Origin of the sequence: Rhizobium sp. WSM4643, from assembly GCF_025152745.1 — a bacterium.
GTDB lineage: Bacteria > Pseudomonadota > Alphaproteobacteria > Rhizobiales > Rhizobiaceae > Rhizobium > Rhizobium leguminosarum_I.
On the sequence record NZ_CP104040.1, the window covers coordinates 4,223,192 to 4,278,394 of the forward strand.

Here is a 55,203-nt window from a genome sequence, read left to right on the forward strand (position 1 = left end):
TTGCCCCCGATGATCCGCGCATCGCAGTGGCAGCGCTCTGCATGCAGGTCATGGAGGCCGACGGTCAGATCAAAACCAGCGAGAAGAAGCGGCTGCGCAAGCTCCTGAAGGAGCAGTATGCGCTAGACGGCAAGCAGCTCGATGCTCTGATAGCAGCCGGCCTCGAGGCCGAAAGCTCCGCCGTCGACTATTATCGCTTCACCGCCGACCTGAAACGCCATCTCAATACCGAGCAACGCCTCGAGCTGATCGGCGTCCTCTGGGACATCGTCTACGCCGATGGCGAACGCAGCGAGATGGAAGACCATGTGATCTGGCGTATCGCCGATCTGCTCGGCGTCTCCTCGCGCGAGCGCATCCAGAAGCGGCAGGAGGCCGCCGCCAGGGTGACGGATGTCCAGGTTGCGCAAGATGATGCCGACTGAGCAAAACCCGAACCGCGACGGGCGCCCAATCCTCATCGTCCTGCATCAGGAACGGTCGAGCCCCGGCCGTGTCGGCCAATTGCTCGTCGAAAAGGGCTACCGCCTCGATATCCGTCGCCCGGTTCTCGGCGAGCCGCTTCCGACAACACTTGAAGACCATGCCGGCGCCGTCGTCTTCGGCGGGCCGATGAGCGCCAACGATCCCGATGACTTCGTCAAGAAGGAGATCGACTGGATCGACATCCCGCTCCGGGAAAAACGCCCCTACCTCGGCATCTGCCTCGGCGCGCAGATGTTGGTGCATCATCTCGGCGGCAAGGTACAGTCGAATGCCGATGGCTCGACCGAGATCGGCTGGTATCCGCTGCACCCGACCGAGAGGGGCCGGCTGCTGATGCACTGGCCGAAGATGGTCTATCATTTCCATCGCGAGGGCTTCGAGCTGCCGCGCGGCGCCGATCTGCTCGCCGAAGGCGATGCCTATCCGAACCAGGCCTTCCGCTACGACGGCAACGCCTGGGGCCTGCAGTTCCATGCCGAACTGACCCGGGTGATGATGCATCGCTGGGTCGTGCATGGCGCCCATCGCTTCATCCTGCCGAACGCCCAGCAGGGCCGCGAACATCTCGAAGGCCGCATGCTGTTCGATGCGCCGCTGAGAGCCTGGCTCACCGAATTCCTCGACATCGTCTTCGAGGGAAAAACCGCGAAGGCGGCGTCCTCTATCGCTCTTCGCGCATAACCAGTTTCTAAATCGATTCCGACGATACAGTGGGCGCGTCCAGCGTATCGATCCCACGCAGTTTGGGGAAACTCGATGCCCAGATCGCCGCCACGACAAGCGTTCCGATCCCGCCGATGACGACCGCCGGCACCGCGCCGAAGATCGCCGCCATCGTGCCCGCCCGGAATTCCCCGAGCTCGTTCGAAGCGCCGACGAAGACCATGTTGACCGCATTGACACGGCCGCGCAGCTGGTCCGGCGTCCAGAGCGCAATCAGGCTCTCGCGCACATAGACTGACACCATGTCAGCCGCCCCCATCAGCGCCAATGCCGCGATCGAGACCTCGGTATTGGTAGAGACGCCGAAGATAATCGTTCCGACGCCGAACAAGGCGACGCCGATGAACATGTAGATGCCGGCACGATGTTTGAGCGGATAGGCGGCAAGGAAGATCGCCATGACGATGGCGCCAAGTCCCGGTGCGGCGCGCAGCAGCCCGAGCCCCCAGGGCCCGAGGGTGAGGATATCGCGCGCAAAGATCGGCATCAGCGCCGTCGCCCCGCCGAGCAGCACGGCGAAGAGATCGAGCGAGATCGCCCCGAGCACCACCTTTTCGGCGCGGATGAAACTGAAGCCGCCGAGGATCATCGCCCAGCTCTTGGTCTCGCCCGTTGTCTTCTGCTCCGGTTTCGGGATCATGTAGAGAAGGGCGGCACCGAGCACGGAAAAGATCACCGCCACCGTATAGGCGGTTGACGCACTGACGCCATAGAGCAGACCGCCGAGCACCGGCCCGGTGATCGCCGCAAGCTGCCAGGACGACGAATTCCAGGCGATCGCATTGGAGAGTGCCTGCTCCGGCACGAGATTGGGCGCCAGCGACTGCACTGCCGGCGACATGAAGGCGCGCTCAACGCCGAAGATCAAAAGCACTGCGAAAACAGGCAAGGGCGTGAAGGTCCCCATGACAGTCATAACCAGCAGCGCCAGCGTGCAGAGCGCGCTTACCAGCGAGCAGAGAGCCGCGATCGCCCGGCGATTGTACCGGTCGGCCACCGAACCGGTGACGAGGATGAGCAGCAGCGACGGCAGGAACTGCACGAGACCGATCAAACCGAGATAGATCGCGCTGCCCGTCTGGTCGTACATCTGCCAGCCGACCGCGACGCTGACGATCTGCTGCGAGAAGGAAAGCAGGAAGCGCGCGAAGAAGAAACGCGTGTAGGACGAATGCCGGAACGCGGCAAAACGATCTCCGGTGGGCGAAAACGACATGGATGTTTTCCGAGGAGACGGGCGCCGAAATAGCTGCAAAGCCGCCCGTTATACAAGATTTACCGTGCGTTTCCACACGGCACTTGCCCGTTTAGTCGCCAATGTCTACATGTCTGTCAACAACGAATTGGAGACGACGATGTTTGCGCTGTTTCAAACCATTGATTTGGCTTTGAATATTTACACCTGGATCCTGATTGCCAGTGCCATTTTTTCCTGGCTCTATGCCTTCAATGTTATCAATTCCAGCAATCAGTTCGTCAATTCGGTCGGCACATTCCTCTATAATGTCACCGAACCGGTGCTGAAGCCGATCCGCCGCCGGCTGCCGAATCTTGGCGGCATCGATATTTCGCCAATCATCCTGCTGCTGATCATCTTCTTCCTGCGCACCCTGCTTTGGACCACGCTGTACCCGCTGGTCGCTTGAGCCATCCCTGGAGCCTTTTCGATGACCATCTGCGCCTCGCCGTCCGGCTGACCCCGAATGGCGGGCGCGACGCTGTCGACGGCATTGAGGTCGACGGCGAGGGCGAAGCTTTCCTGAAGGCACGCGTCACATCAGTGCCCGAGAAAGGCAAGGCCAACAAGGCGCTCATCCTGTTGATCGCAAAATCCCTGCGCATTCCCAAATCCAGCGTCAGCCTCGTCTCGGGTGAGACCGCGCGCAAAAAAATCCTCCGGATCGACGGCGATCCGGAGGATTTGCTAAAAAAGCTCGAGATGTTTTTAGGCTGAGCGATCAGCCTTTCGTCTTCTTGGCGCGCTCGACAGCTTCGAGGATGAGTTCGCCTGCTTCCCTAGAGTCGCCCCAGCCGAAGATCTTCACCCACTTGCCGGGCTCCAGATCCTTGTAGTGCTGGAAGAAGTGCTCGATCTGCTTCAGCGTGATCTCGGGAAGATCGGTGAAGTCCTTCACCTTCTCATAGCGCAGCGTCAGCTTCGGCGACGGCACGGCAATGATCTTCTCGTCCTTGCCGGAATTGTCTTCCATTTTCAGGACGCCGATCGGGCGCACGTTGATGACGCAGCCGGGAACCAGCGGGCGGGTGCTGGCGATCAGCACGTCGATCGGGTCGCCGTCTTCCGACAGCGTGTGCGGCACGAAACCATAATTGCCGGGATAGGTCATCGGCGTATAGAGGAAACGATCGACCACCAGCGTGCCGGCTTCCTTGTCCATCTCATACTTGATGGGATGACCGCCGACCGGAACCTCGACGATAACGTTGACGTCCTCAGGTGGATTATGACCGATTGCAATAGCGTCGATGCGCATAAGAAACTCCCGCAAGGTTGAATGTGCCGGCAGCCAGATAATCAGTTTCATGTGGCAACGCAACATCGCACAGCGCCAATGCTCGACTGCAGCGGCGCACATTCACATCAAAAGTTTCCAATAGGAGATTAGTGGAGCGTCGACTCCAGCGCCGCCCGTCTTTTCAGACGCGCCAAGGACGCTGTGGCACTTTGAATGGCCGTTCAGCTCCAGATGAAGCCGATCTTCTTCAATTGCCTGTGGTCGAAGCTTTCCATGCCTTCGCAGAAATCGACGCCGCCATGATGGCGATAAAAGTGGCTGGCGGTCTCGTTTTCCTCGAGGCACCAGACGACAAGCCCGTTGCAGCCGAGCGACTTCAAGAGCCGGCGCGCCTCGCCGAACAGCATCCTGCCAAGGCCGATGCCCTGATACTCGGGCCGCAGATAAAGCTCGTAAATTTCACCTTCTTGCGGCAGAGCGCGGGCACGGTTGAGGCCGAGCGTCGCGTAGCCGGCAACCGTGCCGGCAACATCGAGAACCAGCAGCGTCGCCGGTCCGCGCGTTGCCTTGCGCCACCAGCTTTCGCCGCGCCGCTCGATCATCTGCGTCAGCGCGCGATGCGGAATGATGCCCGCATAGGTGTGTTGCCAGGCAAGCCTGTGTGTTTCCGATATGGCTCGGGCATCTTGCGGCTCGGCCCGCCGGACATCGATCGACAACGTCTTCATAACGTTTACTCTGGTCCCGCTGGAGGCAATTAACCATATGCGATGTCGCATCCCGGTCGATTGCCCACAGACTTGATATGTGGACGACGATCAAAAGTTAACGCTTTTTTAACGATTGTCACAAGACGGAATCGACGCGGCGCACAATAAAAAACCCCGGCGCGAAGGCCGGGGTTTTGAAGGATTTCTCTCCAGCGCCGCGCCTCTTTTCGGAAGCCCAAAACGCTGCAGCACTTTGAATGGCGCTCAGAGAGCCGCCTTCGTCTTTTCGAAACGCTTGCGATCGTTTGCGTCGAGATACATCTTGCGCAGACGAATATTCTTCGGTGTCACTTCCATCAGCTCGTCATCCTGAATCCAGGAGAGCGCGCGATCAAGCGTCATCCGGATCGGCGGCGTCAGCTTCACCGCTTCGTCTTTGCCGGCGGCGCGGATGTTGGTGAGCTGCTTGCCCTTCAGCACGTTCACTTCAAGGTCGTTGTCGCGCGAATGGATGCCGATGATCATGCCTGCATAGACCTTTTCGCCCGGCTCGATGATCATCGGGCCGCGATCTTCCAGGTTGAACATCGCATAGGCGACGGCTTCGCCGGGAGCGTTGGCGAGCAGCACGCCGTTGACGCGGCCACCGATCACACCCTTGTAGGGCTGGTAGTCGTGGAACAGGCGGTTCATGATCGCCGTGCCGCGCGTATCCGTCAGCAGCTCCGACTGGTAGCCGATCAGGCCGCGGGTCGGTGCGTAGAAACGCAGGCGAAGACGGTTACCGCCCGACGGGCGCAGCTCGACCATTTCGGCCTTGCGCTCGGACATCTTCTGCACGACGACACCGGAATGTTCTTCGTCGACGTCGACGACGACCTCCTCGATAGGCTCCAGAAGCTGGCCGTTTTCATCCTTGTGCATCACGACGCGCGGACGCGACACGGCAAGCTCGAAGCCTTCGCGACGCATGGTCTCGATGAGAACGGCGAGCTGAAGTTCGCCACGGCCGGACACGTAGAACGAATCCTTGCCTTCGGCTTCTTCGATCTTCAGGGCGACGTTGCCTTCCGCTTCCTTGAAGAGACGGTCGCGGATGACGCGTGAGGTCACCTTGTCGCCTTCGGTGCCCGCCAGCGGGCTATCGTTGACGATGAACGACATGGTGACGGTCGGCGGATCGATCGGCTGCGCCTGCAGCGGCTCGGTGACCGAGGGATCGCAGAAAGTGTCGGCGACCGTACCCTTGGAAAGGCCGGCGATCGCAACAATATCGCCCTGATGCGCTTCGTCGATCGCCGTGCGCTCGATGCCGCGGAAGGCGAGGATCTTGGAAATACGGCCGGTTTCGATCGTCTTGCCGTCGGCGTGGAGCACCTTTACGGCCTGGTTCGGCTTGATGGAACCGGAATTGATGCGACCGGTGATGATGCGGCCGAGGAAGGGGTTGGCTTCGAGGATGGTACCGATCATCGTGAACGGACCTTCGTGGACGGTCGGCTCCGGAACATGCTTGAGCACCAGGTCGAGAAGCGGCGCAAGACCCTGGTCCTTCGGACCTTCCGGATTGACGTTCATCCAGCCATCGCGGCCGGAACCGTAGAGGATCGGGAAGTCGAGCTGCTCGTCGGTGGCGTCGAGATTGGCGAAAAGATCGAAAACTTCGTTGATGACTTCTTCGTGGCGGCCATCCGGACGGTCGATCTTGTTGATCGCGACGATCGGACGAAGACCGACCTTCAACGCCTTCGAGACAACGAACTTCGTCTGCGGCATCGGGCCTTCAGAGGAGTCGACGAGAACGATCGCGCCATCCACCATCGAGAGAATGCGCTCGACCTCACCGCCGAAGTCGGCGTGGCCGGGGGTGTCGACGATGTTGATGCGGACACCCTTCCATTCCACCGAGGTCGCCTTGGCGAGAATGGTGATGCCGCGTTCCTTTTCGAGATCGTTCGAGTCCATCACGCGTTCAGCGACACGCTGATTCTCGCGGAACGAGCCGGACTGCTTGAGAAGCTCATCCACCAGGGTCGTTTTGCCATGGTCAACGTGCGCGATGATCGCGATATTGCGAAGTGACATATGTGAAATCTCTGATGCTGGGGCGCACGCTCTAGAGGACGCGCCTATTAGTTTGGGGCGTCCATACAGTTTTTTTTGCGTTTGCGAAAGGGGGGAACGCGCAAAAGCTGCGGCAAGGCTGTCGCCCCGCCGCATCATGGCATGTCATCAAATTGTCTTAGGCGTCGCTGCCTGTCAATTCCTCAAAGGTCGAAAGTCCTTTTTTGACGAGCATCGCATCCGGGCTCGGCAGCTTGCCGCGGAAGGCCTTGTAGGCGTCTTCCGGATCGACCGAACCGCCGACGGAATAGATATTGTCCTTGAGCTTGCGCGCCATCTCGCTGTTGAAGGCATCTCCCGTCTCCTCGAAGGCGGCAAAGGCGTCGGCGTCGAGCACCTCCGACCACATGTAGGAGTAATAGCCGGCCGAATAGCCGCCGGAGAAGATGTGCTGGAAGTGCGGCGTCGCGTGGCGCATGACGATCGACTTCGGCATGCCGATCTCGGCCAGCACCTCGGCCTGAACCGCCATCGGGTCCTCGACGGCCGTTCTCGTGTGAAACGCCATATCAACAAGCGCCGAGGAGGTGAACTCGACGGTATTGAAGCCGGCATTGAAGGTGCGGGCGGCAAGCACCTTGTCGAGCAGGGCCGGCGGCATTGGCTCGCCGGTTTCGACATGCACGGCATAGCGCTTCAGAATATCGGGCACCGTCAGCCAGTGCTCATAGAGCTGTGACGGCAGCTCGACGAAATCGCGCGAAACGCCGGTGCCCGCAACCGAGGGATAGGTGACATTAGAAAGCATGGCGTGCAGTGCATGGCCGAATTCGTGGAACAGTGTGCGCGCATCGTCGAGCGACAGCAGCGCCGGCTTGCCTTCCGCCGGCTTGGCGAAGTTGCAGACATTGTAGATGATCGGCAATTCGCCGTGGCGGCCGTTCTTCAGCTCCAGCTTGTGCTGCGATTGCAGCGAACTCATCCAGGCGCCTGATCGTTTCGAGCTGCGGGCGAAATAATCGCCGAGGAACAGGGCGACGAGCTTGTCCTCGCGGTCCCTGATTTCGAACACTCTGACATCCGGGTGATAGGCGGCCACGCCCTTCTTCTCCACGACCCGGATGCCGAACAGCCGGCCGGCCACGTCGAAGCAGGCTTCGATGATCTTCTCGAGCTGCAGATAAGGCTTGAGCTCGGCCTCGGAGAAAGCGAACTTCCGTGCGCGGATCTTTTCGGCATAGTGGCGCCAGTCCCAGGGCATCACCTCGTGGTTCCGGCCCTCTTCGGCGATCAGTGCCGCGATATCGATCTCCTCCTCGCCGGCGCGTTTCACCGCCCGCGCCCAGACGGACTTGAGCAGGCCGTTCACCGCATCCGCCGTCTTCGCCATCGTATTGTCGAGTTTCAGCTCGGCGAAATTGCCGTAACCAAGCAGCGTCGCCACCTGATGGCGCAACGCCAGCGTTTCCTTGATGACGGCGCGATTGTCCGTCTCTCCATCGTTTTCGCCGCGCGCCACCCACGCCTTGAAAGCCTGCTCGCGCAGATCGCGGCGCTCCGAAAACGTCAGGAACGGCTCGATGATCGAGCGTGACAGTGTCACTGCATATTTGCCCTCCTCGCCGCGTTCGCGCGCCGCCGCAGCCATTGCGTCGCGCAGGAAGTCCGGCAGCCCGTCGAGCTCGGCTCCATCAGAAAGCACCAGCGCCCAGGCTTTCTCGTCGGCCAGCACGTTCTGGCCGAATTGCGTCCCGAGGCCGGCAAGCTTTTCATTGATCGCGGCGAGTTTTTCCTGCTCGGCCTTATCAAGCTTGGCGCCCGATTTGACGAAGCCTTTCCAGTGGCGTTCCAGCACGCGTGTCTGTTCGAGCGTCAGGCCAAGGCTCTCACGGCTCTCCCACAACGTGTCGATGCGGGCAAAAAGTGCTGCATTCATCCCGATCTTCGAATAGTGGCGCGACATCTTCGGCGAGATCTCCCGCTCCAGCGCCTGGATCACATCATTGGTATGCGCGCCTGCCTTGTTCCAGAACAGCGCCGAAACGCGCGACAGTGCGTCGCCGGCAATCTCCAGCGCCATGACCGTATTGTCGAATGTCGGCGCATCGCCGTTTCCGGCAATCTCGTCGATCTCCCTTTCATGCGCGGCAATCGCGGCTTCGAAGGCAGCGGCGAAATCACCGTCATCCAGGGCATCGAAACGCGGCAAGCCGTGAAGACCGTCCCAGGTCACCAGCGCCGGATTGAAATCATGTGGAGAAGACATCGGAGAATTCCTTTTTGGCATGCAAGTGGATCGTCAATATAGGAGAGCCGTCACAGAATTGGTATGTTGCCGGGATAGCCTTTTGCCTCGCCTGCCAATCTTGTGGACTGTCAAATCTGATGGACGACAATTGATACGTGAAAATTAACCAATCGTTAACGATTGACGCGAATCACGCGCAGGCGCTAGTTTCCTGATGTTCTTCTTGTAAGGGGACATGCGTCATGGAAATTTTTTCTGTGCGGTCTTCTCAGAGTTTGCTTTTTAAAAACAATCCCAATAACGCAAAAAGTTCGAAGACCTCTGATATTGAAATCGAGACCAGAGCTCCCGCCCCGGCCTCGTTCCAGATCGAAGACGATGTTGGCGAAGGCCCGGATTTCACCGCGGTCAGCGCGGGAGAACTGCGCAATTATGCACGCCAGAGTTTCGACAGCGGCCTGATCGATCAGAACACCTACGCCGCGATCTCCGAACCGCTGCCAATGCATGCTATCGATCCGCTCGGCAACATCGTCGATCTCTCCAGCGTCACCGACGGCACCAGCTTCAATTTCCTCGATTATTACAAGAACCAGCTGCAGGTCGCCATGTCGATCGGCGATGCTGGCGAGGTCCAGACGCTGAACTCGATCGTCAGCTTCCTGGATGGCTGATCGGCATGACGCCGAAAAGTATGATGTGAGGAGCGAAGCTGAAAGATCGCGACGCGCTCTAGGTCAGGCCTTGCGCCAGCCGAGCAGTCCGGGCGTTGCGTGCCAGAGCGCCTGGGCGGCAAATCCCATGAAGAGCACGCCGGAGCAGCGCACGATCAGCCGCTCATGGGCGCGATAGAAGCGCCGCACCGTACCGGCGCCGATGATGCCGATCAGGATGATGTCGGCCGTCACGAAACCGACGAACGACACGCCGAGCAGCACCGGCAACGCCTCGAAATCGAGCGCGCCGGCCGAGCCTGCAACAAGTGCGGTGAAGGTGGCGAGCGCCACCGGATAACCCTTCGGATTGGTGACGCCGAAAATCAGACCGCGGCGAAACGGCCGCTCGACCACAACAAGCGCCTGCCCCTCCGCTTTCGGCTTGGCATTGACGGCGCTCCAGCCGATCCACGCGAGGTAGAAGCCGCAGGCAAGGCCGAGCAGGTCGAAGACGAAGGTTCCGATCGTCTTGGCGCCGACGATCGCGATCAGCGCCAGCGACGACCAGATGATATCCCCAACCAGATGCCCCATCATGAAGAAGGCGCCGGCCTTGCGCCCCTGCCCGGCGCCGATACCGAGCAGCTGCAGGAAGGCGGGTCCCGGAATGAGCACGTAGAAGAGCGCCGCCAGAAAGGCGCCGAAGAGCAAAGACTGCGTCATGGGAATGCTCCGGAGGATGATGACGGCAGACTAAGCGATCGCGGCCATCCGTCAAGGGTGGTTGCACGGCCATGGAGAGTGGGATCAGGTAGCAAACACTACCGGAGGCGGCTTTCGAGCCCGAAGCGGACATCTGGTCGTTGTTGAAGGATGCGGCTGCTTTGCGCCTCATGGCGGCCGTTCGCCGGTCCGCGAATAATTATAAAAGTAGCCATTCGTTGCGGACGGCGGAGAGCAGATCTTCACTGCGTTTCCCACTAACGCCAACTAAGTGCAGTTATGAAAAAGTAACGGCTTATCCCTCGCTGTCAGGTTCAACCAAACGCATCATGGATTACATCATACGATCTAATGGGCAACTCTGGCTTGCCGATAAACTCATCTAAAGAATTAAGCGTCTTCGACAAGTATTTTCCAGCCATTCGACACCAATGCGCGTCTGGCTTAAACGAAGGAATAACTGGAAGAAAATGGAAATTGTGTGCCGGGTTCTGGCAGTATTCGACATTTATTCTTCCCACGTGAGACCAATATGAGTGGACTGCTGCACTGAAGGGCTGAAACACATAGTTATAAAAATCTATGCAGCCAGCCTCTTGCGCCATCACACGGGCATTCTTTCCCGACCAACTTCCAAGATTAACCTCAGTAAGAAATTCGAGCTGCTGGGACTCTAGCCAACTCTCCAAATGCTCAATGTATTGTTTCTGTTGAGCTTCATGATTTAAGCCACCTTTTGCGAGTTCTTCTTTGCGATGCGCTATCTCCAGCTTGATGGACCCGAGCCCGTCTTGAACATATAAAGGCACTCGTTCCTCAGGGTTCTGTATTAGCCAGACGAACGTAATATGCACATCCGCCATCGCCCTTAGCATTATCGGCGCAGTGTTCGAATTCCACATGCCAGGATTGGAAACCACCTCGATGGCAAGTGTAGCTTGCCGCGCCAAAAGAGCGAGAATAACTTGTCTTTCTTGAGGCTTGCCAAGGTCAAGCTCCCAAGCACTTTCACGAGCCCTGAAATCATCGTGCACGAAGTGGGTGAACGCAGTGATGAAGCCCTCCACTCCCTCAGTGACGTCGGGGAATTCGGGAATGTCTTGATAGTCGCCAGAACACCCACCTATCGCCGATAGCCCGCTCCAAAAAGCGTCGACCCAGTCAGGTATGTCGGCTGCCTCTTCCTTTCCAAGCAAAAGCATGGGAGCCATGGCGCGAAAGAATGAGCCCGCTTTTTTTGACGCTTCGGTTGCTGGATAGTCTTCGATGTCAGTGAAAGCGGTCGCGTTGTTGTCGAAAACCTCTTTAGCTACCTTAATCTTATCTTGGTCGAAGCCAAGATATACGGCAGTCGAGATCGCCAGTGTTGATGCGCGGCTGTGACGGTTATACATTTCCTCAAGGGTGGGGTTCAGACGAGCAATGACTGCTTGCAGATCATCATCGGATTGAAGCTCAGTGAAAGAGAAGGGGTTTTCGGGCCAGATAACGGACAGGCTGCCTAGAACAGTCCGAAAGTCTGACAATGCTTCTTCGTCAATGACGCCTAAGAGCTCTTGTTGCTCATCTTGGGACAACTCTGAAAACGAACTCACTGAAACAAAGAGTGGTTTAGGATCTTTTTTGCTGACCTGAGCGGCACCGTTTCCCAGCTGCCTTGCGACCTCAACTCCCCTCACTGGGCCGAGCTCATTAATAAGTAACGTTATCCAGAATAATTCGGGGACGATTTGAAGCGACCATGAGAACGGCGAATAGTTATCACCCATTGCCGCACGTACAGGTGGAATGAGCCGCCGTTTCTTCCTGATATGATCTTCCAGAACCATTTTGAGAACCTATTTTGCCCAAAGCAACGTCTGCTGCCGTCCCTCACATCTCGCTGAGTCTGAGCAAAAAATGTTACACGTTTGTCAAGCCAAAGCCATGTGCTGCACACCTCGTTGTGTAAGAACCTCAAGAAATTAAGCGCGAGTTTATGCGAGAGGCGGCTTGCAGCTAAGAACAGTCCTACTGCTGCACAAACGATTCACGGTAGCTAATGGGCCGAAAGCTACATCAAGGCTTCCCCCAAGCGAATGTCCGCTTCAATGTGTTTGCGGACGAAACCTGCCATTCCGCTCCCGGCCCCCAGCGGTCGTCTATCCAAGCCGAGCCGATGTCCGCTGTTGGTACAATCCGGCCATCCAGAACGCTCTGAGAGTCTGGTGGCGCCTACTCCCATTCCAAGAGAAAGCCCGCGCGGCAAAATGCCGGCGGGCTGATATCCGGTTCGAAGGCGAACCGTGATTACTTCACGAGGTTGCGCTTGGCGAGCGTGCGCAGGCGCAGCGCGTTGAGCTTGATGAAGCCGGCCGCATCCTTCTGGTCGTAGGCGCCCTGGTCATCTTCGAAGGTGACGAGCTTGTCGGAATAGAGCGACTTTTCGCTTTCGCGGCCGATGACCATGACATTGCCCTTGTAGAGCTTCAGCGTCACTTCGCCTTCGACATGTTCCTGGCTCTTGTCGATCAGCGCCTGCAGCATTTCGCGCTCCGGCGAGAACCAGAAGCCGTAATAGATCAGCTCGGCGTAGCGCGGCATGATCTCGTCCTTGAGATGGGCAGCACCCCGGTCGAGCGTGATCGATTCGATGGCGCGATGCGCCGTAAGCAGGATCGTGCCGCCGGGTGTCTCGTAGACGCCGCGCGACTTCATGCCGACAAAGCGGTTCTCGACGAGGTCGAGACGGCCGATGCCGTTGTCACGGCCGTAATTGTTGAGCGCAGCCAGCAGCGTCGCCGGGCTCATGCGCACGCCATTGATCGAAACCGCATCACCCCTCTCGAAGCCGACCTTGATGGTCGTTGCCTTGTCGGGGGCGGCCTCAGGCGAAATGGTGCGCATATGCACATATTCAGGCGCCTCCTGGGAGGGGTCCTCGAGAACCTTGCCCTCGGAAGAGGAATGCAGAAGGTTGGCGTCGACCGAAAACGGGGCCTCGCCCATCTTGTCCTTGGCAACCGGGATCTGATGCTGCTCGGCAAAGGCCAGCAGATCGGTGCGGCTCTTGAACGACCAGTCGCGCCACGGCGCGATGATCTTGATATCGGGGTTCAGGGCATAAGCGGAGAGTTCGAAACGGACCTGGTCGTTGCCCTTGCCGGTCGCACCGTGGGCGATCGCATCGGCGCCGGTCTTCTTGGCAATATCGATCAGATGCTTGGAAATCAGAGGACGGGCGATCGAGGTGCCAAGCAGGTAGACGCCCTCGTAGACGGCATTGGCACGGAACATCGGGAAGACGAAATCGCGCACGAATTCCTCGCGCACATCCTCTATGTAGATCTCCTTGATGCCGAGCATTTCGGCCTTCTTGCGCGCCGGCTCCAGCTCTTCGCCCTGGCCGAGATCGGCGGTGAAGGTGACGACTTCGGCGCCGAGCTCCGTCTGCAGCCACTTCAGGATGATCGAGGTGTCGAGGCCGCCGGAATAGGCGAGAACGACTTTCTTCACGTCTTTGTACGATGCCATGATGATGAGGTCCGTTGCATAAAAGGCCGGCAAAACCCGGTGTCGCGGCACTTTTAGCGAGATTGGCGCGTGACGCAAGGGCAAGTGCGACGGTGATGGTGCCGATAGCGTTTGACAGGGCGAAAGCGGAGCCCATATTCGCCAACGTCCGCAAATGCTCCGAAGAGAGGCCAGTCCCGTGACGAATATTCAAGACATTTTCAAAAAATCCAATGTTGCCGTCATCACCGGCGGCGCCTCCGGCATCGGCCTTGCCGCGGCGAAATATTTCGCCGGATGCGGCATGAGCGTTGCCATCGCCGATCTCGGCGGCGATCGGCTGGCCGACGCGGCCAATGAACTCAAGGCCATTGCCGGCGAGGAAAATGTGATGGCGGTCGAGACCGACGTCGCCAGCAGAGACTCGCTGGAAGCGCTCGAACGCGCCGTGCTCCAGCGTTTCGGCCGCGTGCACGTGCTGATGAACAATGCCGGCATCGGCCCGGAAACCTCGATCTTCAGCCCGCAGGCGAACTGGGACCATATCTTCGCCGTCAACCTGATGGGCGTGATCAACGGCACGCGCACCTTCGGCCCGAAGATGCTGTCGCACGGCGAGCCCGGCCTGATCATCAACACCGGCTCCAAGCAGGGTATCACCACGCCGCCCGGCAACCCCGCCTACAACATCTCCAAGGCTGGCGTGAAAGTCTTCACCGAAGCATTGCAGCACGAGCTCCGCAACACCGAAGGCGGAAAGATCTCCGCCCATCTTCTGATCCCGGGCTTCGTGTTCACCGGCCTCACCAAGGGCAACCGCGCCGAAAAACCGGCCGCTGCCTGGACGCCGGAACAAACCATCGATTTCATGGTCGAAAGCCTCGAGCGCGGCGATTTCTATATTCTCTGCCCCGACAATGACGTGGCGCGTCCGGTCGACGAGCGCCGGGTGGCCTGGGCGGCCGGCGATATCATTGAGAACCGCCCGCCACTATCGCGCTGGCACAAGGACTACGCCGACAAGTTCAAGGCGTTCCTCGAACAGAAGTAATAGGCCCCATCACAAGGTTTGATTGGTAATTTTCTGAAAGCCGGATAATGAGATCCCAGATCCTTTCCGGCTTTCAGAGTGTGTCATGGATTTCCTGCCCAGCCTGCCGACCCTTCTCGCCTTTGCCGCCGCCACGCTGCTGCTCGCGGCAACCCCCGGCCCCGACATGACGCTGTCGATCAGCCGCGCGCTCGCCCAGGGCAAAAAGGCGGCTCTCTTCGTTGTCGTCGGCACCAGCCTCGGCATCGTCGTCCACACCATGCTGGTCGCTTTCGGCATTTCGGCGCTGATCACCGCCTCGCCGACCGCCTTCCTGATCCTGAAGACCGGCGGTGCCGCCTATCTGCTCTGGCTGGCGGTGCAGGCGGTCCGCTTCGGCTCGAAGCTCATCGTCGCCAAGGTCGAGGAGCAGAAGGGCACGCCACTTTCGAACATTTCGTCAGGCTTCTGGGTCAATCTTCTGAACCCCAAGGTCATCATCTTCTTCATGACCTTCCTGCCGCAATTCGTCAGCGCCGGCGATCCAGCCGTCACCCAAAAGCTGCTCTTTCTCGGCTTCTGCTTCATCCTGATCGGCATGCCGATCAACGCCAGCATCGTCTTTGCCGCCGACTGGCTGGCCTCCTGGCTTCAGAACAATAAGAAAGTGCTGCGCGGCATGGACTACACCTTCGCCGGCGTCTTCTCGGTCTTCGCTGCGAAGATCCTGCTCACCCAGGCACGTTGATCGGCCGATCAGCACGCTGTCGGCATCAGCTGATCAGCACGCTGTCGGCGTTAGCCGATCAGCAACGCGTCGTCATCCAGCGTCTGGCCGCGCATGTTGCGGAACATGGCGATCAGGTCTTCAACCTGCAGGTTCTTTCTGTTGTCTCCTGCCACGTCCAGAACGATTTCGCCGCCGTGCAGCATGATCGTGCGATGGCCGTAATCCAGCGCCTGGCGCATGGAATGTGTCACCATCATCGTCGTCAGCTTGCGCTCGGTAACGATCTTCTGCGTGAGGTTCATCACGAACTCCGCCATGCCCGGGTCGAGTGCCGCCGTATGTTCGTCGAGCAGCAGCACTTCCGAGCCCGCCAGCGTCGCCATGACGAGCGAAACAGCTTGCCGCTGCCCACCGGACAACAGGTCCATGCGGTCCTTCAGCCGGTTTTCCAGCCCGAGATTGAGTTCGGCAATCCGCTCGCGGAAATAGTCGCGCCTGATACCACCGAGCGCCGGCGCAAGCCCGCGCTTCTCGCCGCGACGGGCAGCCAAAGCAAGATTTTCCTCGATCGACAATGCGCCGCAGCTTCCCGTCAATGGATCCTGGAATACGCGCGCGACCAGACCGGCTCGGGCCGCCGTCGACCTGCGCGTCACCTCGTTCTTGCCGATCAGCACCTGCCCTTCGCTCGGCAGCACGTCACCGGCGAGCACGCCGAGCAGCGTCGATTTGCCGGCGCCGTTGGAGCCGATGACGGTGACGAAAGAGCCTTGCTCTATGGTCAGGCTGACGCCGTTCAGCGCCTGCTTCTGCAGCGGCGTGCCGCGTCCGAAAACGACCTTGATGTCCTTGACACTGATCACGATGCGGCACCTCGACGAAGTCGGGGAAGAATGAGCGCAAAGGTCACCAGCACCGCCGTGACGAAATTCAGGTCGGACGCCTGCAGGCCGATGACGTCGCTCGAAAGCGCCAGCTGGATCGCGATGCGATAGAGGATCGAGCCGAGCACGCAGCCGATCAACGCGATCAGCAGACCGCGCCGCCCAAGCAGCGTCTCGCCGATGATGACGGCAGCGAGACCGACGACGATCGTGCCGACGCCCGAGGTGACGTCGGCAAAGCCGTTCGTCTGAGCAAACAGCGCGCCGCCGAGCGCCACCAGCGCATTGGAGATCGCCATGCCGAGATAGATCTGCCGGCTGGTATCGACGCCCTGGGCCCGCGCCATCCTCGCATTGGCGCCGGTCGCCCGCATTGCCAGCCCCGCATCGCTTTCCAGGAAACGCCAGACCAGGATGAGCGCGATGACGACCAGAACACCGACGAAGAGCGGCCGTACGTAGAAATCGCGAAGGCCGTGGCCGAAGAACGGGCTGATCATCGTGTCGGCATTGATAAGGGCGACATTGGGTTTGCCCATTACGCGCAGATTGACGGAAAACAGTGCGATCATCGTCAGGATCGAAGCGAGTAGATTGAGGATCTTGAAGCGCACGTTGAGCAGCGCCGTCACCATGCCCGCGGCGGCACCCGCCGCCGTGGCGATCAGAGCCGCAAGCCAGGCGTTGACACCGGCAATGATCAGCACGGCCGTCACCGCCGCGCCAAGCGGAAAGGAGCCATCGACCGTCAGGTCGGGAAAGTCGAGAACTCGAAAGGCGAGATAGACGCCAAGAGCGACGAAAGAATAAACCAGGCCGAGCTCGACGGCCCCCCAGAATGCGATTTGGCTCAAGGCTTCCGCCCCTTTTTATGTCCGTTCCGCCCGTCGCGAAACCGCAGCGTTTTAATACGAAGAGCCGCCCCCGTGCAAACGGGAGCGGCTGTATCCAACTAAACGTCGAACTAACGGCCGATTATTCAATAACCTTATTGGCGCGGGAAAGCACGCTTTGCGGCAGCGTGACGCCCATCTTCGCGGCCGCCGCCTTGTTGACGACGAGGTCGCTGCCGGCGGCGGTCTTGACCGCGATGTCGCCCGGGTTCTCGCCCTTCAGCACGCGCACGACGATCTCGCCGGTCTGCTTGCCGACATCATAATAGTTGAAGCCGAGAGCGGCGATCGAGCCGCGCGAAACCGAATCCGTATCGGCGGTAAAGAGCGGCAGCTTGCTCTCCTCGGCAACCGCGACCGCGCCTTCAAGCGCGGAGATGATCGTGTTGTCGGTCGGAATGTAGATCACATCGGCGCGGCCGACGAGCGCGCGTGCCGCACCCTGGACCTCGGCCGACTTGGTGGCGGCCGATTCGACCACCTTCAGGCCAGCCTTTTCGGCTTCAGCCTTCAGCACGGCGAGCAGCGAAACGGAATTCGCCTCGCCGGAATTGTAGAGATAGCCGATGCTTTTCACATCGGGCAGGATTTCCTTGATCAGCGCTATGTGCTCGGCGACCGGCGACATGTCGGAGAGGCCGGTGACATTGCCGCCGGGCTTGTCCATGTTCTTGACGAGCTGGGCGCCGAGCGGATCGGACACGGCCGTGAAGACGACAGGAATGTCACGTGTCGAGGAAACGACGGCCTGGGCCGAAGGCGTTGAAATCGGCACGATGACATTGGGCTCGTCGCCGGCGAACTGGCGGGCGATCTGGGCTGCCGTCGCCGGGTTGCCCTGCGCCGACTCGAACACGAATTTCAGGTTCTCGCCTTCCTTGTAGCCGGCCGCCGTCAGCGCATCGAGAACGCCCTTGCGCGCCGCATCGAGCGCCGGATGTTCGACGATCGCCGTCACGGCGACGGTGACGTCATCGGCCTTTGCGGGCAGGGAAAGGGCCAAACTGGCGGCAAGAGCGAGCAAAATCGGGCGCATGGGGATCCTCCTGAATGATTTTGGCGCTACTTTTAGGAAAAGCGCCCCCTGAAATCAATCGCGGAGAATTGTAGCAAGGATCAAACTTGCTGATCAGTCGTCGGCGCCGTGATTGGCGATCATCATCGCCTCGAAGGCCAGACGTTCGGTCTTGCGCATACGTTCGGATTCCGATTTCAGCTGACCGCAGGCGGCAAGAATGTCGCGGCCGCGCGGCGTGCGGATCGGCGAAGCATAGCCTGCCGAATTGATGAAATCGGCGAACTTCTCGATCTGCTCCCAGTCGGAACACTGGTAATTGGTGCCGGGCCAGGGATTGAACGGAATGAGGTTGATCTTCGCCGGCACGCCCTTCAGGAGCTTGATCAACCTTTTGGCGTCTTCCAGGCTGTCGTTGACATCCTTCAGCATCACATATTCGAAGGTGATGCGCCGCGCGTTCGAAAGGCCGGGATAGGTCCGGCAGGCCTCGATCAGCTCTTTCAGCGGGTACTTCTTGTTGATCGGCACGAGAATGTCACGCAGATCGTCGCGCACCGCATGCAGCGAAATCGCCAGCATGACGCCGATCTCCTCGCCGGTGCGGAAGATCTCCGGCACGACACCGGAGGTGGACAGCGTCACGCGACGCCTGGACAGCGACAGGCCGTCACCATCCGTGGCGATCAGCAATGCCTGCTTGACGGCATCGAAGTTATAGAGCGGCTCACCCATGCCCATCATGACGATGTTGCTGACCTTACGGCCCTCGGCAGGCATGATCGTACCCTGCGGCGCTTCACGGTCCGGGAAATCCCCAAGCCGGTCGCGGGCAAGCAGCAGCTGCGAAAGAATTTCCTCCGCCGTCAGGTTGCGCACCAGACGCTGCGTCCCGGTATGACAGAAGGAACAGGTCAGCGTACAGCCGACCTGGCTGGAAAGACAGAGCGTGCCGCGGCCCTCTTCCGGAATGTAGACGGCCTCGATCTCGACGGGACGCCCGGCACCGCGGGCGGGAAAGCGCAGCAGCCATTTGCGCGTGCCGTCGTTGGAAACCTGCTCCTCGACGATCTCGGGACGTTCGATGGTGAAATGCTGCTTCAGCATCTCCCGCATGTCCTTGGCGACATTCGTCATATGGTCGAAATCGGAAACCCCGCGCACATAGATCCAGTTCCAGAGCTGCGAGACGCGCATCTTGATCTGCTTCTCGGCCACACCCTTTTCCCGGAGTGCCGCCGCCATCTCCTCGCGCGACATGCCGATCAACGACGGCTTCTCGAGGCTGGCGGACGTGCGCGCCTGCGGCTTGGTGACAACGATCGCATCCATGACGGACATAGGCATTCATCCCGAATTCAAACATGTGGCTGCTCCTCGCAACCCCGCGGACTTCAGCGGTAAGCCGGAAGACCTGCGGGCGCATGACAGCACATCGGCAGAAGTTGAATGGCGGAACGGCGACTGAAATCGCGATCTGTCCGCTGTTGGCGCCGGCTTTAGCATCATTTTGCCCGCGCGTCACCATAGATGGAAACGACGAGGGCCGGCGCAAGGCCGGCCCTCGAAGATCTGCGAACAAAAAACGCTTACTTGCAGGTTTCGATCTGCTTCAGCGCAGCCGAGATACCCGAGAGCGAATAGCTGTAGGAGGTGCCTGTGCCCTTGCGCGAAACGGCATTCACCGTCATCGAATGACCGGTCTTCATCGCGGCGACGAGGGCGGGCTCCTGGGCCGCATTCTCGACCCAGCCGGCCTTGTCCTTGGTGAACATCACGAAGGTCTTGTTGTCGATGACGACGTTGATCTTCGAATTTTCCTTGACCGTGTAGCCCATCATCGCCTGCGGCTCGTAGGAGATGTTCTGGCCCGGACGCTGAGAGACGATGAAGAAATTGTCGCCGTGGTCGACGCTTGCCGGCTGCTTTGCCGTCGGAACGGACAGCACGTAGCAGACGGTGCTGTTGCCCGACTTGTAGGAGTAGGCGCCCCATGCCTGGAACTGCTGGATGCGGTTCGGCGCGGCCTGCTGCGCTTCCGCAACTCCGGCCATAACAAGGGTGAGTGCGAGAGCGGATACGATACTTTTTACAAACATGGATTCCTGCCGGTTCTTGCGATTCAAGGCCCGAAGCGATCATAGCGGGCGCCGCATAATCACGATCTGCTTTATTTTGACTTAATTCAGGTTACCAAATGGTCAACAATAGCTGCGATTTGTATCTGCCTGTGTCATTTCAGCTCGAGTGTCAATTTTCGCACCTTTGACGGTATCGGCCGCGACATCGTGCCCCGATGGCACTGGCCGTCCGTTCGGCTGAATTTAAGACACAAAGATTCAGGCAAGAGTTTGACGTTTCGCAAATCCGTTGTACCTCATTAAGACTTGGAAATCCGGGACGAAATTATTGCCGCAGGGGGCTGGTGAGGGGATATGGATGCCGAGGAAAGACAGCGTTTCGCTGCCCTCGCCAAGGCCGTCGCGGACGATCGCGACCAGCAGGCCTTTTCCATCCTGTTCGACTATTTCGCCCCTCGCCTGAAGGCCTGGCTGATGCGCCAGAAGATGACATCAGGCGAGGCCGAGGAACTGGTCCAGGAGATCATGATCGTGCTCTGGCACAAGGCAGGACTTTACGATGCCACGCGATCGTCCCTCTCGACCTGGCTTTTCCGCATTGCCCGCAATCGCCGCATCGACATGCGCCGCCGCGCCAATACCCGCATCTTCGACGAGACCGATCCGGCCCTGCAGCCGCCGGGTGATATCGGCGCGGAAGAGATCATCGCCAATGACGATCGCGACGCCAAGATACGCGCGGCCGTCGGTCAATTGCCGGAGGAACAGCGCGACATGCTGCGCGCCGCCTTCTTCCTCGGTCAATCGCATTCGGAGATCGCCGAATCAACCGGGCTGCCGCTCGGCACGGTGAAATCGCGTATCCGGCTTGCCTTCGGCAAGCTCCGCAAGGTGCTGGAACGCGAAATCGCCTGATGCATGTCGCCCAAAAGTGTGCAGCGGACGCGCTTTAGATCGTCTTCATCGCTTCTTCGGGTCGATCGGCGAGAACGCGGTCGGCGGCTTCGTAGTGGCCCGGCCGGATGTGGCCGCGCACCATGGCGAAGGCGGCCGAGAGCACGGCGATGTCGTCGGAAAAACCGATGACGGCGAAAACATCCGGGATCATGTCGATCGGCATGACGAAATAGGCGAGTGCTGCAAGCAGCACGCCGCGCACCTTGGTCGGCGTCTGCGGATCGAGCGCGCAATAGAAACCGGCGACGACATCGCGCGAGAAGGGGATCTGCCGCACCGCCCGCCGAAACGTCGGCCAGAATTTCTGCCTGACGGTTTTCTCGCGTCGGCTCTGGGTGTCCTCGTCGCCCGGCAAGAGGATTTCCCCGAATTTGACCTCGTCCATGCCTGCATCCCTTTTGTCCATGCGAACATATGGTGACGGCGCCCAGTCTTTCAATCGACCCCTTTCAATCGATCCCTTTCAATCGGCCCCGCTTTCAAACGACACGCCGCGCCGCAGCCTTCTCCATGGCTTTGGCGAGCTTGAAATCCAGTTCCGTCAGTCCGCCGGCATCATGCGTGTTCAGCATCACATCCACCCTGGAATAGACGTTGAACCATTCGGGATGGTGGTTGAGCTTCTCGGCCGCGAGTGCTGCCTGCGTCATGAAGCCGAAAGCCTCGACGAAATTTGCGAACTTGAACGTCTTCGATATCGAAGAACCCGCATCATTGAGCGCCCAGCCCGCAAGCTCGGTCAGTTCAGCCTCGGCCGCCGCCCGTTCCAGTCTTTCCATTTTCATGCCATGATCCTCTTCTCTGTCGACAGGTTACCGATGAAACGCATCAGCATCCTCTTCGTTTGCATGGGCAATATATGCCGTTCTCCGCTCGCGGAGGGAATTTTTGGCCATCTTGTCGCCGAGGCGGGGTTGACCGGCGATTTTACGATCGATTCCGCCGGCACTGGCGGCTGGCATGAAGGCGAGCCGCCCGATCGGCGTTCGATCGCCACCGCGAAAAGTCACGGCATCGACATATCGGGGCAGCGCGCTCGCTGCATTCAGCCGCTGCATAATTGCATCCTTAAATCGTCATCGATTTAAGGATGCAATTATGCAGCAATTCAAAGTGTTACAGCGTCCTTTGCGCGTCTGAAAAGACGCGCGGCGCTGTAAGGGATCTCAGGGATTTCGATCTGATCCTCGCCATAGACCGAGACAACCTGGCGGCGCTCGAAAAGAGCACACCGCCTGGGGCGAATATCCACCTTTTCGGTGATGCCGCGCTGGGAACGGGAGAGGATATCCCCGATCCCTATTATGGCGGCCCTGAAGGTTTCGAGCTGGTCTACACCAGGCTCTTGACCGGCTGCTGCAGGCTGCTCGAAACGCTGGGCGTCGAGCGTGCCTCGTGCAGCGGGAAAACTTCCTCGGTGAGGTAAGGCCCTCCACCGACCGATTCGCGCGACGAAAGCAGCACGAAGCGCGGTGCAGTGAACGTTGCCGTGTGGAAGTTGCCGCGTCCCGCCAGATATTGCACGACATCGTCGAGCCGCGAGGATTTGAGCCGCGCCAGCGTCACATGCGGCATGAATTTGCGGGGATCGGGCGGCAGGCCGATGCGCTGGCAGATGCGCTCGATCTCGCCCTGCAGCGCATGCATTTCAGGCGATGGCGAGACGCCGGCCCAGACCGAATGCGGTTTCTTCGAGCCGAACGAACCGATGCCTTCGAGCCGGAACTGGAATTCCGGCCGGTCGATCCGGTCGAGGCGTTCAACGATTTCATCGGCCGTGCGGCCGTCGACATCACCAATGAAGCGCAGGGTAATGTGGTAATTCTCCACATCGATCCACCGTGCTCCGGGGAGGCCGCCGCGCAGCAATGAAAGACTCATCGCCGCATTGCGCGGAATTTCGAGGGCGGTAAAAAGTCTCGGCATCACGAGCACTCCCCGAATCTTTTGCAGGTGCTCACACGGAATCATGCAATCAACAACCGCGCAAGCCCCTATTTCTTCACAGAAGAAATCGCTTCGACGAAATTTGTGACAGCAGGCTCCATCTTTTCGACCATAACGTCGACACCTCTCGCGTTCGGATGCATGCCGTCGTCGAGCTTCAACCCCGCCTCCAGCGCGACGCCGTCGAGGAAGAAGGCATAGAGCGGAAGCCCATGTTTTTCCGAGAGTTTCTGATAGATCGGGTTAAACCGCGCGGCATAATCCGCCCCCATGTTCGGCGGCGCTATGATACCGGCGAGCAGCACGGCAATCCCGCGATCCTTTAGCCGGGCAATCATCTGATCGAGATTCTTCTCGCTCTCCTCCGGCGGAATGCCGCGCAGCGCATCGTTGGCGCCAAGCTCGAGAATGACGCCATCGGTGCCGTCGGGTACCGACCAGTCGATACGCGCAAGCCCGCCTGTCGTCGTGTCGCCGGAGACCCCGGCATTGGCAATGGTGACGTCGAGCCCCTTCGCCTTCAGGGCCGTCTGCAGCTTTTCCGGAAAGCCGTCACCGGGCGGCAGCTGATAGCCCGCCATCAAACTATCCCCAAAACCGACGAGATTGATCGTCCGGGCATCGGCGGCAGTGGCAAGGATCAGCGAGACGGCGATGACGGTGAATTGAAGGGCGGCAACTTTAAATCTCATCCTGGTTTCCCTAGATTGGCGAGGTGCCGTTATGCGGCCTTTCCATTACGGACTTATATAGGGCGATTTCTGTTGGCAAAAACCATTATCGAGTTGAAGGGCGCCGATCTGACCCTTGGCAGCGCAGCCGCCTCCGTCCATGTGCTGAAGGGCATCGATCTCGATATCGCGGCCGGCGAATCCGTCGGCATCGTCGGCCCTTCCGGTTCCGGCAAATCCACCCTGCTGATGGTTCTTGCCGGGCTGGAGAAGCTCGACAGCGGCGAGATCAACATCAATGACACGCCGCTCCACGCGTTGAGCGAGGACCAGGTCGCCGATTTCCGCGGCCGCAACATCGGCATCGTCTTTCAGTCCTTTCACCTGATTGCCAATATGACGGCGTTGGAAAACGTCGCCGTGCCGCTCGAACTCGCCAATGTCGGCAACGCCTTCGAGATCGCTCATCGCGAGCTGAAATCGGTCGGCCTTGGCGAGCGGCTGAACCACTATCCCGGCCAGCTTTCCGGCGGCGAACAGCAGCGCGTGGCGATTGCCAGGGCGCTCGCCCCGTCGCCGGCCCTGCTGATCGCCGACGAACCGACCGGCAATCTCGATACCGAGACCGGCCGCCAGATCGCCGACGTCTTGTTCTCCAAGCAGGCCGAACGCGGCATGACCCTGCTTCTCGTCACCCATGACGTCTCGCTTGCAAACCGATGCTCGCGCCAGGTCCGCGTCCGCTCCGGCAGGATCGAGAGCGACAGCGCCGCCCGCCGTAGCGAAGCGGCGATCGCATGAGGATCGTCACGCCACGCGTCTCGCTCGCTTTTCGCCTGGCGCTACGCGAGCTGCGCGGCGGCATCCGCGGCTTCTACATCTTCCTTGCCTGCATCGCGCTCGGCACCGGCGCCATTGCCGCCGTCAATTCCGTTTCGCAGTCGATCACCGACACGATCGCCTCGCAGGGGCAGGAGCTGCTGGCCGGCGACGTCCGCTTCGAACTCAACAACCGCGAAGCCACGCCTCAGGAAATCGGTTTCCTCGAAGGCCTCGGCACCCTTTCAGTGTCGACAGGCCTGCGCTCGATGGCCCGCAAGCCCGACGGTTCCGATCAGGCGCTGGTCGAGGTCAAGGCCGTCGATGAAGCCTACCCGCTCTACGGCAAGTTCGTGGCCGAGCCGGACTATCCGCTTGCAGCGCTGCTTTCCAGCCAAAGCGGCACCTATGGCGCGGTCGCAGCGCCCCTCCTTCTCGATCGGCTCGGGCTTGCCGTCGGCGACGAGTTGCTGCTCGGCAACGTCAAGCTCAGCATCACCGGCACGGTGAAGACCGAGCCGGATGCGCTGTCGGAAGGTTTTGGCTTTGCGCCGCGTCTGCTCGTCAGCCGCCAGGCGCTCCAAGCCTCCGGACTGATCCAGACCGGAAGCCTGGTCGAACATGCCTACAAGATCAGGCTGAACGACAAGGGCGCGATGTCGGGCATCCAGGCGCGCGCCTCCAAGGAATTCCCCGCCGCCGGCTGGGCGATCCGCACCAGCGACCGTGCCGCGCCCTCGCTCACTGAGAACATCACCCGCTTCTCGCAGTTCCTGACCCTGGTCGGCCTCACCGCACTGATCGTCGGCGGCGTCGGTGTCGCCAATGCGGTGCGCGCCTTCCTCGATTCCAAGCGCACCACCATCGCCACCTTCAAATGTCTCGGTGCGCCGGCGCAGGTCGTCGTTCTGATCTACCTCTTCCAGATTGCCATCATCGCTCTCGGCGGCATCCTGATAGGCCTCGTCATCGGCGCCCTGTCGCCGATGTTCGCCGCCCAGTTTCTGGCGCAATTTCTACCGGTCTCGACTGCGCCGACCCTTTATCCCGGCGCCCTGCTGCTCGCTACGCTCTTCGGCATCCTGACGACGCTCGCCTTCGCCATCCTGCCGCTCGGCCACGCCCGCGAAGTGCCGGCGACGGCCCTCTTTCGCGAGCAAGGCTTCGAGGCCCGTCGCCTGCCTTCCTGGCCCTATATTCTGCTTGCCGCCCTGTTCATGGCCGGCCTTGCCGGCCTTGCCATCCTTACCGCCTATGACCGCTTCATCGCCGTCGTCTTCGTCGGCGCGATCGTCTTCGCCTTCGTCGTCCTGCGCCTCGTCGCGGCGCTGATCGCCTGGCTCGCGCGCCGGAGCCCGCGCGTCAATTCGCCGGCGCTGCGGCTGGCGATCGGCAACATCCACCGCCCCGGCGCACTGACGCCCTCGGTCGTCCTCTCGCTCGGCCTTGGCCTGGCATTGCTGGTAACCCTGACGCTGATCGACGGGAACCTGCGCCGGCAGCTGACCGGCCGGATGAACGAGGGTGCGCCGAACTTCTTCTTTGTCGATATCCAGAGCGCCGAGGTCGATGCCTTCCGCGATCTCGTCCAGGCGCAGGCGCCGCAGGGCAAGCTCGTCGAGGTGCCGATGCTGCGCGGCCGGATCATCGCCTTCAACGGCGAGGACGTCACCAAGATGAACGTGCCGGCAGCCGGCCGCTGGGTGCTGAACGGCGACCGCGGCATCACCTATGCCGAAACCCTGCCGGAGAACGCCGCCCTCACCGAAGGCAAATGGTGGGACAAGGATTACAGCGGCGAGCCGCTCGTCTCCTTCTCCTCGGAAGAGGCGCATGAGCTCGGCCTCAAGATCGGCGATACGGTCACCGTCAACGTGCTCGGCCGCAACATCACCGCGAAGATCGCCAGTCTGCGCCGCGTCGAGTGGGAATCGCTGTCGATCAATTTCGTCATGGTCTTCTCGCCGAATACCTTCCGCGGCGCCCCGCATGCGTGGCTGGCGACCCTGACCGATCCCTCTTCGACACCGGCCGAAGATGCCGCGATCCTCAAATCGGTCACCAACACCTATCCGACGATCACCAGCGTGCGCGTCAAGGACGCGATCGATATCGTCAACCAGCTGGTCGCACAGCTGGCGACCGCGATCCGCGCCGCTGCCTCCGTCGCCCTCATCGCCTCGATCCTCGTCCTTGCCGGCGCGCTTGCCGCCGGAAACCGGGCGCGCACCCACGACGCGGTGGTGCTGAAGACGCTCGGCGCCACGCGCGCCATGCTGATCCGCGCCTTCAGCTACGAATATCTGATCCTCGGCCTCGCAACTGCGATCTTCGCGCTGATCGCCGGCGGGGTTGCCGCCTGGTTCATCGTCGCCCGCATCATGCGGCTACCCTCGACCTTTCTACCCGACGTGGCCGGACTGACGCTTGTGACCGCGCTCATCCTAACCGTCGGCATCGGCCTGATCGGTACCTGGCGCATCCTTGGGCAGAAGGCGGCCCCCGTTTTGCGCGAGCTTTGACCAGTCAGCGGCACTCAAACCCTTCACCTTACGGCGATTTAACCGGCCGAGGCTTTGCAAGCCTCTTGTTTGCAATGGGCGAAAGCCTCATATTGTTCGCAGGCATGCTGGAGCTCCGCAGCGGCGCCCGGGTCGAAAACCCCGACACCGTATTTCCATCGGAGCTTGTAAGAGGAAACTATGGCTGATCTTCGTAACTATCAAAGCCGCGTTCAGACCGGCGAGATGATTGATCAAGGCCTGCGCGCTTATATGCTCAAGGTCTACAACCTGATGGCGCTGGGCCTGGCGATCACCGGTGTGGCCGCATATCTGTCGTTCCAACTCGCCTTCGCCAATGGCGAACTGACCGCTTTCGGTCAGGCGATCTATGTGAGCCCGCTGAAGTGGGTGGTCATTCTGGCGCCGCTGGCTCTGGTGTTCTTCCTGAGCTTCCGGATCAATACGATGACGGTGGCCGCCGCCCAGACGACCTTTGCGGTCTATGCCGCGCTCGTCGGCCTGTCGCTCTCGTCGATCTTCCTGATCTATACGGGCCAGAGCGTCGTGCAGACCTTCTTCGTCACCGCCGCCTCCTTTGGCGCGCTGTCGCTTTACGGCTACACGACGAAGCGTAACCTGTCGGCGATGGGCTCGTTCCTGATCATGGGTCTGTTCGGCCTGATCATCGCTTCGCTGGTCAACATCTTCCTGGCGTCATCCGCCGTGCAGTTCGCGATCTCGGTACTCGGCGTGCTGATCTTCGCAGGCCTCACCGCCTATGATACGCAACGGATCAAGGAATTGTACCTGGAAGCCGATGACGTCGCCGTCGCCGGCCGCAAGGCGATCATGGGCGCGCTGACGCTCTATCTCGACTTCATCAACCTCTTCATGTTCCTGCTGCAGTTCATGGGCAACCGTAAATAAGCAGGACCGACTGAGATCGAAAAGGCGGCTTCGGCCGCCTTTTTTGTTGCGCAGGCTTTCGCGGGATGGTTTTAGGAAGAGATATCCTCCTCAATGGATCTGCCGCCAAAATGTCCTTCCTCCTGCGCGATGCCACGCAAGCCGATATTCCCGCCATTGCCGATATCTATCGCGAATCCGTCCTGAACGGCGTCGCGAGCTATGAGATCGTACCGCCGTCCGAGGCCGAGCTGGCGCAACGTTTTGCGGCCATCGTCAGCCAGCAATATCCCTATATCGCCGCGGTCGATGCGGATGGAACCCTGCTCGGCTACGCCTATGCCTCGGCGTTTCGCACGCGTCCTGCCTATCGCTGGCTGGTCGAGGATTCGATCTATCTGGCGCCTGAGGTCCGCGGCCGGGGCATCGGCAAGGCGTTGCTTGCCGAACTGATCGACCGCTGCACCGGACTCGGTTTTCGTCAGATGGCAGCCGTCATCGGCGGCGCCAGCCCGGCCTCGATCGCGCTTCATCGCGCAGCCGGCTTCGAGGAAGTCGGTCTGATGAAGGGCACCGGCTATAAGCATGGCCGCTGGCTGGACACGATGTTCATGCAGCGCGCGCTCGGCGAAGCCATGACGAGCGATCCGGATCCGTCCGTCTATCCCGGCACGCTGTTTGCCGGCTGATGCGGCTTAATGCATGTCGCCCAAAAGTGTGCAACGGTTTTGGGATAACGACATGCATAAACAGAGACTTAAAGCGCTACGCGCTTTATTTGTCGACCAGCTTCAGGGCCTTGTCGAACACCTTCAGCACTTGGTTCAACTCGTGACCGCGCTTCAGGATGGTGCCGTTGGTGTTGATCACGGAATAGGCGCCCTGCTTGGCGGCGAGCTTCGGGTTTTTCTCGATGCGGAAGAGCGGCATTTCGCCGGAACGCTTGAAAACGGAAAAAACCGCCCTGTCCTTCAGATGATCAATGGCGTAATCGCGCCAGTCACCATCACCGACCATCCGGCCGTAGATCCAGAGGATCGCGTCCAGCTCGCGCCGGTGGAAGGTCACCGGAAGCGGATCCTTGCTTTGTCTGTATTCCCTGAGATCGACGACGACTGAGGAACTATTGTCGACGGAGCGGCTCTCGCCGTGTCGCAAATCCGGCTGATCTGTCATCAGTCTCCCGAGGCCTCCGCTTGTGACAGGAGAGTGACAGTTTGCCCGAGCCGTCACAAATTGCAAGACCATCGCCCGACACATTCGGCCGCACTACAGTGCCGCGCTCGCAAGCACGACACGCTGGGGAGAGCCGACGCTTTCTCCGCAGCGCCGCATTTCAGTCAAAACAGCGCCTCATTTGCAGGAGATTTATGCATTCCAGTTTGGCGCCAGCGCGCCAAAGGGCCCGGCGGAGCGTATCGACCTTAACCCCAGCCCCGAATACGTTCGGCCGGGCCGCCCAGAACTTCATCCGAAAGCGGATGGAATCTCAGATATTTTTGCCAGCCATCACCACGGTCGCGCCAAGGATCGCAGCCGGGTCGCCATCTGCGGTCGCCGATTGCAGCAGGATGGCGCAGCCCTCAAGCTGCGGCCGCTGCAGGACGCTTGCCGGCAACGTCAGACTCGTTGCCTTGCCGTCCCACATGCCGACGGTTTCGACATTGGTGACGCTGTGCAGATAGGAGATCTTCTTGCCGCTGTTCTCGCCCTTTTCGACATCGATCGTCTTTTCCTTATCGAAATAGACCATCACGACATTGGCTTTGCCCTGTCCGGCGCCGATTTTGATCTCCAACTCGTCGCCGCGCATCGCGGCACTGATCGGAACGGTCAGCCCGTTGCCTTCGCTGCTAAAAGTGTCGATCTTGCTGTTGATGCCATTCAGATCGGCGCCGGCCAGATGGCCGCGTCCGTTGACGATCGCCTGCGGCGTGTAGACGTTGCTGCGGCCCATCGTCCTGGCATAGCCGTACTGCCGCTCGGTGTTTTCCTTGGAGCTCAGCGTATCGGCCCAGCCGAGATAGTTCCAGTAATCGACATGGTAGGCGAGCGCGATAACATCGCCCTGGTTCACCAGCTTGCGGAAAGCGGCATCAGCGGGAGGACAGGAGGAGCAGCCCTGAGACGTGAAGAGTTCGACGACACCTTTCGGCGTACCGTCTTCGGCCTGCAGCGGGCCTGAGAGAACAACGCCGGCAATCAGCGGAATCAAAAAACGGGGGGACATTCACCTGCACCTCTTTTTCAGCGCCGGCGGCGTGTTTGAACCGGGGCGCTGATATGAACGTACGAATAATCCCTCAGGGTCCAAACGGAAAGTCACGAACGGGTGAGACCTAGCCCGACCGGAACCTGCGTAAAACAAATCATCGTGAGCCCGTCCAAATACTGTCCGCATCAAAGAAAAGCCGCCGGAGATTGCTCTCCAGCGGCTATTATCACGCGCATCTCTTAAAAAATCAGGCAGCTAGATCGCGCAGAACCGTCTGCAGGATGCCGCCATTGTTGAGGTAGATCACCTCGTCGAGCGTGTCGACGCGCGACAGCAGTGGAACCTCCTTCACAGTGCCGTCGCTATAGGTGATCCTGGCGATCTTCTTCTCGCGCGGTTTGATCTTTTCCAGACCTTCGATGGTGACGAGTTCATCGCCCTTGAGGCCGAGGCTCTGCCAGGTCGTGCCCTCTTCGAAGACGAAGGGAATGATACCCATGCCGACCAGGTTCGAGCGATGGATGCGCTCGAAGGACTGGGCGATCACCGCTTTGACGCCGAGCAGGCTGGTGCCCTTGGCAGCCCAGTCGCGCGAGGAGCCGTTGCCATATTCGACACCGGCGAAGATGACGAGCGGCACGCCTTCTTGCTTGTACTGCATTGCGGCGTCGTAGATCGAGGTCTCTTCCTTCGACGGGTAATGGATGGTGTACCCGCCTTCCTTGCCGTTCGGGCCAAGCATGTGGTTGCGGATGCGGATATTGGCGAAGGTGCCGCGCATCATCACTTCATGGTTGCCGCGGCGTGTGCCGTACTGGTTGAAGTCGGCAACGGCGACGTCGTGGTCGATGAGGTAGGCACCGGCTGGCGATGCCGCCTTGATCGAACCGGCCGGCGAGATGTGGTCGGTGGTGATCTTGTCGCCGAATAGGCCGAGAACCCGGGCGCCCTTGATGTCGGAGACGCCGGTGCCCTTCTTGCCCATGCCGACGAAGTAGGGCGGGTTCTGCACATAGGTCGAATCGTCGTCCCAGGCATAGGTCTGGCCCGGCGGGATCTGAACGGCCTGCCAGTTGACGTCGCCCTTGAAGACATCGGCATACTTGCGTTCGTAGAGCTCACGGGTCACGTATTTCAGGATGAATTCCTGGACTTCCCTAGAGGTCGGCCAGATGTCCTTGAGATAGACCGGGTTGCCGCTCTCATCCTCGCCGATCGGCTCCTTGGTCAGATCCTTCTGTACCGTGCCGGCAAGCGCGTAAGCGACGACGAGCGGCGGGGATGCGAGGTAGTTCGCCTGCACGTCGGGCGAGATACGGCCTTCGAAGTTACGGTTGCCGGAGAGAACGCCGGAAACGATAAGGCCCTTGTCGTTGATCGTCTTCGAGATCGGTGCCGGCAGCGGGCCGGAATTGCCGATGCAGGTGGTGCAGCCGAAGCCGACGAGGTTGAAGCCAAGCTTGTCGAGATCGGCCTGCAGGCCCGACTTGGCGAGATATTCACCGACGACCTGCGATCCCGGAGCCAGAGAAGTCTTCACCCACGGCTTCGTCTTCAGTCCCTTGGCAACGGCGTTGCGGGCAAGAAGGCCGGCGGCGATCAGCACTGACGGGTTGGAGGTGTTGGTGCACGATGTGATGGCAGCGATCGCCACGTCGCCATGGCCGAGATCGAAATCCATGCCTTCGACGGCATAGCGATTGTTCAGCTGGCCGGGCTTCTTGTAATCCGCGTCCATCGAGCCGGCGAAACCGGTCGCGATGTTCTCGAGCGAGATGCGGCCTTCCGGACGCTTCGGGCCGGCCATCGACGGCACGACGTGGCTAAGATCGAGTTCCAGCGTATCGGTGAAGACGAGCTCGGAACCGTCGCCCTCGCGCCACATGCCTTGCGCCTTCGAATAGGCTTCGACGAGCGCGATCCGGTCACGCGTGCGGCCGGACATGGTGAGATAGTTGATGGTTTCGCCGTCGACCGGGAAGAAGCCGCAGGTCGCGCCGTATTCCGGGCCCATGTTGCCGATCGTCGCGCGGTCGGCGAGCGGCATGTTGTCCATGCCGGGGCCGAAGAATTCGACGAACTTCGAAACGACGCCCTTCTTGCGCAGCATCTGCACGACGGTAAGGACGAGGTCGGTCGCCGTGACGCCTTCCTTGAGCTTGCCGGTCAGCTTGAAGCCGATGACTTCGGGCAGCAGCATCGAGACCGGCTGGCCGAGCATCGCAGCTTCCGCTTCGATACCGCCCACACCCCAGCCGAGAACGCCGAGACCGTTGATCATCGTCGTGTGGCTGTCCGTGCCGACGCAGGTATCGGGATAGGCGATCGTCTCGCCGTCCTCTTCCTTGGTCCAGACGGTCTGGCCGAGATATTCGAGATTGACCTGATGACAGATGCCGGTGCCGGGAGGCACGACGCGGAAATTCTTGAAGGCCTGCTGGCCCCACTTCAGGAAGCGGTAGCGCTCGCCGTTGCGCTGGTATTCCAGCTCCACGTTCTTGGCGAAAGCCTGCGGCGTGCCGAATTCGTCGACGATGACGGAGTGGTCGATGACGAGGTCGACCGGAACGAGCGGGTTGATCTTCTCGGGATCGCCGCCGAGCGACACCATCGCGTCGCGCATCGCGGCAAGATCGACGACGGCAGGAACGCCGGTGAAGTCCTGCATCAGCACGCGCGCCGGCCGATAGGCGATTTCGTTTTCGACCGCACCCTTATTGTTCAGCCATTCGGCAACGGCCAGGATGTGCTCCCTGGTGACCGACTGGCCGTCTTCGAAGCGCAACAGGTTTTCGAGCAGCACCTTCATCGAATAGGGAAGCTTCGACACGCCGGCCAGACCGTTTGCCTCAGCCTTGGGCAGGCTGTAATAGACATAGTCCTTCCCGTTGACGGAAAGCGTGGAACGACAATTGAAACTGTCAAGAGATTTAGACACGAGAGACCCCGTTTCTGATAGCCAACACAGTCGTGCGAACGCCTATGCACTTAATGCACATCAGGATGCGGGTACGGCCATTTCCGCTGTCCGCACGTGGAACAGACGCTCCAAGTTCGGCGCAAGGATGAAATTCACGCCGACCGCTGGCGTGGTTGCAGGTCTTATAGATAATTTCCTAAAAACTTGCCATACCCGAGCACGGTCAAAATCGGACATTTTTTGACCGCCGCAGGCCGAAACCAGGAAAGAGCCGCCGCATGCATCTCACTGCCGACAATCTGGCTGCAAGGCGCGGTGAAGATCTCATTTTCGTTAACATTTCCTTTCACTTGGCAGCCGGCGAGGCGCTTGTCCTCACGGGAAGAAACGGATCGGGAAAGTCCACTTTGCTGCGCGTCGTCGCGGGCCTCCTCAGGCCGGAAAAAGGCACTGTCATCTTCTGCGACGAAGAGAGCCCGGGAGGCCGGCATCCCGGCGAGGTCAGCCACTACCTCGGCCATCGAAATGCGATGAAGAGTGAACTTACGGTTGCAGAAAACCTCGATTTCTGGCGCGCCTTTCTCGGCAATACAGGCTCCGCCGCCGCCCTTTCCACCGAGGACGCCACTGACGCCGTCGGTCTTGCCGGCATCACCCATCTTCCCTTCGGTTATCTCTCCGCCGGCCAGCAGCGCCGGATAGCCTTCGCCAAGCTGCTCGTTGCCCACCGCCCAGTCTGGATCCTCGACGAGCCGACCGCGGCACTCGATGCCAGCGCCGACCGGCTGCTTACCGATTTGATTGAAGCGCATCAGACAAGGGGCGGCATCGTGCTGGCGGCGACACATCAGCCGCTGGGGTTGGAGAATGAGCAGATATTGAAGATGACGGGCTTTGCCGGGGTGGATCATGGGGTATGGGGTTGAGCTTGTCAGCGCATGACGTCAAGACCCCTCCCCAACCCCTCCCCACAAGGGGGAGGGGCTACGGTGCCGCGCTGTCTCGCACAAACCTCATCGTAGCAGTCGGCAGAACCGTAACAGCCGGCGAAACCTTTGCTTTCGGCCACCGGCGCGGACCACAGCTTAACCCCTCCCCCTTGTGGGGAGGGGTTGGGGAGGGGTCTTCCTCACATCCCCGCAACGAGTGCGCCGCATGACCGCCCTCTTCCTCCGCGACCTGAAACTTTCCATCCGCGCCGGCGGCGGTGCGTTGATCGGCGTGCTGTTCTTCCTGACCATCGTCGCCGTCATTCCCTTCGGCGTCGGCCCCGATCTCAAGCTGCTGTCGCGCATCGGCCCCGCCATCGTCTGGATCGGCGCCCTGCTTGCCGCCCTTCTCGGCCTCGACCGCCTGTTCCAGGCCGAGCGCGACGACGGATCGCTCGACTTGATGCTGATGCAGGAAACGCCGCTCGTCCTCACCGTGCTGGTCAAATGCTTCGCCCATTGGACGGCCACCAGCCTGCCGCTGGTCATCGCCTCGCCGCTGCTCGGCCTCTTCATGAACATGGACGAGACGGCGATTGCTGCCACCATGCTGACGCTGCTGGTCGGCTCGCCTGCCATCACCTTCATCGGCGCCGTGGGTGCTGCCGTTGCCGTGGCGCTGCCCCGCGGCGGCCTGCTGGTCTCGATCCTCGTGCTGCCGCTGACCATCCCGGTGCTGATCTTCGGCGTCAGCGCCACCTATGCCGCAGTCGAGGATCCCGCCCCCTTCCTGCCGCCCTTGCTGATCCTCCTTGCGCTGACACTCTTCTTCGCCGTCATCGGCCCGGCAGCAGCCGCTCTGGCGCTGCGAAACACAGCGGATTGATGGGCCATTCGATTGCGGGAAAAGCCGGATCAAGGTAAGGAAACGGTCATGAGCGAAACGAGCCTTGCCATCAGCAAATTCAGCGATCTCGCCAACCCGACGCGGTTTCTGGCGCTGGCGGCGCGCGCCATTCCGTGGCTCGCCGGCATCACCGCCCTCTGTTTCGCGGCCGGCCTCTATCTGAGCTTCGCCACCGAAGGCGATTACCAGCAGGGCGAGACCGTGCGCATCATGTATGTGCATGTGCCCTCGGCCTGGCTTTCGATGATGTGCTATACGATCATGAGCGCCTCGGCGATCGGCACTCTGGTCTGGCGCCATCCGCTGGCCGATGTCTCCGCCAAGGCCGCAGCCCCGCTCGGCGCCGCCTTCACCCTGCTTGCACTCGTCACCGGTTCGCTCTGGGGCAAGCCGATGTGGGGTACCTGGTGGGTCTGGGATGCGCGGCTGACCTCTGTCTTCGTTCTCTTCCTGATGTATCTCGGGCTGATTGCGCTCGGCCGTGCCATCGACGATCCGTCGAAGGCCGCGCGCGTCAGCGCCGTGCTCATCCTCGTCGGCTTCGTCAATATTCCGATCATCAAATTCTCGGTCGAGTGGTGGAACACGCTGCACCAATCGGCAAGCGTGCTGCGCCTCGATGGGCCGGCGATCGATCCGGAATTTCTGCGGCCGCTCTTTGTCATGGCGATCGCCTTCACCCTGCTTTTCTTCACCCTGCACATCATGGCGATGAGGAACGAGATCTGGCGCCGCCGCATTGCCGCCCAGCGCCGTCTTGCCGCCCGCATGGCGAGCCGGGAGGAATAGCCGTGACGCATGCCTTCTACGTCTACGCTTCCTATGGCTTTGCAGCCCTGGTAACGATCGTCGTCACGGTCTGGACCTGGGCCGACGGCCGCGCCCGCCGCAGGGAACTTGCAGCCCTTGAGGCTGCCGGCATCCGCCGCCGTTCGGCGCGCCCCAAGGTCGGTGTGGGGGATGGCGAATGAACGACACGCCGGAAAACACCGTCGCCAAGCCGCGCGGGCTGAGCCGTTACGCATTGGCGCTGCTGCCACTCGTCGTCTTCGGCGGCATTGCGGCCACGGCCGCAAAGATGCTCTACGACCAGGATTTCCATGGCAAAAACATCGCCGAAATTCCCTCCGCCCTGATCGGCACCAAGGCGCCGGCGCTGAACCTGCCGCCGCTCGACGGCGCAAACCTGCCGGCGCTGACCGATGCGGCAATCAAGGGCAAGCTGACCCTCGTCAACGTCTTCGCCTCATGGTGCCTCCCCTGCCGGGAAGAACATCCGATATTGAAAGAACTGGCAAAAGACGGCCGGCTGAACATCGTCGCCATCAACTACAAGGACCAGAGCGACAACGCCCTGCGTTTCCTCGGCGAGCTCGGCAACCCCTACCAGGCGATCGGCATCGATCCGAACGGCAAGGCAGCGATCGACTGGGGTGTCTACGGCATTCCGGAAAGCTATCTGGTCGGGCCTGACGGCACGATCCTCTACAAGCGCGTCGGTCCCTTCGACGATATCAGCCTGAAGGAGGGCCTGTTTCCGGCAATGGAAAAGGCGCTGGGCAAGCCGGCCCTGAGTGAGTGATCCACAAAAGAGGCCCTAGAGCCCGCCCTGCCAGACCTTGATGGCCTCCACAGGCCAGATCAGCATCACCACATTCAGCGTCAGGTTGTCGCGGATGATATAGCCGGTGAAAATCTCGAAGAAGATGGCGATCGCCACCGTCAGCACCACCGGCGCACGACGCGCAAAGAAGAAGCCGACGCACATGAAGACGGTGTCCATCGCCGAATTCAGAATGCTGTCGCCGTAATAATCGAGCGCGATCGTCGCCGTGCGGTAGCGGTCGATGATGAGAGGTGAATTCTCGAGCAACTCCCAGCCGGATTCGATGACGAGCGCCAGCAGCAGCCTTGCCGCCAACGGCTTGCCGCGCAGGATGAGATGCGCGAGCCCGTAGAACAGGAAGCCGTGGATGATGTGCGACGGCGTGTACCAATCCGATAGATGCTGCGAATTGCCGCTGGTATTGACCCCGCCCTCCCACAGCTTGACAGTGCCGCAGGCGCAGATCGGCACGCGGCCCATCATATATTCGGCGACGATCTGGATGATCAGGACCGCAAGGCAGGCGACAAACCAGAAGCTCTGGTGTCTTACGCGAGACTCTGCATCGACAGCGCTCACTTCTCGCCGTCCGTTTCCAGGTTGACGCTATGCTTCAGCACCAGCGGCATCTGCGCCAGCGTGAAAATGATGGTGATCGGCATCGTGCCCCAGACCTTGAAGGCGACCCAGGTACCATCGGAAAAATTGCGCCAGACGACTTCGTTCAGCACGGCAAGGAAGAGAAAGAAGATGCCCCAGCGGATGGTGAGCTTGCGCCAGCCCTCGGCATCGAGCTGGAACGCGGCGTTGAAGACATAGCCGAGCAGCGACTTGCCGAAGGCCAGCCCGCCGAGCAGCGCCACTCCAAAGAGCGCATTGACGATGGTCGGCTTCATCTTGATGAAGGTCTCGTTCTGCAGCCAGATCGACAGCGAGCCGAAGATGACGACGACGATGCCGGATACAAAAGGCATGATCGGCAGATGGCCGAGCACGATCTTCGAAACGATCAGCGAGATGATCGTCGCCGCCATGAAGAGCCCGGTCGCGACGAACAGCGGCCCGCCCAATTCGGAAAGAGCAGGAAACGTCTCCACCAGCCACTGGCCGCGCAGATTGGCGAAGAAGAAGATCAGCAGCGGTCCGAGTTCCAGCGCCAGTTTCAGCAGCGGGTGATGCCGGTCGGCAGCAGACGGGGTGATATCGCTTTCGGTGCTCATGCGTTCTTCAAACCTGTTTTCCTGGAAACTGCTTCCGGCCGTGCCCTGCAGGCTTTCGGCGGCATATCTGTGGCATCATTGCCCAAGTCCGGCAATGGCATGGGCAAAATCCTCGGCCTCGAACGGCTCCAGATCCTCGACGCCCTCGCCGACGCCGATGAAATAGACCGGCAGCTTGTGCTTGGCGGAGATGGCGACGAGAATGCCGCCGCGCGCCGTGCCGTCGAGCTTGGTCATGATCAGCCCGTTGACGCCGGCGACGTTGCGGAAGATCTCGACCTGGCTGAGCGCGTTCTGCCCGGTCGTGGCATCGAGGGTCTGCAGCACGGTATGCGGCGCATCGGGATCGAGCTTGCCGAGCACCCGCACGATCTTCTCAAGCTCGGCCATCAGCTCTGCCTTGTTCTGCAGGCGGCCGGCGGTATCGACGATCAGCACGTCGCATTTTTTCGCCTTTGCCTGTTCGAAAGCGTCATAGGCAAGGCCGGCGGCATCGGCGCCGAGCTTGGTGCCGATGAATTCGGATTTTGTCCGATCGGCCCAGATTTTCAGCTGCTCGATCGCCGCCGCACGGAACGTGTCACCGGCAGCCAGCATCACCTTCAGCCCGGCGCCGGAAAGTTTTGCCGCAAGCTTGCCGATCGTGGTCGTCTTGCCGGTGCCGTTGACGCCGACGACGAGGATGACATGCGGCTTGTGCGAGAGGTCGAGCTGCAGCGGCTTGGCGACCGGCTTCAGGACCTTGGCGATTTCGGACGCCATGATCCGGCTGACATCCTCGCCGGTGACATCCTTGCCATAACGTTCGGAGGCAAGCGTGTCGGTGACGCGCATGGCGGTCTCGACACCGAGATCGGCCTGGATCAGCAGGTCCTCGAGATCCTGCAGCGTCTCGTCATCGAGCTTGCGCTTGGTGAAGAGCGCGGTGATCTGGCCGGTCAGTTGCGAAGAGGTGCGTGCAAGACCGTTGCGCAGGCGCTGGAACCAGCTGAGTTTTGGCTGCAGGATAACCGGCTCCGGCTCGACGGCCTTCGGGCCGGTGGCAAAGCCTCTGGGGAGGATGGGCGATTCAAGCTTCGGCTGTTCAGCGGCGATCTCGGAAGGTTCGGTGGGTGCGATACCCCTCTCTGCCCTGCCGGGCATCTCCCCCACAAGGGGGGAGATCGGCTGGACGGCGATCTCTTGTTCCACATCGATCTCAGGCGAAATCTCTGAAAGCGCTTCTGCGGCTTCCGCGGCCTCTTCGACGAAAGCCGGCGCGCCAGTCTCCGAATGATCTCCCCCCTTGTGGGGGAGATGTCCCGAAGGGACAGAGGGGGGTGCTTCCGCAACGTCCGCAGCAATCGGATGGGCTTCCGTCTCCGCTTCCGCCGCAGCTTCCGCTTCCAACAGCGATAACGGCACGACACTCATATCGTTCAGCTGGTCGGCGGCGGGCAGGATTGCGGATTCGACATCGTCGTCAGCAACCGGCGCCTCTACCCCGCCCTCGTCAATATCGGCAGCCGGCCCGCCGGCCGTATCCATTTCCTCGGCCAGCACCGGATCGTCAGCAACCGGCAGATCTTCGTCGCGCGAACGCGGCTCCAGCTCCCTTTCCACGGCCGCAGGCACGGGTTCTTCAGCCGGCTTGCCGAAGGTGAAGACCTTTTTGATGAAACTGAGCGCCATGGGGATTCCGTGAAAGTCAGGCCGCTGCTGCGGCCGTCAATTGCATGTCGAGATGTTTGCCATTGTGGCCGGTGATCGTGACCGGCACAAGTTCGCCGGGACGAAGGCCGGGGGCCGCGACCAGCGTGAAGTTCTCCGTATGCGCCAGGCCGTTGTTTTCAACAAGCAGCCATTGCCGGGTTCCGATCATCCCATCGAGATGGGATTGATGCAGCATATGTCCAGCGGCGCGCAGCCTTGCGGCGCGATCCTTGACCAGCGACCGGTCGAGTTGCGGCATGCGGGCGGCCGGTGTGCCGGGACGCGGACTGTAGGGGAAGACATGCAGATGAGCGATGCCAGCCTCTTCGGCCAGCCGGATGGCATTCTCGAACATCTCTTCGGTTTCGGTGGGAAAGCCGGCAATCATATCGGCGCCGAAGCTCATCTCGGGGCGCAGGCGGCGCGCATCCTCGATGAAACGCAGCGCATCGGCGCGCAAATGCCGGCGCTTCATGCGCTTCAGGATCATGTCGTCGCCATGTTGCAGCGAAAGATGCAGATGCGGCATGAAACGTGGCTCGTCGGCAATCAGATCCATCAGGTGGGCATCGGCCTCGATGCTGTCGATCGAGGAAAGCCTGAGCCGACGGATATCGGGGATCTGCTTCAGCAGCGTCTTCGCCAAAAGCCCGAGCGTCGGGGCGCCCGGCAGATCGCCGCCATAGCTGGTGGCATCGACGCCGGTCAGCACGATTTCGCGATAGCCGCCGTCGACGAGCTTGCGGGCCTGATCGACGACGGCTCCCATCGGCACGGAGCGGGAATTGCCGCGGCCATAGGGAATGATGCAGAAAGTGCAGCGATGGTCGCAGCCATTCTGCACCTGGATGAAAGCACGCACATGGCCGTCGATATGCCTCACCATCTGCGGCGCCGTCGCCTTGACGCTCATGATGTCGTTGACGCGGAGCTTCTCTTCAGCAGAAACGCCGAAATCCGGCAGGCTGCGATAGGAGGCGCTCGTCAGCTTCTCCTCGTTGCCGAGCACGGCATCGACCTCCGCCATCGCGGCGAAGGTCTGCTTTTCCGTCTGCGCGGCGCAGCCGGTGACGATGATGCGGGCATGCGGATTGTCGCGCCGTGCCCGGCGGATCGCCTGGCGGGCTTGGCGCACGGCCTCGCCGGTCACGGCACAGGTGTTGACCAGTATGGCGTTGTTGAGCCCGGCCTTCTCAGCCTGCGCCTTCATCACTTCGGATTCATATGTGTTGAGGCGGCAGCCGAAGGTAATGACCTCGATGCCGCTCACTGCGCCTCGGCCTCTCGGGTATCATCGCGCGACCAGAGACCGGTCGACGGATCGACCCTGCCGGACCATTCCCATTCGGCCGGGCCGGTCATGATGACGTGATCGTCGCGCTCGCGCCATTCGATCGAAAGCGTGGCCGGCGGCTTGGCGCTTGCCACATTGATCGTCACCTTGCGGCCGGTGCGGCCGGTGCGCGCAGCACTGACCGCAGCAGAACAGGCAGCCGAACCGCAGGCAAGCGTCAGTCCCGCGCCGCGCTCCCAGGTGCGCGTCGTCACCGATGTCGGCGACGTCACTTGCGCCAGCGTGATATTGGCGCGCTCGGGAAACATCGGATGGTTTTCGAGCAACGGCCCGAAGCGGGCGAGATCATAGGACATCACGTCCCTGTCCACCCAGAAGATCGCATGCGGATTGCCCATCGACATCACTGAGGGCGAATGCAGCACCGGCTTGTCGATCGGGCCGATCTGCAGCTCGATGCGGCTGGTATCATGGAATTCTTCCGCCAGCGGGATCCTGTCCCAATCGAACACCGGCCGGCCCATATCGACCGAGATCGTCCCGTCCTCGTGCTCGACGGCATTGAGGATGCCGGCGACCGTCTGGAAGGTAAAGACCTTCCTGCCGGTCTCGGCGGCAAGCGCCTGCACCACGCAGCGCGTGCCGTTGCCGCAGGCCTGCGCCTTCGAGCCGTCGGAATTCAGGATATCGATGAAGGCATCGGTGCCTTCGGCCTTCGGATCATGGATCGCCATGATCTGATCGAACTCAGTCTGCGGATCGGCATTGAGCGCGACCGCCGCCGCCGCCGTGACTTTGTCCGGCCGGCCGCGCATGTCAACGACCAGGATCTTGTTGCCAAGCCCGTTCATCCTCGCGAATTCGACCGTTGCGCTCATGGGTATCATTCCGTCCGTCTTTCCGGTCTATATGGCGGAAATGCGAAGGAATTACCAGTGGTGAGTGCCGGGCAGGCGCTGCAGCCTGCCGACCCTTTCGATGCAGTTTGGCTTTTACCGCTGTGCACCCTCAGGATCGAAAGACGCAGCATGGGCTTCGACAATAGCTGCGGTGATGACCTTTCTCAGCTCGTAGACCAGCGAGCGGGACCGCTTGCGATCCAGATCCTGTGCCGCCTTCGCCAGATTCAGGCCTTCGTTCAGGACAATATGATGGGCCCGCGCCAGCGCCCAGCTCTCAATATCAGCATTTAGCATTCGATATCTCCGCCGATTCATTCGGCATCAAGGATATTCACGAATCATTTTACAGGACGCACTCAAGTATAAAGTAGAATCATAAGCCGATTAATTTGCAACTGGCGTCGACAACGAATTCGGCCGCCGGAGTGGCAATATTTATCGGCAAAACCTGAAACGCTGGCAGATTGCCCGAGCCAATACATCACTTTGTTTGAGTATGTACTTTTGCTGCAACCGTTGGATGAGGCGCCATCGGCCTCTCGTCACACGGCTTCTAAGAAGTCGGTCATGCGGTCATTTGTCCGCATTGCCTTGACTTTCGCCCGGCTTTCCTGTTTATCGCGCCCAATCCGCGACGAGCCGCATGACTCCGAGCCGCCGACCGGGACCTGAGATCCCGGAGGTCAACACCCGACAGCGCGATGCGCCCTCGGGTGCTTTTTGGCTTTGCGTCTTGTTTTCGTCAAGGAAAAGCACGACGTTTCCGGGCATATCCAAACCCGCCCGAAACGTATCAAGGAAGAGCCGATGTTTGAAAACCTCCAGGACCGTCTTGGATCCATTCTGAATGGACTGACAGGCCGTGGCGCGCTTTCGGAAGCCGATGTTTCCGCAGCGCTGCGCGAGGTTCGCCGTGCGTTGCTGGAGGCCGACGTCGCGCTCGACGTCGTGCGTTCCTTCACCGACCGCGTGCGTGAAAAGGCCGTCGGCGCCGAGATTCTGAAGTCGATCAAGCCCGGCCAGATGGTGGTCAAGATCGTGCATGACGAACTGATCGAGATGCTGGGCGGCGAAGGAGTCGGCATCGACCTGCATGCGGCAGCCCCCGTCGTCGTCATGATGGTAGGCCTGCAGGGTTCCGGCAAGACGACGACGTCGGCGAAGATCGCCCATCGCCTGTCGACGCGCGAGAAGAAGAAGGTGCTGATGGCATCGCTCGACACGCGCCGTCCGGCAGCCCAGGAGCAGCTTCGCCAGCTCGGCGCCCAGGCCAATATCGATACGCTGCCCATCATATCGGGCCAGTCGCCGACGGATATCGCCGCCCGCGCCGTGCAGGCGGCCAAGCTTGGCGGCCATGATGTCGTCATCCTCGATACCGCCGGCCGCACGCATATTGACGAGCCCTTGATGGTCGAGATGGCCGACATCAAGAAGCGGTCGAACCCGCATGAAATCCTGCTGGTCGCCGACAGCCTCACCGGCCAGGACGCCGTCAACCTCGCCCGCAGTTTCGACGAACGCGTCGGCATCACCGGTCTGGTGCTGACCCGCATGGACGGCGACGGCCGCGGCGGTGCCGCCCTTTCGATGCGCGCCGTCACCGGCAAGCCGATCAAGCTGATCGGCGTCGGCGAGAAGATGAGCGAGCTGGAGGAATTCCATCCCCGCCGCATCGCGGACCGCATCCTCGGCATGGGCGACATCGTCTCGCTCGTCGAGCGCGCGGCCGAAAACATCGACGCCGAGAAGGCGGCCGCCATGGCCGCCAAGATGGCCAAGGGCAAGTTCGATCTGGACGACCTTGCCGACCAGTTGCGCCAGATGCAGAAGATGGGCGGCATGGGCGGCATCATGGGCATGATGCCCGGCATGGCCGGCATGAAGGACAAGATGGCCGCAGCCGGCCTCGACGACAAGCTTTTCGGCCGCCAGATCGCCATCATCCAGTCGATGACCAAGGCCGAGCGCACCAATCCCGACCTGCTCAAGCATTCGCGCAAGAAGCGCATCGCCGCCGGTTCCGGCACCGATGCCGCCGCCATCAACAAGCTTCTGAAGATGCACCGCCAGATGGCGGACATGATGAAGATGATGGGCGGCAAGGGCAAAGGCGGCATGATGAAGCAGATGATGGGCGGCCTTGCCGGCAAGATGGGGCTCGGCGGCGGCATGGGTGGCGGCATGCCCGACCTCTCGAATATCGACCCCCGGCAGCTCGAGGCCCTGCAGAAGCAGGCGGAAGCGGCGGGGCTTGGAAAGCCGGGTGGGGGTATGCCCGGTCTCGGCGGTCTGCCGGGTGGTTTGCCGGGCCTCGGCGGCGCCAAGCTGCCGGGCCTTGGCGGTGGTTTCCCGGGATTGCCCGGATTGCCGAAGAAGAAGTGAAAGGATCGCTTGCCCCATGATTGATCCAGACGTCAAAGCCCAGCTCGCGAGCTATCGTCAGTCGATCGACAATATCGATGCGGCTCTCGTGCACATGCTGGCCGAACGCTTCCGCTGCACCAAAGAGGTCGGCGTGCTGAAGGCCAAATACAATTTGCCGCCGGCCGACCCGGCGCGCGAGGAATACCAGATCGAACGCCTTCGCCAGCTGGCGAAAGCCGCCAATCTGGACCCGGATTTCGCTGAGAAGTTCCTGAACTTCGTCATCAAGGAAGTCATCCGGCATCATGAGCAGATCGCTGCGGATCACGCTGAACAGAGCGCTGCAGCCCGATAACCCGTACCGCTCGAGAAAGCGGTCAAGAAAAGCCCAAGGAGTAAAGAACATGGCACTGAAAATTCGTCTCGCCCGCGGTGGTTCCAAGAAGCGCCCGTATTACCACGTCGTTCTCGCCGATGCGCGCAGCCCGCGTGACGGCCGCTTCCTCGAAAACCTCGGTTCCTGGAACCCGATGCTTGCCAAGGACGATGAGAAGCGCGTTCAGCTGAACGCCGAGCGCATCAAGCACTGGATCGAACACGGCGCTCAGCCGACCGACCGCGTTCTGCGCTTCCTCGATGAAGCAGGCGTTGCCAAGCGCGAGGTCAAGAACAACCCGGTCAAGGCAAAGCCCGGCAAGCGCGCCCAGGAACGCGCCGCCGAAAAGGCTCAGAAGGTCGCCGACGCCGCCGCCGCTGCAGCAGACGCCGCGGAATAATCGCGACATTCCCTTCGAGCGGGCGGCATGGCGACATGCCGCCCGTTTTCGTTTCCAATCCTCCGCACTTCGTTTATGAGAAACCTGTCTTTCGGCTTCACATGAAGGAACCCATGACCAAGCTTGAAAACCCCGTTCTGATGGCGACGATCGGTGGCGCGCAAGGCCTCCGGGGCGAGGTGCGCGCCAAGGCCTATACGGCCGATCCCGGCGCGCTTGGCGATTACGGCCATCTGCACAGCATGGACGGCCGCAGCTTCGAAGTCCTCGAAATCCGCGAGATGAAGAATGTCGTCGTCGTCCGTTTCCGCGGCGTCAACGACCGCAATGCCGCCGAGGCTCTGAACGGGCTAGAACTTTATATCGAGCGGGACAACCTGCCGGACGAGGAGCTGGAGGACGACGAGTTCTACTATGCCGATCTCGAGGGGCTCGAAGCACGCGACGACAAGGGTGTCAGCTATGGCACGGTTACCGGGGTCTTCGATTTCGGCGCCGGCGACCTCTTGGAACTCAAAGGTCCGGGCAAGCGCCCGGTGCTGATCCCCTTCTCCGAAACCTCGGTGCTGGAGATCGACCTCGAGGCCGGCACGCTGCTGATCGATCCGCTGGCGGCGGGGCTGGTCGACGATCCCGAAGAGCTTTCGAAATTCACCCCCGACGAGCCGAAAAAGAAGAAGTGATGGCTTTCCGGGCGAGCGTGCTGACACTTTATCCGGAAATGTTTCCGGGGCATCTGGGCTTCTCGCTCGCCGGCAAGGCGATGGAGCGCGGGCAATGGTCGCTGGACACGGTTCAGATCCGCGATTTTGCCACCGACAGACACCGCACCGTCGACGACACCCCGGCCGGCGGCGGCGCCGGCATGGTGCTGAAACCAGACGTTCTCGCCCGCGCCATCGACAGTGCCTCGGAAAACGATACCCGCCCGCGGCTGCTGATGAGCCCGCGCGGCCGGCCGCTGACGCAGGAGCGTGTGCGCGAGCTCGCCGCCGGTGATGGCGTCATCATCGTCTGCGGCCGGTTCGAGGGCGTCGACCAGCGGGTGATCGAGGCGCGCGGACTGGAAGAGGTCTCGATCGGCGACTACGTCCTGTCCGGCGGCGAGCCGGCGGCGCTGATCGTGCTCGATGCCATCATCCGCATCCTGCCCGGCGTCATGGGCAACGATCTTTCCGGCCTGCACGAAAGCTTCGAAGGCGGACTGCTGGAACATCCGCACTATACCCGGCCGCAGGAGTGGGAAGGCCGGGAAATCCCCGCGATCCTCACCTCGGGCAATCACGGCGCCATCGAAAAATGGCGGCATGAAGAAGCTGTGCGCCTGACCCGGGAACGGCGCCCGGATCTTCTCGAAAAGGCCAAAACCGAGAAAAACGGCTGATTTCGCAGCCCTTTTCACAAAAATGCCGCCCAAGGGATGACAAGCCCTGGCCTTTGGTGTATTGGCGCACGCGGAAATGGGGTTTATCCCCGTCTGCCAGCAAACAAAGAATGGCGAATCCGCTCCCGCCCTTGATGGGCAAAGTCCTGAGGCCAGTTCCGAAGGATCAGTGTCGAGCGCTCTGGCTGTTTCAGAAGAACCAAAGGTTAAGACGATGAACATCATTCAGCAGCTTGAGGCCGAACAGGCCGCCAAGATCGAAGCCAAGCGCACGCTTCCCGAATTTTCCCCGGGCGATACCGTCCGCGTTAACGTGAAGGTCACGGAAGGCACCCGTACCCGCGTTCAGGCCTATGAAGGCGTCTGCATCGCCCGCTCCGGCGGCGGCCTGCAAGAAAACTTCACGGTCCGCAAGATCTCCTACGGCGAAGGCGTTGAGCGCGTATTCCCGGTCTACTCGCCGATGATCGAAAGCGTCGACGTCGTTCGCCGCGGCAAGGTCCGTCGCGCCAAGCTCTATTACCTGCGCGACCGTCGCGGCAAGTCTGCCCGTATCGTTGAAGACACCGGCGTCCGCGCCCGCAAGCTCAACGATGCCGAGCGCGCCGCCATTGCCGAGGAAAAGGCACGTATCGAAGCTGAAAAGGTGGCAGCAGCTCAGGCGCTCGCCGCCGAGAAGGCAGCAGCAGAAGCTGCGGAAGCCAAGGCCGCCGCTGAAAAGGCCGCCGCAGAAGCAGCCGCCGCTGCAGCGGAACCGGCAGCAGAATAAGACCTGCGCTAGGCAAAATTCTTTGCTTGGAAAGGCGGCCTTCGGGTCGCCTTTTCTATTTTTTGCTGGGGCACGCCGTGGGCGGCCTTGCCTCAGGCCTATCTTCCGTGACAGTTTTTGCCGTTCAATTTTGGGGAACCGTTCAATGTTGTTTCGTCGTACCGTTCTTGCGAGCTTCGCCGCCCTTGCTCTTCTGCCCCTGGCCGCATCGGCCGCCGAGCTGCCTGATCTCGGCGGCAAGAGCGTCGTCGTCGTCACCGAGAATGCCTATCCGCCGCTGCAATTCGTCGATCCGAAATCCGGCAAGGCGATCGGCTGGGAATATGATGCAATGAACGAGATCGCCAAGCGGCTGAATTTCAAGATCGAATACCAGAACACCAGCTGGGATGCGATGATCCAGGCAGTGTCCGACGGCCAGTACAACATCGGCATGACCGGCATCACCATCAAGGAAGACCGCAAGCAGAAGGTGGACTTCTCCGATCCCTACATGCGCTCGCAGCAGTTCATGCTGGTGCGCGGCGACGAGAAACGCTTCACCGACGCCAAATCCTTCGGCGAATTCAAGGATGGCTTGGTCGGCGCCCAGCCCGGCACCACGCCCTTCTACACCGCCGTCTATGAAGTGCTGGATGGCAACGAGCAGAACCCGCGCATCAAACTCTTCGAAACCTTCGGCGCCACCGTCCAGGCCCTGAAGGCCGGCGACGTCGACGTCGTGCTGACCGACGGCACCGCCGGCAAGGGTTATGTCGACGCCTCGAACGGCGCCCTCAAGCTGATCGGCGAACCGCTCGGCACCGAAGATTTCGGCTTCATCTTCCCGAAAGGGTCCGACCTTGTCGCCCCGGTCAATGCCGCCATCGCCGCACTCAAGGCCGACGGCACGTTGGATGGGCTGAACAAGAAGTGGTTCCTCGACTACAAGATGGGCGAATGACGCCGAGCAACTGCTGATGGCGTTGCGACCATCGCCCGACAGACACGTCAAGGACGACTATCCCTGGTGGCTGGTCGCCCTCGTCACGATCGGCATCGTCCTTGCCGCCGTCATCGTCGCCAACGATATCTATGCCCAGGTCTTCCGCACCGTCGTCAACGGTGTCGGCGTCACCGTCTTCGTCACGCTGGTCGCCTTCGTGCTTGCCACCGTGCTCGGCCTCGGCATCTGCCTGCTCGGCATGGCCGACAGCCAGGTGTTGCGTCAGATTGCGCGATTCTACATCGAGATCATCCGCGGCATTCCGATCCTCGTGCTCTTGTTCTACGTCGCCTTCGTCGGCGCGCCGGCCCTGGTCGCAGCCTATAATTTCCTGATTTCGCCGCTGGTGACATCAGGCATGGCCGAGCCCATTCTGGTGCGCGACCTCTCGCTGATGTGGCGGGCGATCATCGCCCTGACGATCGGCTATTCCTCCTTCATCGCCGAGATCTTCCGGGCCGGTTTCCAGTCGGTCGATATCGGCCAGATCGAGGCGGCCAAGGCCCTCGGTCTCTCACGCTATCGGCGCTTTCGTTCCGTCGTCTTCCCGCAAGCGATCCGGGTGATCTTCCCGCCGCTCTCCAACGATTTCGTCTCGATGGTGAAGGACAGCTCGCTCGTCTCCGTGCTCGGCGTTGCCGACATCACCCAGATGGGCAAGGTCTATGCCGCCGGCTCCTTCCGCTTCTTCGAAACCTATTCGATCGTCACCTATATCTATCTGATCTTGACGATCGGCCTGTCGCTGGCGCTGCGGCGGACGGAGAAATGGATGAAGTCGCGGTAAGCGATCAATACCCGCCGCGCTGCCGAGAGGCCGCAGAGCATCTGCTGATGATTCAAATTGAAGCCGCCGCTAAAAATCGCTATATGGAGGCCATGGAATCCAAGTTCAGATGTATTGGTGCGCATATTTTCGTGCTGCAGGATCATTATCGCCTGCCGGCACGGTTCTTTGCATGCGTCTCCGGCGCGCTCAACAGCCGACTTCGTTGATCGAATGACAGCCGGCGGAGCCTGATCCGCCATTTCTCGATTTTCAAAAGCTTCCAAAAAACGGACTTAACGCCATGAGCGCACCGCGTACCCTCTACGACAAGATCTGGGACGATCATCTGGTCGACGAACAGCCGGACGGCACCTGTCTTCTCTACATCGACCGCCACCTGGTCCACGAAGTCACTTCGCCGCAGGCGTTCGAAGGCCTGCGCATGACCGGCCGCAAGGTTCGCGCGCCGGAAAAGACGCTCGCCGTCGTCGACCATAACGTTCCGACCTCGCCTGATCGCCATCTCGGCATCAAGAACGAGGAAAGCCGCATTCAGGTGGAAGCGCTGGCCACCAATGCCGCCGAATTCGGCGTTGAATATTATTCGGCAAGCGACAAGCGCCAGGGCATCGTCCACATCGTCGGCCCGGAACAGGGCTTCACCCTGCCCGGCATGACCATCGTCTGCGGCGACAGCCACACGTCGACGCACGGCGCCTTCGGCGCGCTGGCACACGGCATCGGCACCTCCGAGGTCGAGCATGTGCTGGCGACCCAGACGCTGATCCAGAAGAAGGCGAAGAATATGCTGGTGCGGGTCGACGGCCTGCTTCCGCCGCACGTCACCGCCAAGGACATCATCCTTGCCATCATCGGCGAAATCGGCACGGCCGGCGGCACCGGCCACGTCATCGAATTTGCCGGCGAAGCGATCCGCGCGCTGTCGATGGAAGGCCGCATGACCGTCTGCAACATGACGATCGAAGGCGGCGCCCGCGCCGGCCTGATCGCCCCTGACGAAAAGACCTTCGAATATATCAAGGGCAAACCGCGCGCGCCGAAGGGCGAGGCGCTGGAGCAGGCGATCGCCTATTGGAAGACGCTACAGACCGACGAGGGCGCTCATTACGACCGCATCGTCGTGCTCGATGCCGCCAGCCTGCCGCCGATCGTTTCCTGGGGCTCCTCGCCCGAGGATGTCATCTCCGTCCAGGGGATCGTTCCGAACCCCGACGACATTCCGGACGAAACCAAGCGCACCTCCAAGTGGCGCGCGCTCGACTATATGGGCCTGAAGCCGGGCACGAAGATGACCGACATCACCCTTGACCGCGTCTTCATCGGCTCCTGCACCAACGGCCGCATCGAGGATCTGCGCGAAGTCGCCAAGGTCGTCGAAGGCAAGACGGTTGCCTCAACTGTCGACGCGATGATTGTGCCGGGTTCCGGCCTCGTCAAGGAACAGGCGGAAGCCGAAGGCCTCGATAAGATCTTCAAGGCCGCTGGTTTCGACTGGCGCGAGCCGGGTTGCTCCATGTGCCTTGCGATGAACGACGACCGCCTGAAGCCGGGCGAACGCTGCGCTTCGACCTCGAACCGCAACTTCGAAGGCCGCCAGGGCTTCAAGGGCCGCACGCACCTCGTCTCGCCGGCAATGGCCGCCGCAGCCGCGATCGCCGGGCACTTCGTCGATATCCGCGAGTGGAACTGATCTGATCCGGTAACGGATAGGATTGAAAGCCGCCCGATGCGCATCGGGCGGCTTTGCATTTATGGCGTCTGTCGCTTCGGCGCCCAGATTGCGACCTGCACAGCCCCGCGCCTTCGCCGGCGCGCAAAGAGCTCTGCAGCCCCTGAATTGCTGCACCAAAGCGCGCGTCGCGATCTTTCAGATTCGCTCCTCGCGCTTTAGGCCTTTGTTCTTACGCATGTCGTTGTCGCAAAACCGCGGCACAGTTTTGCGCGACATGCTCTAACTCCGTAAATTGCTTCCGATTTAACTCACTCGTGGCGGGCGAGCCCGTTTGTGCATGGCCCGCCTTCTAATTTCATCCTTTCGGGCAATCGACATCGATAAAGTCCTGTGGCCTCATCGATGATCAGGCGCGATACGCGACAGATAGCGTTCAGGCTTCGCGAACACCGCGCCATCGGGGAAGCGCCATGAGGCAGAAATCAGTAGCGAGTTTACTGCGAGCCGGCCTGATCATATTCGCACCGCTGGCATCGATCGACGCGGTCGGCGCTGCGCCGATGCATTCAACCATACCGCAAGTCACGGTCGCCTCGGGCCAACTGCAACAGGTCGCGCAGAAGAAGATACTGTCGCTCAACGGATACCGCGGCTACAGCAGCGGTCGGCCCGGCTATATCAAAAGCGCGAACGGTTATTGGTATCCCTCACACGCCTTCGACGATTATACCGGCTCAATTGGAAGACCGCGGAGCCTGGGCAATAGCTGCAGTTACGGCTTCGCCCCGACCAACGGATCGTCCAATTGCAATTATTGACTGAGGGCTGCATGCCTCCTTGATGCAACGGCCGCCACGGGCGATCTCACCCGCGCGGCCGCTCATTGGCTTGCTTAATCAGAAGGCTGCCGTCATCGGATCCGGTCCCATGCGGGCGCTGGCGCTGTCGAGTTTGGCTATCGCAGCCATATCATCGGCATCGAGCTTGAAGTCGAACACCTGGAAATTCTCCTCGATACGCGACGGCGTCACCGATTTCGGGATGACGACGAGGCCGGTGTCGATGTGCCAGCGAATGATGACCTGAGCCGGCGTCTTCTGATGCTTTCTGGCAATCTCACCAATAACAGCGTTCGAGATGAACTTGCCCTGGCCGAGCGGGCTCCAGGATTCGGTGGCGATACCAAGCTTCTTGTGAACCTCCTGCGCCACCTTCTGCTGGAAATCGGGATGCAGTTCGATCTGGTTGATGACGGGAACGACGCCGGTCTCGCCGATGATGCGCTCGAGATGTTCAGGATTGAAATTCGACACGCCGATCGAACGGGCGCGGCCCTCTTCCCGTATGCGGGCGAAAGCCTTCCAGGTCTCTGTATAGAGGCCGCGATGCGGCGATGGCCAGTGAATGAGATAGAGGTCGACATATTCGGAACCGAGCTTCTTCAGGCTGCCGTCGAAGGCGCGCAGCGCATTGTCGTAGCCCTGGTCGTCGTTCCTGAGCTTGGTGGTGACGAAGATATCCCTGCGGTCGAGGCCGGAAGAGCGGATGCCTTCGCCGACGCCCTCTTCGTTGTCGTAGCCGGAGGCGGTATCGATATGACGATAGCCGGCGGCGATCGCCGTGCGCACGGTGGGAGCGGCGATATCCTGCGGCGTCTGCCAGACGCCGAGGCCGACCTGCGGAATGGAATGTCCGTCATGGAAAGTGATGATGGGTTGAGCGGTCACAATATATCTCCGGGAGTTTGAAGAATTGGACGAGGCATGAATTGCGCCCGCACCTTCGGGGCGTCCCTGAACGCATCTCAGCCGGAGCGTTCGGTCACCGAAAACATATAGGCAGCCCCATCCGGAAGACAATCAGACGACGCGGACAATCGTTCCTTTTCGAAGGTAGGGCAGCAGGCGGCGCATGTTGCTGAGACTCACCGCCACGCAGCCCGCCGTCGGCTCGTAGCCCGGTTTGATCAGATGGAAGAAGATCGCCGAGCCGCGATTGCGCGCACGCGAGGAGATGTTCCAGTCCATCACCAGGCAGATATCGTAGAGCCCGTCGCTGCGCCGCATCTCCTCGTGACTTGCGCCGAACGGCGCCCTGACAAGGCGGTTGTAGCTGGCACTGTCGGACTGATCGCACCAGAGCATGTCGGGGCGGATGCGGCGGATGGCAAGCGGAGTGACGAGCCGGCCGTTCCGCTCGCCACGCCGGAAGCCGGATATCAGCCTCATCGAGGCGATCGGCGTGGCGCCGTCGCCCTCGCGTTTCATCACGGTTCGGCCGGAACGGCCGATCGCAGCAGGTATGGTGATGGCGCCGAGCCGGACGATTGCCCGGCTCTTATGCCCCGGCGCAGGACGCACCACCACCGTCGGCGTCATGCCCCGCCTCTGCCTTGCTTTTTCCATTTTTCTCGCATGTCGTGCCTTGTCTGGGGCTTCGATTGAAATCATATCAAAACCGACCCGGCAACAGCCCGCTGCCCGATCCTTGCCAAACCAGCAATTTGGCGTAGGACTAGGGAACTTAACATGAGGACGCAAACGGCATGACCGCACGCACCATTCTTCTGGTGGATGACGACGATGACCTTCGGCAGACGCTGACGGAGCAATTGTCGCTGTATGAGGAATTCACGGTTCTGCAGGAATCCAACGCCGGTAAAGGTGTCGCGACCGCCCGTTCGACGCCGATCGACCTGCTGATCATGGATGTCGGCCTGCCCGATATGGACGGCCGCGAGGCGGTGAAGCTGCTGCGCAAGGGCGGTTTCAAGGCGCCGATCATCATGCTGACCGGCCATGATACCGATTCCGACACGATCCTCGGCCTCGAAGCCGGCGCCAACGACTATGTCACCAAGCCCTTCCGCTTCGCCGTGCTGCTCGCCCGCATCCGCGTGCAGTTGCGCCAGCATGAGCAGAGCGAGGATGCGACCTTCACCGTCGGCCCCTACCTCTTCAAGCCGAGCCAGAAGCTGCTGACCACCGATAACGGTCAGAAGATCCGGCTGACGGAAAAGGAAGCGGCGATCATCCGCTATCTCTACCGCGCCGAACAGAAAGTCGTCACCCGCGACGTGCTGCTCGAAGAAGTCTGGGGCTATAATTCCGGCGTGACGACGCATACGCTGGAAACCCACGTCTACCGCCTGCGCCAGAAGATCGAGCGCGATCCCTCCAATGCCGAAATCCTCGTCACGGAAAACGGCGGCTATAAAATCATACCCTAGAGCATTTCCTTTTCTCCGAATCACGGAAATGCTCTATCTCTTTGTTTTCACGCAATTCTGGCAAAAGCCTTTCACGCTTTGCCTGGCAAAACCGCTAGGCACTTTTGCTGGAATTGCTCTAAGGCGAAAAGCCCGCATGGCGCTGACCGACGACATCCACATGCTCGCGCAGCTTCCTCTGTTCAAGGACATGAACGAGGATCAGCTGCGGTTGATCGCCTTCGGCGCCGACCGGCGCATGATCGCTGCCGGCCAGATGCTGTTTCGCCAGGGCTCACCGGCCGAGAGCGCCTATGTCATCCTCACCGGCAGCCTGGAGCTGCGCGCGACGAGCAGCGACGGCATGCAGAGGACAGAGGGGATCGCCGGTCCCGGAACCTTGGTTTCCGAGCTGGCGCTGGTGACGCTGGTGGAGCGCAAGTTCACCGCGGTGGCGCGCGAGGACACCAGTATCATCCGCATTACCCGTGCCCTCTTCCACCGGCTGATCGAAGAATATCCGGACGCGGCCCGGCTGATCGAGAACCGGATCCGCGACAATCTCGCCGAGCTTGCGGCAAAGGCCGCAAGCCAGTTCCACCGCTTCAGCTGATCCCGTTAGAGCAGCTCTGCGCTTTATGAAAAGCTGAACCGCATAGCTCTAGAAATCGAAATGCGCCGTCACCGGCACGTGGTCGGAGGGACGATCCCAGCCGCGCGCCTCTTTCAGGATCTCGATCCGCTTCAGATGCGGCCCGAGATCCGACGACGACCAGATATGGTCGAGACGGCGGCCGCGATCGGCGGCCTCCCAGTCCTTAGCGCGATAGCTCCACCAGGTGTAGAGCTTCTCGTTTTCAGGCACATGCTGGCGCATGAGATCGAGCCAGGCGCCACGCTTCATCACCTCGAGCAGCCCCTCGGTTTCGACGGGCGTATGGCTGACGATCTTCAGAAGCTGCTTGTGCGACCAGACATCGTGCTCCAGCGGCGCGATGTTGAGGTCGCCGACGAGAATTGACGACGTATTGGCCTCGCCATTGGCTTTCAGCAGCTTCATCTCCTCGATGAAATCGAGCTTGTGGCCAAATTTCGGATTGATCGTGCGATCCGGCTCGTCGCCGCCGGCCGGGACATAGAAATTATGCAGCCGGACGCGACGATTGCCGTGCTCGAAGATCGCCGAGATGTGGCGGGCGTCGCCGACGCCGCAATAATCCTGCCGGTGATCCTCGGTCAACGGAATGCGCGAGGCGATCGCCACGCCGTGATAGCCTTTCTGGCCATGGATGATGATGTGATTGTAGCCTATGGCCCTGAGCGGTGCCGCCGGAAACAGATCGTTCGTCACCTTGGTTTCCTGCAGGCAGAGGATATCGGGCCTGTGCTTGAGAACGAGCTGCTCGACGATCGGCATGCGCAGCCGCACCGAGTTGATGTTCCAGGTGGTGATCGAAAAGCCCATGCCGATGCCCTTTCACGCCCAACGCGTATCGCACAAACCGTGCAACGGTTTCCACGCGATGCGCTTTCATGAAAGGGCTTTAGAAC

The 55,203-nt window shown here is 60.8% G+C and carries 59 protein-coding genes and 1 pseudogene (1 of these 60 running past the window's edge); 31 read left to right on the forward strand and 29 right to left on the reverse strand.

All coding sequences use genetic code 11. From position 1 onward, the window contains the following. Together N1937_RS20845 and N1937_RS20850 are read left to right on the forward strand one after the other, a co-directional pair. Positions 1–425 carry the 3' portion of a TerB family tellurite resistance protein gene (locus tag N1937_RS20845; RefSeq protein WP_017966226.1) on the forward strand. The gene continues 61 nt to the left of window position 1, outside the view, so 425 of the gene's 486 nt are visible here — the last part of the coding sequence; the start codon falls outside the window, past its left edge; it ends in the stop codon at positions 423–425. Continuing rightward, positions 394–1,167, forward strand: a complete 774-nt coding sequence (locus N1937_RS20850) for a glutamine amidotransferase (protein WP_170257135.1) — start codon at positions 394–396, stop codon at positions 1,165–1,167. Before N1937_RS20845 ends, N1937_RS20850 begins: the two co-directional genes overlap by 32 nt. Before the next feature lie 7 nt (positions 1,168–1,174). Here N1937_RS20850 and N1937_RS20855 read toward each other — a convergent pair whose 3' ends face one another. Continuing rightward, on the reverse strand, positions 1,175–2,425 hold the full coding sequence (locus N1937_RS20855) for an MFS transporter (protein ID WP_162116882.1): 1,251 nt from the start codon (positions 2,423–2,425) through the stop codon (positions 1,175–1,177). Positions 2,426–2,564: 139 nt separating this feature from the next. On the opposite strand from N1937_RS20855, the gene N1937_RS20860 reads away from it, so the two are divergent. Then, on the forward strand, positions 2,565–2,855 hold the full coding sequence (locus N1937_RS20860; protein WP_025396317.1) for a YggT family protein: 291 nt from the start codon (positions 2,565–2,567) through the stop codon (positions 2,853–2,855). Continuing rightward, entirely contained in the window at positions 2,852–3,163 is a 312-nt protein-coding gene (locus tag N1937_RS20865; RefSeq protein WP_260056879.1) for a DUF167 domain-containing protein, read from the forward strand. The genes N1937_RS20860 and N1937_RS20865 overlap by 4 nt, the downstream gene beginning before the upstream one ends. 4 nt (positions 3,164–3,167) lie before the next feature. Here the strand turns inward: N1937_RS20865 and ppa are convergent, their stop codons facing one another. The 4 genes from ppa to N1937_RS20885 all read right to left on the reverse strand — a co-directional run bounded on the left by ppa (position 3,168) and on the right by N1937_RS20885 (position 8,726). Further along, positions 3,168–3,704, reverse strand: coding sequence for an inorganic diphosphatase (gene ppa, locus N1937_RS20870; RefSeq protein ID WP_026154361.1), 537 nt, complete (start codon positions 3,702–3,704; stop codon positions 3,168–3,170). 203 nt (positions 3,705–3,907) lie between these two features. Continuing rightward, complete coding sequence (locus N1937_RS20875; RefSeq protein WP_017966220.1) at positions 3,908–4,414, reverse strand: GNAT family N-acetyltransferase; 507 nt, start codon at positions 4,412–4,414, stop codon at positions 3,908–3,910. Positions 4,415–4,660: 246 nt separating this feature from the next. After that, positions 4,661–6,481 carry a translational GTPase TypA gene (typA, locus tag N1937_RS20880; RefSeq protein WP_017966219.1) on the reverse strand — a complete coding sequence of 607 codons (1,821 nt, stop codon included), beginning with the start codon at positions 6,479–6,481 and terminating at the stop codon, positions 4,661–4,663. A 157-nt stretch (positions 6,482–6,638) separates the two neighbouring features. Then, the gene (locus tag N1937_RS20885; protein WP_260056880.1) at positions 6,639–8,726 is read right to left on the reverse strand and encodes a M3 family metallopeptidase; all 2,088 of its coding nucleotides are present in this window, start codon (positions 8,724–8,726) and stop codon (positions 6,639–6,641) included. A 224-nt stretch (positions 8,727–8,950) separates the two neighbouring features. On the opposite strand from N1937_RS20885, the gene N1937_RS20890 reads away from it, so the two are divergent. Further along, complete coding sequence (locus tag N1937_RS20890) at positions 8,951–9,382, forward strand: hypothetical protein (RefSeq protein WP_260056881.1); 432 nt, start codon at positions 8,951–8,953, stop codon at positions 9,380–9,382. A 63-nt stretch (positions 9,383–9,445) separates the two neighbouring features. On the opposite strand, the gene N1937_RS20895 is transcribed toward N1937_RS20890, so the two are convergent. From N1937_RS20895 to N1937_RS20905, 3 genes are all read right to left on the reverse strand, one after another. Further along, complete coding sequence (locus N1937_RS20895; RefSeq protein ID WP_018482734.1) at positions 9,446–10,087, reverse strand: LysE family translocator; 642 nt, start codon at positions 10,085–10,087, stop codon at positions 9,446–9,448. A 314-nt stretch (positions 10,088–10,401) separates the two neighbouring features. Then, complete coding sequence (locus tag N1937_RS20900) at positions 10,402–11,916, reverse strand: DUF5677 domain-containing protein (RefSeq protein WP_260056882.1); 1,515 nt, start codon at positions 11,914–11,916, stop codon at positions 10,402–10,404. A 460-nt stretch (positions 11,917–12,376) separates the two neighbouring features. Beyond that, a complete protein-coding gene (locus N1937_RS20905) occupies positions 12,377–13,600 on the reverse strand; it encodes an argininosuccinate synthase (protein ID WP_260056883.1) in 1,224 nt (407 codons plus the stop codon). A gap of 178 nt (positions 13,601–13,778) precedes the next feature. On the opposite strand from N1937_RS20905, the gene N1937_RS20910 reads away from it, so the two are divergent. Further along, positions 13,779–14,630 carry an SDR family NAD(P)-dependent oxidoreductase gene (locus tag N1937_RS20910; RefSeq protein WP_260056884.1) on the forward strand — a complete coding sequence of 284 codons (852 nt, stop codon included), beginning with the start codon at positions 13,779–13,781 and terminating at the stop codon, positions 14,628–14,630. Positions 14,631–14,715: 85 nt separating this feature from the next. Next, complete coding sequence (locus N1937_RS20915; protein WP_170257147.1) at positions 14,716–15,357, forward strand: LysE family translocator; 642 nt, start codon at positions 14,716–14,718, stop codon at positions 15,355–15,357. Positions 15,358–15,407: 50 nt separating this feature from the next. Here the strand turns inward: N1937_RS20915 and N1937_RS20920 are convergent, their stop codons facing one another. The 5 genes from N1937_RS20920 to N1937_RS20940 form a co-directional block, all read right to left on the reverse strand. Continuing rightward, positions 15,408–16,202: an ABC transporter ATP-binding protein gene (locus tag N1937_RS20920; protein WP_260056885.1), complete on the reverse strand. Its 795-nt coding sequence runs from the start codon at positions 16,200–16,202 to the stop codon at positions 15,408–15,410. Further along, positions 16,199–17,077 (reverse strand): ABC transporter permease, encoded by an 879-nt coding sequence (locus N1937_RS20925; protein ID WP_260056886.1) that lies wholly within the window; start codon positions 17,075–17,077, stop codon positions 16,199–16,201. The genes N1937_RS20920 and N1937_RS20925 overlap by 4 nt, the downstream gene beginning before the upstream one ends. A gap of 121 nt (positions 17,078–17,198) precedes the next feature. Next, positions 17,199–18,152: an ABC transporter substrate-binding protein gene (locus N1937_RS20930; RefSeq protein WP_222279761.1), complete on the reverse strand. Its 954-nt coding sequence runs from the start codon at positions 18,150–18,152 to the stop codon at positions 17,199–17,201. Positions 18,153–18,245: 93 nt separating this feature from the next. Then, on the reverse strand, positions 18,246–19,472 hold the full coding sequence (gene rlmN / locus N1937_RS20935) for a 23S rRNA (adenine(2503)-C(2))-methyltransferase RlmN (protein WP_260056887.1): 1,227 nt from the start codon (positions 19,470–19,472) through the stop codon (positions 18,246–18,248). Positions 19,473–19,720: 248 nt separating this feature from the next. After that, positions 19,721–20,230, reverse strand: a complete 510-nt coding sequence (locus N1937_RS20940; protein WP_017966206.1) for an invasion associated locus B family protein — start codon at positions 20,228–20,230, stop codon at positions 19,721–19,723. Positions 20,231–20,566: 336 nt separating this feature from the next. Between N1937_RS20940 and N1937_RS20945 the strand changes: the two genes are divergently transcribed. Further along, positions 20,567–21,127, forward strand: coding sequence for a sigma-70 family RNA polymerase sigma factor (locus N1937_RS20945; RefSeq protein WP_162116890.1), 561 nt, complete (start codon positions 20,567–20,569; stop codon positions 21,125–21,127). A gap of 34 nt (positions 21,128–21,161) precedes the next feature. Here N1937_RS20945 and N1937_RS20950 read toward each other — a convergent pair whose 3' ends face one another. Together N1937_RS20950 and N1937_RS20955 are read right to left on the reverse strand one after the other, a co-directional pair. Further along, on the reverse strand, positions 21,162–21,554 hold the full coding sequence (locus N1937_RS20950; RefSeq protein ID WP_018072065.1) for a YkvA family protein: 393 nt from the start codon (positions 21,552–21,554) through the stop codon (positions 21,162–21,164). A 94-nt stretch (positions 21,555–21,648) separates the two neighbouring features. Next, positions 21,649–21,954, reverse strand: coding sequence for a 4a-hydroxytetrahydrobiopterin dehydratase (locus tag N1937_RS20955; protein WP_260056888.1), 306 nt, complete (start codon positions 21,952–21,954; stop codon positions 21,649–21,651). 33 nt (positions 21,955–21,987) lie between these two features. Between N1937_RS20955 and N1937_RS31585 the strand changes: the two are divergent. After that, positions 21,988–22,595 (forward strand): annotated as a pseudogene (locus N1937_RS31585) (low molecular weight protein-tyrosine-phosphatase). On the opposite strand, the gene thpR reads toward N1937_RS31585, so the two are convergent. Together thpR and N1937_RS20975 are read right to left on the reverse strand one after the other, a co-directional pair. Beyond that, positions 22,502–23,095 (reverse strand): RNA 2',3'-cyclic phosphodiesterase, encoded by a 594-nt coding sequence (gene thpR, locus N1937_RS20970; RefSeq protein ID WP_026154359.1) that lies wholly within the window; start codon positions 23,093–23,095, stop codon positions 22,502–22,504. The pseudogene N1937_RS31585 and the gene thpR overlap by 94 nt on opposite strands. A 68-nt stretch (positions 23,096–23,163) precedes the next feature. Beyond that, a complete protein-coding gene (locus tag N1937_RS20975) occupies positions 23,164–23,808 on the reverse strand; it encodes an arylesterase (protein WP_162116893.1) in 645 nt (214 codons plus the stop codon). 72 nt (positions 23,809–23,880) lie between these two features. On the opposite strand from N1937_RS20975, the gene N1937_RS20980 reads away from it, so the two are divergent. The 4 genes from N1937_RS20980 (at position 23,881) to N1937_RS20995 (ending at position 28,705) form a co-directional block, all read left to right on the forward strand. After that, a complete protein-coding gene (locus tag N1937_RS20980; protein ID WP_260056889.1) occupies positions 23,881–24,588 on the forward strand; it encodes an ABC transporter ATP-binding protein in 708 nt (235 codons plus the stop codon). Further along, the gene (locus N1937_RS20985) at positions 24,585–27,128 is read left to right on the forward strand and encodes an ABC transporter permease (RefSeq protein ID WP_260056890.1); all 2,544 of its coding nucleotides are present in this window, start codon (positions 24,585–24,587) and stop codon (positions 27,126–27,128) included. Before N1937_RS20980 ends, N1937_RS20985 begins: the two co-directional genes overlap by 4 nt. A 180-nt stretch (positions 27,129–27,308) precedes the next feature. Continuing rightward, on the forward strand, positions 27,309–28,037 hold the full coding sequence (locus tag N1937_RS20990) for a Bax inhibitor-1/YccA family protein (protein ID WP_017966197.1): 729 nt from the start codon (positions 27,309–27,311) through the stop codon (positions 28,035–28,037). Positions 28,038–28,147: 110 nt separating this feature from the next. Continuing rightward, positions 28,148–28,705, forward strand: a complete 558-nt coding sequence (locus tag N1937_RS20995; protein ID WP_162116897.1) for a GNAT family N-acetyltransferase — start codon at positions 28,148–28,150, stop codon at positions 28,703–28,705. A gap of 85 nt (positions 28,706–28,790) precedes the next feature. On the opposite strand, the gene N1937_RS21000 is transcribed toward N1937_RS20995, so the two are convergent. The 3 genes from N1937_RS21000 to acnA all read right to left on the reverse strand — a co-directional run bounded on the left by N1937_RS21000 (position 28,791) and on the right by acnA (position 33,169). Continuing rightward, on the reverse strand, positions 28,791–29,192 hold the full coding sequence (locus N1937_RS21000; protein ID WP_222292836.1) for a DUF2794 domain-containing protein: 402 nt from the start codon (positions 29,190–29,192) through the stop codon (positions 28,791–28,793). Between the two features lie 313 nt (positions 29,193–29,505). After that, positions 29,506–30,246, reverse strand: coding sequence for a DUF1223 domain-containing protein (locus N1937_RS21005; protein WP_222301057.1), 741 nt, complete (start codon positions 30,244–30,246; stop codon positions 29,506–29,508). A 232-nt stretch (positions 30,247–30,478) separates the two neighbouring features. Then, positions 30,479–33,169, reverse strand: coding sequence for an aconitate hydratase AcnA (acnA, locus tag N1937_RS21010; RefSeq protein WP_260056892.1), 2,691 nt, complete (start codon positions 33,167–33,169; stop codon positions 30,479–30,481). A gap of 260 nt (positions 33,170–33,429) precedes the next feature. Between acnA and ccmA the strand changes: the two genes are divergently transcribed. The 5 genes from ccmA (at position 33,430) to N1937_RS21035 (ending at position 36,569) form a co-directional block, all read left to right on the forward strand. Next, complete coding sequence (ccmA, locus tag N1937_RS21015; protein ID WP_260056893.1) at positions 33,430–34,077, forward strand: heme ABC exporter ATP-binding protein CcmA; 648 nt, start codon at positions 33,430–33,432, stop codon at positions 34,075–34,077. Between the two features lie 229 nt (positions 34,078–34,306). Next, complete coding sequence (gene ccmB, locus N1937_RS21020) at positions 34,307–34,966, forward strand: heme exporter protein CcmB (protein WP_260056894.1); 660 nt, start codon at positions 34,307–34,309, stop codon at positions 34,964–34,966. 48 nt (positions 34,967–35,014) lie between these two features. Further along, entirely contained in the window at positions 35,015–35,776 is a 762-nt protein-coding gene (locus tag N1937_RS21025; protein ID WP_260056895.1) for a heme ABC transporter permease, read from the forward strand. Between the two features lie 2 nt (positions 35,777–35,778). Then, positions 35,779–35,958 carry a heme exporter protein CcmD gene (gene ccmD / locus N1937_RS21030; RefSeq protein WP_260056896.1) on the forward strand — a complete coding sequence of 60 codons (180 nt, stop codon included), beginning with the start codon at positions 35,779–35,781 and terminating at the stop codon, positions 35,956–35,958. Further along, a complete protein-coding gene (locus tag N1937_RS21035) occupies positions 35,955–36,569 on the forward strand; it encodes a DsbE family thiol:disulfide interchange protein (protein ID WP_260056897.1) in 615 nt (204 codons plus the stop codon). Before ccmD ends, N1937_RS21035 begins: the two co-directional genes overlap by 4 nt. A 15-nt stretch (positions 36,570–36,584) precedes the next feature. On the opposite strand, the gene N1937_RS21040 is transcribed toward N1937_RS21035, so the two are convergent. The 6 genes from N1937_RS21040 to N1937_RS21065 form a co-directional block, all read right to left on the reverse strand. Then, complete coding sequence (locus N1937_RS21040) at positions 36,585–37,172, reverse strand: DUF2585 domain-containing protein (protein ID WP_222301046.1); 588 nt, start codon at positions 37,170–37,172, stop codon at positions 36,585–36,587. Then, on the reverse strand, positions 37,169–37,813 hold the full coding sequence (locus N1937_RS21045; protein WP_017966185.1) for a septation protein A: 645 nt from the start codon (positions 37,811–37,813) through the stop codon (positions 37,169–37,171). Before N1937_RS21045 ends, N1937_RS21040 begins: the two co-directional genes overlap by 4 nt. 75 nt (positions 37,814–37,888) lie before the next feature. Further along, on the reverse strand, positions 37,889–39,484 hold the full coding sequence (gene ftsY / locus N1937_RS21050; protein ID WP_260056898.1) for a signal recognition particle-docking protein FtsY: 1,596 nt from the start codon (positions 39,482–39,484) through the stop codon (positions 37,889–37,891). Between the two features lie 16 nt (positions 39,485–39,500). After that, on the reverse strand, positions 39,501–40,775 hold the full coding sequence (gene mtaB / locus N1937_RS21055) for a tRNA (N(6)-L-threonylcarbamoyladenosine(37)-C(2))-methylthiotransferase MtaB (protein WP_260056899.1): 1,275 nt from the start codon (positions 40,773–40,775) through the stop codon (positions 39,501–39,503). Further along, positions 40,772–41,677, reverse strand: coding sequence for a diaminopimelate epimerase (gene dapF, locus N1937_RS21060; protein ID WP_260056900.1), 906 nt, complete (start codon positions 41,675–41,677; stop codon positions 40,772–40,774). Before dapF ends, mtaB begins: the two co-directional genes overlap by 4 nt. 114 nt (positions 41,678–41,791) lie before the next feature. Then, positions 41,792–42,016: a hypothetical protein gene (locus N1937_RS21065; RefSeq protein ID WP_170257161.1), complete on the reverse strand. Its 225-nt coding sequence runs from the start codon at positions 42,014–42,016 to the stop codon at positions 41,792–41,794. A 492-nt stretch (positions 42,017–42,508) separates the two neighbouring features. On the opposite strand from N1937_RS21065, the gene ffh reads away from it, so the two are divergent. The 11 genes from ffh to N1937_RS21120 all read left to right on the forward strand — a co-directional run bounded on the left by ffh (position 42,509) and on the right by N1937_RS21120 (position 51,262). Further along, on the forward strand, positions 42,509–44,086 hold the full coding sequence (gene ffh, locus N1937_RS21070) for a signal recognition particle protein (RefSeq protein WP_222292793.1): 1,578 nt from the start codon (positions 42,509–42,511) through the stop codon (positions 44,084–44,086). Positions 44,087–44,102: 16 nt separating this feature from the next. After that, the gene (locus N1937_RS21075) at positions 44,103–44,423 is read left to right on the forward strand and encodes a chorismate mutase (RefSeq protein ID WP_011427149.1); all 321 of its coding nucleotides are present in this window, start codon (positions 44,103–44,105) and stop codon (positions 44,421–44,423) included. A gap of 49 nt (positions 44,424–44,472) precedes the next feature. Next, complete coding sequence (gene rpsP / locus N1937_RS21080) at positions 44,473–44,844, forward strand: 30S ribosomal protein S16 (RefSeq protein ID WP_003543667.1); 372 nt, start codon at positions 44,473–44,475, stop codon at positions 44,842–44,844. Positions 44,845–44,957: 113 nt separating this feature from the next. Then, positions 44,958–45,527, forward strand: a complete 570-nt coding sequence (gene rimM, locus N1937_RS21085; protein WP_260056901.1) for a ribosome maturation factor RimM — start codon at positions 44,958–44,960, stop codon at positions 45,525–45,527. Then, the gene (trmD, locus tag N1937_RS21090; RefSeq protein ID WP_017966178.1) at positions 45,527–46,228 is read left to right on the forward strand and encodes a tRNA (guanosine(37)-N1)-methyltransferase TrmD; all 702 of its coding nucleotides are present in this window, start codon (positions 45,527–45,529) and stop codon (positions 46,226–46,228) included. Before rimM ends, trmD begins: the two co-directional genes overlap by 1 nt. Before the next feature lie 214 nt (positions 46,229–46,442). Further along, positions 46,443–46,997: a 50S ribosomal protein L19 gene (gene rplS / locus N1937_RS21095; RefSeq protein WP_003582945.1), complete on the forward strand. Its 555-nt coding sequence runs from the start codon at positions 46,443–46,445 to the stop codon at positions 46,995–46,997. 145 nt (positions 46,998–47,142) lie between these two features. Next, entirely contained in the window at positions 47,143–47,940 is a 798-nt protein-coding gene (locus tag N1937_RS21100) for a transporter substrate-binding domain-containing protein (protein ID WP_260056902.1), read from the forward strand. Positions 47,941–47,956: 16 nt separating this feature from the next. Then, the gene (locus N1937_RS21105) at positions 47,957–48,769 is read left to right on the forward strand and encodes an amino acid ABC transporter permease (RefSeq protein ID WP_260056903.1); all 813 of its coding nucleotides are present in this window, start codon (positions 47,957–47,959) and stop codon (positions 48,767–48,769) included. Then, on the forward strand, positions 48,751–48,978 hold the full coding sequence (locus N1937_RS21110; protein ID WP_260059097.1) for a hypothetical protein: 228 nt from the start codon (positions 48,751–48,753) through the stop codon (positions 48,976–48,978). The genes N1937_RS21105 and N1937_RS21110 overlap by 19 nt, the downstream gene beginning before the upstream one ends. 74 nt (positions 48,979–49,052) lie before the next feature. Next, the gene (gene leuC / locus N1937_RS21115; protein ID WP_260056904.1) at positions 49,053–50,462 is read left to right on the forward strand and encodes a 3-isopropylmalate dehydratase large subunit; all 1,410 of its coding nucleotides are present in this window, start codon (positions 49,053–49,055) and stop codon (positions 50,460–50,462) included. A 452-nt stretch (positions 50,463–50,914) separates the two neighbouring features. Continuing rightward, positions 50,915–51,262: a cell surface protein gene (locus N1937_RS21120; protein ID WP_170280019.1), complete on the forward strand. Its 348-nt coding sequence runs from the start codon at positions 50,915–50,917 to the stop codon at positions 51,260–51,262. Between the two features lie 78 nt (positions 51,263–51,340). Here N1937_RS21120 and N1937_RS21125 read toward each other — a convergent pair whose 3' ends face one another. Continuing rightward, positions 51,341–52,171: an aldo/keto reductase gene (locus N1937_RS21125; RefSeq protein WP_170280018.1), complete on the reverse strand. Its 831-nt coding sequence runs from the start codon at positions 52,169–52,171 to the stop codon at positions 51,341–51,343. A 132-nt stretch (positions 52,172–52,303) separates the two neighbouring features. Beyond that, complete coding sequence (locus tag N1937_RS21130; RefSeq protein WP_260056905.1) at positions 52,304–52,822, reverse strand: L,D-transpeptidase family protein; 519 nt, start codon at positions 52,820–52,822, stop codon at positions 52,304–52,306. Between the two features lie 167 nt (positions 52,823–52,989). Here N1937_RS21130 and N1937_RS21135 point away from each other — a divergent pair, with 167 nt between their 5' ends. Beyond that, positions 52,990–53,673: a response regulator transcription factor gene (locus N1937_RS21135; RefSeq protein ID WP_017966170.1), complete on the forward strand. Its 684-nt coding sequence runs from the start codon at positions 52,990–52,992 to the stop codon at positions 53,671–53,673. Between the two features lie 136 nt (positions 53,674–53,809). Continuing rightward, entirely contained in the window at positions 53,810–54,265 is a 456-nt protein-coding gene (locus N1937_RS21140) for a cyclic nucleotide-binding domain-containing protein (protein WP_017966169.1), read from the forward strand. 48 nt (positions 54,266–54,313) lie between these two features. Here N1937_RS21140 and N1937_RS21145 read toward each other — a convergent pair whose 3' ends face one another. Beyond that, positions 54,314–55,117, reverse strand: coding sequence for an exodeoxyribonuclease III (locus N1937_RS21145; RefSeq protein WP_170257169.1), 804 nt, complete (start codon positions 55,115–55,117; stop codon positions 54,314–54,316). Positions 55,118–55,203: the final 86 nt, after the last annotated feature.

Coding starts and splice junctions, on each gene's coding strand:
- N1937_RS20850 (WP_170257135.1), top strand. CDS start 394: ATGTCCAGGTTGCGCAAGATGATGCCGACTGAGCAAAACCCGAACCGC.
- N1937_RS20855 (WP_162116882.1), bottom strand. CDS start 2,425: ATGTCGTTTTCGCCCACCGGAGATCGTTTTGCCGCGTTCCGGCATTCG.
- N1937_RS20860 (WP_025396317.1), top strand. CDS start 2,565: ATGTTTGCGCTGTTTCAAACCATTGATTTGGCTTTGAATATTTACACC.
- ppa (WP_026154361.1), bottom strand. CDS start 3,704: ATGCGCATCGACGCTATTGCAATCGGTCATAATCCACCTGAGGACGTC.
- N1937_RS20875 (WP_017966220.1), bottom strand. CDS start 4,414: ATGAAGACGTTGTCGATCGATGTCCGGCGGGCCGAGCCGCAAGATGCC.
- typA (WP_017966219.1), bottom strand. CDS start 6,481: ATGTCACTTCGCAATATCGCGATCATCGCGCACGTTGACCATGGCAAA.
- N1937_RS20885 (WP_260056880.1), bottom strand. CDS start 8,726: ATGTCTTCTCCACATGATTTCAATCCGGCGCTGGTGACCTGGGACGGT.
- N1937_RS20890 (WP_260056881.1), top strand. CDS start 8,951: ATGGAAATTTTTTCTGTGCGGTCTTCTCAGAGTTTGCTTTTTAAAAAC.
- N1937_RS20895 (WP_018482734.1), bottom strand. CDS start 10,087: ATGACGCAGTCTTTGCTCTTCGGCGCCTTTCTGGCGGCGCTCTTCTAC.
- N1937_RS20900 (WP_260056882.1), bottom strand. CDS start 11,916: ATGGTTCTGGAAGATCATATCAGGAAGAAACGGCGGCTCATTCCACCT.
- N1937_RS20905 (WP_260056883.1), bottom strand. CDS start 13,600: ATGGCATCGTACAAAGACGTGAAGAAAGTCGTTCTCGCCTATTCCGGC.
- N1937_RS20915 (WP_170257147.1), top strand. CDS start 14,716: ATGGATTTCCTGCCCAGCCTGCCGACCCTTCTCGCCTTTGCCGCCGCC.
- N1937_RS20930 (WP_222279761.1), bottom strand. CDS start 18,152: ATGCGCCCGATTTTGCTCGCTCTTGCCGCCAGTTTGGCCCTTTCCCTG.
- rlmN (WP_260056887.1), bottom strand. CDS start 19,472: ATGTCCGTCATGGATGCGATCGTTGTCACCAAGCCGCAGGCGCGCACG.
- N1937_RS20940 (WP_017966206.1), bottom strand. CDS start 20,230: ATGTTTGTAAAAAGTATCGTATCCGCTCTCGCACTCACCCTTGTTATG.
- N1937_RS20945 (WP_162116890.1), top strand. CDS start 20,567: ATGGATGCCGAGGAAAGACAGCGTTTCGCTGCCCTCGCCAAGGCCGTC.
- N1937_RS20950 (WP_018072065.1), bottom strand. CDS start 21,554: ATGGACGAGGTCAAATTCGGGGAAATCCTCTTGCCGGGCGACGAGGAC.
- N1937_RS20955 (WP_260056888.1), bottom strand. CDS start 21,954: ATGAAAATGGAAAGACTGGAACGGGCGGCGGCCGAGGCTGAACTGACC.
- thpR (WP_026154359.1), bottom strand. CDS start 23,095: ATGCCGAGACTTTTTACCGCCCTCGAAATTCCGCGCAATGCGGCGATG.
- N1937_RS20975 (WP_162116893.1), bottom strand. CDS start 23,808: ATGAGATTTAAAGTTGCCGCCCTTCAATTCACCGTCATCGCCGTCTCG.
- N1937_RS20985 (WP_260056890.1), top strand. CDS start 24,585: ATGAGGATCGTCACGCCACGCGTCTCGCTCGCTTTTCGCCTGGCGCTA.
- N1937_RS20990 (WP_017966197.1), top strand. CDS start 27,309: ATGGCTGATCTTCGTAACTATCAAAGCCGCGTTCAGACCGGCGAGATG.
- N1937_RS20995 (WP_162116897.1), top strand. CDS start 28,148: ATGTCCTTCCTCCTGCGCGATGCCACGCAAGCCGATATTCCCGCCATT.
- N1937_RS21000 (WP_222292836.1), bottom strand. CDS start 29,192: ATGACAGATCAGCCGGATTTGCGACACGGCGAGAGCCGCTCCGTCGAC.
- N1937_RS21005 (WP_222301057.1), bottom strand. CDS start 30,246: ATGTCCCCCCGTTTTTTGATTCCGCTGATTGCCGGCGTTGTTCTCTCA.
- ccmA (WP_260056893.1), top strand. CDS start 33,430: ATGCATCTCACTGCCGACAATCTGGCTGCAAGGCGCGGTGAAGATCTC.
- ccmB (WP_260056894.1), top strand. CDS start 34,307: ATGACCGCCCTCTTCCTCCGCGACCTGAAACTTTCCATCCGCGCCGGC.
- N1937_RS21025 (WP_260056895.1), top strand. CDS start 35,015: ATGAGCGAAACGAGCCTTGCCATCAGCAAATTCAGCGATCTCGCCAAC.
- N1937_RS21035 (WP_260056897.1), top strand. CDS start 35,955: ATGAACGACACGCCGGAAAACACCGTCGCCAAGCCGCGCGGGCTGAGC.
- N1937_RS21045 (WP_017966185.1), bottom strand. CDS start 37,813: ATGAGCACCGAAAGCGATATCACCCCGTCTGCTGCCGACCGGCATCAC.
- ftsY (WP_260056898.1), bottom strand. CDS start 39,484: ATGGCGCTCAGTTTCATCAAAAAGGTCTTCACCTTCGGCAAGCCGGCT.
- dapF (WP_260056900.1), bottom strand. CDS start 41,677: ATGAGCGCAACGGTCGAATTCGCGAGGATGAACGGGCTTGGCAACAAG.
- N1937_RS21065 (WP_170257161.1), bottom strand. CDS start 42,016: ATGAATCGGCGGAGATATCGAATGCTAAATGCTGATATTGAGAGCTGG.
- ffh (WP_222292793.1), top strand. CDS start 42,509: ATGTTTGAAAACCTCCAGGACCGTCTTGGATCCATTCTGAATGGACTG.
- N1937_RS21075 (WP_011427149.1), top strand. CDS start 44,103: ATGATTGATCCAGACGTCAAAGCCCAGCTCGCGAGCTATCGTCAGTCG.
- rpsP (WP_003543667.1), top strand. CDS start 44,473: ATGGCACTGAAAATTCGTCTCGCCCGCGGTGGTTCCAAGAAGCGCCCG.
- rimM (WP_260056901.1), top strand. CDS start 44,958: ATGACCAAGCTTGAAAACCCCGTTCTGATGGCGACGATCGGTGGCGCG.
- trmD (WP_017966178.1), top strand. CDS start 45,527: ATGGCTTTCCGGGCGAGCGTGCTGACACTTTATCCGGAAATGTTTCCG.
- rplS (WP_003582945.1), top strand. CDS start 46,443: ATGAACATCATTCAGCAGCTTGAGGCCGAACAGGCCGCCAAGATCGAA.
- N1937_RS21100 (WP_260056902.1), top strand. CDS start 47,143: ATGTTGTTTCGTCGTACCGTTCTTGCGAGCTTCGCCGCCCTTGCTCTT.
- N1937_RS21105 (WP_260056903.1), top strand. CDS start 47,957: ATGGCGTTGCGACCATCGCCCGACAGACACGTCAAGGACGACTATCCC.
- N1937_RS21110 (WP_260059097.1), top strand. CDS start 48,751: ATGGATGAAGTCGCGGTAAGCGATCAATACCCGCCGCGCTGCCGAGAG.
- leuC (WP_260056904.1), top strand. CDS start 49,053: ATGAGCGCACCGCGTACCCTCTACGACAAGATCTGGGACGATCATCTG.
- N1937_RS21120 (WP_170280019.1), top strand. CDS start 50,915: ATGAGGCAGAAATCAGTAGCGAGTTTACTGCGAGCCGGCCTGATCATA.
- N1937_RS21130 (WP_260056905.1), bottom strand. CDS start 52,822: ATGACGCCGACGGTGGTGGTGCGTCCTGCGCCGGGGCATAAGAGCCGG.
- N1937_RS21135 (WP_017966170.1), top strand. CDS start 52,990: ATGACCGCACGCACCATTCTTCTGGTGGATGACGACGATGACCTTCGG.
- N1937_RS21140 (WP_017966169.1), top strand. CDS start 53,810: ATGGCGCTGACCGACGACATCCACATGCTCGCGCAGCTTCCTCTGTTC.
- N1937_RS21145 (WP_170257169.1), bottom strand. CDS start 55,117: ATGGGCTTTTCGATCACCACCTGGAACATCAACTCGGTGCGGCTGCGC.